Origin of the sequence: Bacillus sp. AFS088145, from assembly GCF_002564465.1 — a bacterium.
Classification (GTDB): domain Bacteria; phylum Bacillota; class Bacilli; order Bacillales; family Bacillaceae_G; genus Gottfriedia.
Genome location: NZ_NUUX01000025.1, coordinates 1 through 57671, shown reverse-complemented (window position 1 = coordinate 57671; position 57671 = coordinate 1). Strand labels below are relative to the sequence as shown.

Sequence of the window (57671 nt, the reverse complement as noted above, 5' to 3'; positions counted from 1 at the left end):
TTCGTACAGGTGCTGTACAAGAAAAAACATTCCGTGCTGGTGAAAAAGTAGCAAAAGCACATATTCAAAACCGTAAAATGCAATATTTATATGCTAATGGTAACCAACATGTATTCATGGACAATGAGTCTTATGAGCAAATTGAATTACCAGAAGCAAATATTGAACGTGAATTAAAATTCCTTAAAGAAAATATGGAAGTTTATATCATGACTTTTGAAACTGAAATTTTAGGTGTTGAATTACCAAACACAGTTGATCTAAAAGTAGTTGAAACTGAACCAGGTATTAAAGGTGATACTGCTTCTAACGTTACAAAACCAGCTACGATGGAAACTGGTCTAGTTGTACAAGTACCAATCTTCATTAATGAAGGCGAAGTATTGATTATTAACACAACTGAAGCTAGCTACGTTTCACGTTCAAAAGCTTAATTAAATGTAAAATGGAGGCACTTATTTAAAGAGTGTCTCTTTTTTCTTATTAACAAATTTAAATAGGTAAGGGTGATTAAATGGTTACATCAATTGTTCTTTGGACATTGATTATCATTTGTTTTGCATTGGCGTTTATTGCGTTAATCAAACCAATAATTCCAGGAGTACCAGTATTATGGGTAGGCTTTTTAATTTATTACTTTGGTATAAATAAAACTAATTTAAACATATCGTTTTGGATTATTATGCTGATTTTTACAGCTGTTATATTTCTAGCGGATATTCTAGCTAATAAATATTTTCTTAAAAAATACGGCAGTACAAAAACTGGTGAAAGAGTAGGTTGTTTGGCTGTAATCGTTGGTTCGTTTGTTTTTCCTCCCTTTGGCTTAATTATTGTCCCATTCATTTCTGTTTTTATAGCTGAGAAATTACAAGGGAAGAATACGAATGAGTCGATAAAATCTGCATGGGCGACAGTTGTCTCCTTTATTAGTAGCTCATTGGCAAAAGCGGTATTGCAAGTTATTATGGTAATAATCTTTTTCGTTTATATTATATTTTAATTTGTTTTTTAGAATTTTATATTAAAACAACGAAGAATGTAGTTTGTTTTAAAGTAAGTATTGTCATGGTGATTTCCATTACAGGATGCTCGCTTTCCATGGGGCTGAACCTGAGCCTCCTCGTTCCAGCGGGGGCTCAGGCTTCCGGCATCTCCCATAGGAGTCGAGCAACATTCATTCCAATCAACTTATTCAAATAGATTAATTAAACATAAAACCAAATTATCTAGCTTTAATAGTATCTCATGCCCCATTTATGAGTAAGTAAAATTTAAGAACCTGTTTAAATAGTTACTCATGAACCCTTTATGAGTAAGTAAAATTCAAGATTCTGCGTTAATAGTACCTCATGCCCTGTTATGAGTAAGTTATTTTTATATTTACTTTTTCAACTACACTTCAACCATTCATAAGCAAGTCTAAAGAGAGAAGTCATACGACTTCTCTCTTTTTTGTGCATTCGAATGAATGTTTGTCTTCTGAAATGGACATGTTCAGCATATTAGTAATAAAAAAGAATGAAAAAAGGTGAGTAGCTATGAAGGATTGGATTGATTCAATGGATCGAGCAGTTCTAAGTATGGGAATGCTCAGAGTTTTTGGTGGTAGTGTAGAATTGATTGCTGCTTTTACAATTTTGTATTTAAACGACATTAAGAAAGCATTGGCGGTAAATAGTGTTTTGGCAACTGTCGGACCTATTATCCTCATTTCAACAATGGCTATTGGAATTATAGGGGTTGCATCTAAATTGGATCCTATTCGATTAGTTTTAGTAGTTTGTGGTGTGTTTTTAATATTGTTGGCAGTTTTTAAATGATAGGATGTGACCTTTTATGGAAGAGGTTTTCAACGTATTGCCTACATTAATTAAAGAAAAGTTACAGCGTTCATATGGAGACTTACATCAAGTCGAGGAATTAAGGTTAAGAATCGGGCGTCCAGTTGAAGTGATTTCTAATAATCAGTCAAATTTTATTCCATATATCCTAACAGAAGAAGAAGGCGGGCAGATTCTTGGAAAGTTGAGTCAATTCTCAATTTATACAATTGAGGAAGAATTGAAAAAAGGCTATATCACAATTAAAGGTGGGCATCGAGTCGGGTTAGCTGGTCGCGTTGTAACCGAAAACGGAATGGTTAAAATGATTCGAGATATTAGTTCTTATAATTTTCGTATTGCAAAAGAAAAAGTAGGAATAGCTAGTCCATTTGTAAAGTATGTTTATGAAGGAAGATGGAAAAACACTATGCTGATTGGCCCGCCACAAGCAGGGAAAACAACATTACTTAGGGATTTTGCTAGAGTGGTGAGTCAAGGTGATGCCATCAGGGGAATAAGGCCTGGGAAAGTTGGCATTGTTGACGAACGATCTGAGATAGCAGGTTCAGTTAAAGGGGTTCCTCAATATACTTTTGGTGAAAGAATCGATGTATTAGATGCGTGCCCAAAGGCTGAAGGAATGATGATGCTTGTAAGGTCGATGAGTCCTCATGTCATTCTTGTAGACGAAATTGGAAAAAAGGAAGATGTCGATGCAATTTTAGAAGCGATCTTTGCCGGTGTTCAATTAATAGTGACCGTCCATGGCTATTCACTAGAGGAAATAAGAAAACGCCCTTCACTATTGCCTTTGTTTCAAAATGGGACATTTGAACGATTTATTGAAATTTCAAATTTTCCGTCACCTGGTACTGTAACGGATATTAAAAATAAGGATTTTACTAGTTTATTTCATCCGAGGGCGGTGCTTTAGATGAGGTGGATTGGAGCACTTATTATCATTTTTTCAACAAGCTGGCTTGGATTTTATTTTGCAGGTAGATTATCAGAACGAACAAAAGAATTAAGGGGCTGGAAGTTGGCTCTTCAATCTCTTGAGGCTGAGGTAATGTATAGTCAATTGCCACTTCAAGAAGCGTTTAGAAGAATTTCGAGTCAATTGAAAGGACCGATTAATAGTTGTTTAAAGGATTTTGCAATTCAACTTGAAACGAGTGCATTTTCAGCGAAAGAAGCCTGGGAAAATTCATTAATGAAATATGCTAAAACTGTCTCGATTAAAGAGTCTGACATACAAGTGTTATTACAATTTGGTGAGACAATTGGTATGCATGATAAATATTCACAACAAAAACAAATCATTTTAGCATTAAAACATTTGGAAAGAGAAGAGCAAGAAGCAATCGATTCGCAGGGCAGTTATGAACGAATGTCTAAAATGCTAGGCGTTTTAAGTGGAATATTAATCGTTATATTACTCTTGTAGGAGGAATTTAAATTGATTACAAATTATGCACTGATGTTTCAAATAGCTGGGATTGGAGTAATTGCTGCAATTATTCATGCGGTCTTAAAAAAAGCCGGACAGGAAGAGTTTGCTACATGGACGATTATTACTGCATTCATTATCGTATTTCTTCAAGTTATCACTAAAGCTGGTGATCTATTTAATAAAGTTAGGGATGTATTTCTATTTCATTAGATTAGGGGTGAGAGTCTTTGGAAATCATCCAAATTGTTGGCATTGGGTTAGCCGCTACATTTGTCATTCTTCTACTAAATCAATTTAAAATGAATAATTTTACTTTAGCAATAACTGTTTTTATAAGCTGTGTATTGTTTTTATTTTTATTGGATAAGGTGCAATTCTTATTAGATCAAATTCAAAAACTAGCAAATCAAGCGAGTATTAAAAATGTGTATGTTGAAACTTTATTAAAAATAATTGGGATCGCATACATAGCTGAATTTGGAGTTCAAATTACGAAAGATGCCGGCCAAGGGGCAATTGCTTCCAAGATTGAATTAGGGGGCAAAGTACTCATTTTGGTTCTTGCAGTACCGATTTTAACAGCTTTAATTGAAACAATTTTAAGTTTTTTACCAAAAATTTCTTAGATGTAAGGAAAGGAGGACATTATGTCAAAAAGGATGAAAGTTTTTCTTCTTTTCTTTACTCTCTTTTTTTTAATACCAAGAATTGTACAAGCTGCTCCTCCACCTGCTGAAATAGTAAATGAACAAATACAAAAGTTAGGAATCGATGAAGTTCAACAATATTGGGATGAAGTTGTTCATCAATATGGTGGTTTTTTACCAGAAAGTCAAAAAGGGGACTTTATCCAATTTATAAAGGGAGAAAAGAAATTTTCATTGCAAGAATGGTTTATTGCATTTGCTAAATATATATTTTTTGAGTTATTAAGTAATGGGAAAATATTAGGGATCTTAATTATGTTAGTTATTTTTAGCTCTTTACTCCAATCATTACAAAATGCATTTGAGAAGAGTACGGTTAGTAAGATTGCTGATAACGTCGTTTTTCTAGTATTAGTAGTTTTTGCATTAAATAGTTTCTATGTTGCCACGCAGGCCACCCAAGATGCAATTACAGTCATGATTGATTTTTTACGAGCACTAATACCTATTTTACTAGCTTTAATTGCGACATCAGGTGGTGTCATATCTGTTGGTGTTTTCCATCCAATCTTAATTTTTTTAATGCATACAAGTGGATTACTAGTGACGTATTTTGTACTACCTTTAATTCTTGTCTCTACAATTTTAAGTATTGTAAGCATTATTAATGATGAGTTAAAGGTGACAAAACTAGCTTCTTTAATAAGAAATGTTGCTGTAGGTGTACTAGGAATCTTTTTAACTATTTTTTTAGGGGTATTAAGTGTACAAGGGTTGACGACTGCAGTTTCGGATGGGGTAGCAGTAAAAACAGCTAAATTTGTAACAAGTAATTTTGTTCCGGTTGTTGGTAAAGTTTTTGCAGACGTTACTGATACAGTTATTAGTGCGTCTTTATTATTAAAAAATACGGTTGGGATAGTAGGTTTAGTTACTTTACTAGCAATCGTTGTATTCCCAGCTATTAAAATATTAGTTTTAGCTTTAATTTATAAATTCTCAGCGGCGATTTTACAACCAGTTGGAAGTAAAAATATCATTAGCACAATTGATACGATCGGAAAAAGTGTAACTTATTTATTTGTTTGTTTATCAATTGTTTCATTAATGTTTTTCTTAAGTATGACTTTAATAATAGCGGCAGGAAACATTGTCGTCATGTTTAGGTAGGTGAAAAAATGGAATTCTTTATACACTGGGTTTCAAATATTATCGTCTATATATTAGTTGCAACCGTCATTATGATGTTAATTCCAAATACCGGCTTAGCAAAATATGTACGATTTGTAGCCAGTCTATTATTAATTGTCATGATGCTCCAGCCAATTTTTCAATTATTCAGAGTAAATATAAAAGAAGTGCTAGCTGGGTACCAGTCTAAAACGTATGAAGCAAATGGCGAAATAAAAAATGAAATAAATAATAAGAAAAATGAAATACAAGAAGCAGAACGTGCATATATATTAAAACAAATGGCTGTCCAAATGAAAAAGGACGTTGAAAAAAGCTTTACAAAAGAATTTGAACAGGTCATAACAAATGTGGATTTACAAGTAAAAGATGGAGTTAATACAGTCAAAACAGCTCAGGATCTTTCTAAAGTAATCGTTTACGTTGGCCCTAAAAAAGATGAGACAAGCAATGTAGAACCTGTTCAAGAAGTATCAATTAATACCGATCAGCCTGTTCAGACAGACGATGAAAAAATTAAACAACAAGAGTTACAAACTTTTTTAGCAAATAAATGGGAGCTTGAGGACAAGCAAATCGAAGTCAAGATGGAAGGAGGGGAGTAATGACAAATGAAGAAAAAGATTCCACCAATAAAATTAGCAGACTTTCTAAAAGGAAATGGCGATGACAAAACCTCTTCTGACAAAGAAAAAAGTCCATTTAAACTGACGAGAAAATATGTACTAGCTCTACTGGGACTCGGGATTTGTTGGATGATTGCAAGCAGTCTATTTGCTAATACAAATCAAAAAACGAATTCAATGCTTTCACCTATTTCCACAGAAACGAGTGGAACACCAAAAAATAATGAACAAGCTGTTGAGACTCTTGGAAGTGGTGGTGGAAAATCCTCATCGAACAAAATAGAAGAAATTGAAAAAAAATACGAGCAGCAACTTACTGACACATTAAATAATATGGCTGGTGTAAGTAATGTAAAAGTAGAAGTAAATCTTGAAGGTAGTGAAAAAAAAGTCTATCAAACAAATAAAACAAATCGAACTCAAGAAACTGATGAAACAGATAAACAAGGTGGAACACGAAATATTGATGATCAATCACAAGAAGAGCAAGTTGTCATTATTGATAACGGAGATAAACAAGAACCAGTAGTAGTCGAGACTGAAATGCCAAGGATTAGAGGCGTACTAATTGTAGCCAAAGGTGCACAAAACCTAGAAATTAAACAAATGATTAGAGAAGCTGTTACACGATTACTTGATGTACCAAGCTATCGTGTCTCTGTACAACCCAAAAAATAAGAGGAAGAAGGTAAAAGTTAAATGAAAAAACAAACAATTTGGTTATTAACAATGTTAAGTTTAGTAGTTGTATTATCAGTTTATTATGTTACGACACCTGATAATTTAAAAACAACAAGTTTTATGAACATGAATAATAGCACAAATACAGATTCATTAGACTCAACGCCTAAAGATACTAAGAAAACAGATTCTAAAACAGATACTTCTAAACAAAACTCAGATACTTCTAAACAAAACGATAAAGAAACTGCTTCTCAAGAAAATTCTACTAGTGAAGTATTCTTAAAACAACGTATGGAACAAGAAGATGAAAGAAGTCAATTAATTGATGAATATAAAGCTACTGTTGACTCAGCAACTGCATCAGCACAAGAGAAGAGTGATGCATTCACTAATATGAACGAACTTCAAAAATTAACTGCTTTAGAATCAGATGTAGAAACTATGATTAAAGAAGCTGGTTATAAAGATGCACTAGTTCGTTCTGACAAAGATGAAGTAAAAGTAGATGTAACATCTGCAAAACCAAGCCGAAAAGCAGCGAATGACATCATTCAAATGACAAGAAGTGTCTTAGGTGAAAAATTAGTAGTTGTAAAATTCCAAGTTAAATAATTTTATGAACAAAGCCAGTAGGAGTCATTCTACTGGCTATCATTTTGTATAAAAGGCAATTGTCGTTTGACCAATTTTTCAAAATAAATGAAGTCAGCGTAATGGTGATTTTCAACCTGGAATGAAAATCGACTAAGTACCAATTTAGAAGAACATTGTGTATGTAATAGCCAAAATAAAAGGCTGTCCATTGTTTAGATCACCTGTTGCCAGTGGGATAAACTAATGGCTCTTCATTTTTTTTAATAAGCTTATAAATAATTAAATTGAATTTTGGGATTATTCCTAATTCCTATGCACTTTCTGTCTTTGGTTTTCCCTGTTATAATAGTTTATATTGAATTATTTTTGGTAAGGAATAATATATAAATATTCCTTGTAAAATAGCTAAAAATAATTAGGAATTACTTTGGTAAAATTAATTTGTTGAAAAGTTTAGTATTAGGTTATAAGATTAGACTATATGTCTTAAGGGGTGAACAGAATGAAAATTCATGAAATTAGAGAATTAATTAAGTTAATCGATCAATCAACAATAAATGAATTCGAATTTGAGGATAATGGTGCTATCGTTAAAATTAAAAAAGGTGGACAAACAACTGTCGTTACATCTGCTCCTGTTTTACACCAAGAGGTAGCTCCTGTAGTTACATCTGCTCCAGTTGCAACTTTAGAAAGACCAGTTGCTACAGAAGCTGCTGCACCTGTAGTGGAAAAAGAAGATACAAGTAACTTACATAAGATTACATCACCGATGGTAGGTACATTCTACGCATCTCCATCTCCTGATGCAAAAGAATACGTATCAATCGGCGATCGCATTAAAAATGATTCAATCGTTTGTATCGTTGAAGCAATGAAGCTATTTAATGAAATTGAGGCTGAAATTGAAGGCGAAATCGTTGAAGTACTTGCTAAAAATGGTCAATTAGTAGAATACGGTCAACCATTATTCTTGGTAAAGGCCTAAGTATCTACAAAATTAACAGTACTTTACTAGAGAAGGTGAAGAAATGAAAAAGGTTTTAATAGCGAATCGAGGAGAAATCGCCATTCGAATTATTAGAGCATGTAAAGAATTAAATATTGAAACAGTTGCTATTTACTCTGAAGGAGATAAAGAAGCATTACATGTTCAAATGGCTGATGAAGCTTATTGTGTCGGTCCTAAATTATCAAAAGATAGTTATTTAAATATGACTAATATCATTAGTATTGCAAAATTAACTGGTTGTGACGGAATCCATCCTGGTTATGGTTTCTTATCAGAAAATGCTAGTTTTGCAGAATTATGTACAGAGTGCAATGTGAAATTCATTGGACCAACGGCTGATTCCATTTCTAAAATGGGTACAAAAGACGTTGCTCGTGAAACAATGAAAGAAGCAGGTGTACCAGTAGTACCTGGTTCACAAGGTATTATTCAAAGTATAGAAGATGGTAAAAAGATTGCTGCAGAAATCGGCTATCCAGTTATTATCAAAGCTACAGCAGGTGGCGGTGGTAAAGGTATCCGTGTAGCAAAAGATGAAACCGAACTTGAAAAAGGTATACAAATCACTCAACAAGAAGCTCAAACAGCTTTCGGTAATCCGGGTGTATATCTTGAAAGATATATAACTGATTTTAGACATGTTGAAATTCAAGTTTTAGCAGATGAACATGGTAATACGATTCATCTTGGAGAACGTGATTGCACAATTCAACGTCGTCTTCAAAAATTAGTAGAAGAAGCGCCATCTCCTGTTTTAGACGAAGAAACTCGTCAAAAAATGGGTCTAGCAGCTGTTCGTGCAGCTGAAGCAGTAAATTACTGGGGTGCAGGTACAGTTGAGTTTATTTATGAACCACATACTAAAAACTTCTTCTTTATGGAAATGAACACACGTATTCAAGTTGAGCATCCTGTAACTGAATATATTTCTGGTATTGATCTTATTAAGCAACAATTATTAATTGCTAAAGGTCATCCATTAAAAATAACTCAATCAGACGTATCTTTAAAAGGATGGTCAATTGAGTGTCGTATTAATGCTGAAAATCCAGATAAGAACTTTATGCCGTCTCCTGGTAAAATCATTACGTATTTACCACCAGGTGGTCCGAATGTTCGTGTTGATTCTGCTGTATATAGCGGGTACACAATTCCGCCATATTATGATTCAATGATTGCGAAAGTTATCGTACATGGCAAGACAAGAGAAGAAGCAATTGCTATAATGATAAGAGCACTTGAAGAATTTGTGGTAGAAGGAATTTACACAACAATTCCATTCCATTTAAATTTATTGCAAAATGAAATCTTCGTAAAAGGGAAGTATAATACTAAATTCCTTGAGGAGCATGCGCTTGTTAAAGGATAAAGTGGAGGGATCTGTATGAACGAAAATCAAATTTTAGAAATGGGTACTGCGACATTAGGTCGAGTAGAAATCGCACCTGAAGTAATCGAAGTAATTGCTGGTATTGCAGCTGCTGAAGTTGAAGGTGTTTCAAGCATGCGTGGAAACCTAGCATCTGGTATTTCTGAAATTATCGGTAAGAAATATCACGGTAAAGGTGTCCGAGTTGATTTATCAGAAGATCGAATTACAATCGATGTATACATTCTAGTTAAATTTGGTAAGTCAATCCCAACTGTAGCAGGTAATGTACAAGACAATATTCGTCAAGCATTATTAACGATGACAGGTCTTGAATTATCTGAAGTAAATGTTCACGTAGTAGGAGTTCAATTCGATACGAAACCTGAGCAAGAAGCTCCAATTGAACTTTAATATTATAAAAAGAGCCTCTATTTAATAGAGGCTCTTTTTTTGTTTTGCTAGATAAGAAATAAGGACAGTCTTTAAAGTTTTATGCAGTTTTTTCATTTTGGTGTATCCTTCGTCCAGTTCTAATATAACGGATTAAATATTTTGAAATATGTTAAAATTTATTTACAAATGAAATAGAAATAGGTGACAATATGATCTTAAATTTGAGCTCAAATAGAACAAACTTACGTGAATTTGTTGAAAGCGATTGGAAGCAAGTACATAAATATGCATCACAATTAGTTGTATGTCAATTTCAGCCATGGGGACCGAATACAGAGAGTGAGACTAAGGAATTCATTCATAACATACTAGAAGATATGAAACAAATAACTAGAACTAGATTTGCATTTGCAATTATAGAAAAGAAAACCGATGAATTAATAGGATCAATCGAGTTTAATATTAGGGATGAAGTTAATCAAATAGGTGAAATAGGGTATATAATTCATCCGAACTATTGGGGCATGGGATTTGCTAGTGAAGCTACTAAAGAAGTAATTTCATTTGGATTTAAAAATTTTAAACTTCATCGAATATTTGCGACATGTGATGTTAGAAATATTGCATCAGCAAAAGTACTTGAAAAATGCGGATTAAATTTAGAAGGTAAAATGCGTGAAGATCTATTATTAAGAGACGGTTGGAGAGACACTTATTTATACAGCATACTGGAACATGAATGGCTTGGGAGTTAGGAAGGACAGGAAAGATAATAAAATCTGGTATTAGTTGGAAATTTTTTTTATTTCCTAAAAATCTTTTGCACCCCCTTTAATCCCGCATTTTCTTAATCTATCTATCAGAATGTTCGTGTTTTGGTATATAAATATTATTATAAAGTAAGAAAAAGGAATTTTTTTTATAAAAACACAAACATTATTCTGTTATTTTATTAGATTTTAAGTTAAAATGTAGAAAACAGTTTAAAGTATTGAGTTTGCTTAGAAACGTTAATAATAATAAAAATTAGAGTTAATACAGACAGTCGTTGGAACTTATTAAAAAAAATGGTAAAATAACGTGTTACTATACAAAATTAGAATTCGTTATTACCTATGCAACGAATGATGAATTTAGCTTAAAGGAGTTTATTATTTTGATGAAACGTAGAAAAGCAAGGGAACTTGCATTACAAACATTATTCCAAATGGATTTAAGTGAAGCAAATGCTTCAGATGCATTAGAGCATGTATTAGAAGAAGCTGAAGAAAAACAAGATGCATTTTTAGAGGCAATTGTAACCAATTTTGTTAGTCATAAAGAAGTGATTGACGAACAATTAGCTTCAAATATCGAAAGCTGGACGATTGATCGTTTAGGCAACGTTGATCGCAATATCCTTAGAATCGCTCTTGTAGAAATTACTTACTTAGAGGATGTTCCGAAAAGTGTAGCAATCAATGAAGCGATTGAAATTGCTAAAGTTTACGGTGATGATGATTCTAGTAAATTTATCAATGCGGTATTATCAAAATTCTAAATAGATAGATTGTTTATATGCATAGGGGGAAATTAAAATGGTAGCAACATTAATTAATGGTAAAGAAGTTTCAGTATCAATTCGTGAGGAATTAAAGAATGGTGTTTCAGAATTAAAAAATCAAGGTGTTACACCAGGTTTAGCAGTTGTTTTAGTTGGAAATAATTCTGCTTCAAGAACATATGTGAATTCGAAGCATAAAGCATGTAATGAATTAGGAATGTATTCTGAAGTAATTGAATTACCTGAAACAGTTACTGAAGATGAGTTATTATCCGTTGTAAACAAATTAAACGATGATCAGTCAATTCATGGTATTTTAGTTCAGTTGCCATTACCTGCTCATATCTCAGAAAAGAAAGTTATTGAAACAATTTCTCCATTAAAAGATGTTGATGGATTTCATCCAATTAATATTGGAAGAATGATGACGAATCAAGATTCATTACTACCTTGTACTCCTTTTGGTATATTAAAATTAATAGAAAATACAAATATTCCGATTAGTGGAAAACATGTCGTTGTTATTGGACGTAGTAATATTGTAGGGAAACCAGTTGGACAACTATTCTTAAACGAAAATGCAACGGTTACTTATACACATTCACGTACAACTAATCTAAAAGATATTACAAAGCAGGCTGATATTTTAATTGTTGCTATTGGTGTAGCAAAATTAATTACAGCTGATTATGTTAAAGAGGGAGCAATTGTTATTGACGTCGGCATGAATAGAGACGAAAATGGCAAATTATGCGGAGACGTAAATTTTGAAGATGTAAAAAATGTTGCTGGTTATATTACTCCTGTACCAGGTGGAGTAGGTCCAATGACAATTACAATGCTACTTCATAATACGTTAAAAGCAGCTTCTCAAATTGATCATAAATTAAATTTGAGTACTAAACTTTAATCTTTGCTTTGTAAGAATGAAAGAAGGGCTATGCATGACGGAAAAGCTACCAGTTACTGTTACCGCATTAACTAAATATTTAAAAGCAAAATTTCAAGCGGATCGTAATTTGCAAAATATACTGCTCCGTGGAGAAATCTCAAATTTTAAACGTCATTCATCTAGCGGTCATTATTATTTTACGTTAAAAGATGATGGTGCTAGAATTGCAGCGGTCATGTTTCAATCCTATAACGCAAATATCGCATTTCAACCAACTGATGGTATGCAAGTTATTGTACAAGGTGAAATAAATGTATACCCAGGATCTGGTAGCTATCAAATCTACATAAGAGACATGCAACCTGATGGGGTTGGCGGTCTCTTTGTAGCTTATGAACAATTGAAGAAAAAACTATTAGAAGAAGGACTCTTTGATCAGAAATTTAAGAAAAAGATTCCTTCTTTTCCTAGTGTAATCGGGGTTGTTACTTCACCAACTGGTGCGGCAGTTCGCGATATAATTACAACGATTCAACGAAGATACCCAATTGGGAAAATAGTTGTCATTCCGACTCTTGTACAAGGTGATGGGGCGAAAGCGTCGATTGTGAAATCAATTGAAACAGCAGGTAAAATGAAAGAAATAGATGTGTTAATAGTCGGACGGGGCGGAGGATCTATTGAGGAACTCTGGGCCTTTAACGAAGAAATAGTAGCGAGAGCAATCTTTGAATCAAAAATCCCAATCATTTCCGCAGTGGGTCATGAGACGGATACGACAATTGCTGATTATGTCGCTGATCTAAGGGCGCCAACACCAACATCTGCAGCAGAATTAGTTTCATTAAGCCAAAGAGAAATACTTGAGCAATTTACAGTTCGAAAAGCAAGACTTAATAAAGCGATGGATACGATTATTGAACGAAAACAAACGCAATTAAAGGCTGTTCAAGATGCTTATGTTTTTAGGTATCCAAATTCTCTATTCCATCCAAAACAAGAGCAATTTGACCGGATTAATGAACGTTTACATACATCAATAAATGAAATTGTTAAGTCTAAAATAAACAAGCATAAAGAACTAAATTCATCGCTACTTATTCATCATCCAAGTAATAGAGTTCAGCTTGAAAAGCAAAAGCACCAGCAATTACATATGGCTTTACAAAAAGAATTTAATCGTTTAATTACCCAGAAGAAATTTGAAATGGAAAGAGTAGTTCATACACTAGATGCACTTAGCCCATTAAAAGTTATGGCCAGAGGTTATTCATTAGCATATAAAAATGATAACGAATTAATGAAATCGGTTAAACAAGCAAAAAGTGGAGACCGGTTCCAATTACAAATGACCGATGGGAAATTAAATTGTGAAGTACTTGAAGTAAAAGGAGAGTGAATCAATTGTCACAAAATGAGCGTTCTTTTGAAGAAGCAATAAAAGAAATTGAAATGATCGTACAAAAATTAGAGCAAGGTGACGTACCACTTGAAAAAGCGATCGAATACTTTCAAGAAGGTATAAAACTCTCTCAAATTTGTCAAGAGAAGCTTACTAAAGTTGAAAAACAAATGACTTCTATATTAAATGAACAGGGTGAACAAACTCCTTTTACTGTTGAGGAGGAATAAAATGAACACTTTCAAAGATTTTATGGAGTATTCCAGTAGAATTGTAAATGATGAAATGATTAAATCGGTTGAAAAATTAAAAGCACCAGAAAAATTAAAAGAATCTATGTCCTATTCATTACAAGGTGGTGGGAAAAGAATTAGACCTCTTTTACTTTTCGCAACTCTAGATGCATTTGGTAATGACCCATTAATAGGGATAAAACCTGCATGTGCTTTAGAAATGATTCATACTTATTCATTAATTCATGATGATTTACCATGTATGGATGATGATGATTTTCGAAGAGGAAAACCGACAAATCATAAAGTATTTGGGGAAGATCTTGCGGTATTAGCAGGTGATGGTTTATTGACATACGCATTTAAATTAATTACGGAAATGAATGATTTTCATGTGTCTGATCAAGTGAAAATACAATTAATTAGTGAATTAGCGATTGCTGCAGGTCCTGAAGGTATGGTTGCCGGTCAGGTAGCAGATATGGAAGGTGAAAGTAAAGAGCTTAGTGGAGAAGAATTGCAATATATCCATGAAAGAAAAACAGGTAAAATGCTAATGTATCCTGTTATTGCAGGTGCAATTATTTCAAAAGCAACAGCCGAACAATTATCTCACCTAACGCAATTTGCTTATAAACTTGGTATCGCATTTCAAATACAAGATGATATTTTAGACGTAATAGGTGATGAAGAAGTACTTGGTAAGCCAGTTGGTAGTGATATAGAAAATGATAAAACTACTTATGTTAAGTTATATTCGGTCGAGGGTGCTAAAGAAAGGCTTCATACATTTATTACTGAAGCTAAACAACATGTTCGAGCATGTGGGATTAAAGATGACTACTTAATCTCAATTTGTGATTTTGTTGAAAATCGCAGCTTTTAAACTTTGATTTTGTAATTATCCCATGTCCATTTGAATAGATTTATTCATTTATGTATAATGTAACTACTTTATTATAAAGTCAAGATCACTCGTGATTTCAAACATGAGATGAATCGACTTCGGATGTGGTATGAGTGATAAAATAATGTTAAATTATTCAACTATACTAAGTATCTAGCTTGAAGTATAATTAAGATAAAATTATATAAGAAACTTAAACTAGAACGAATTCAAGTATGGTGCTTGTTGCGTGAATAGAACTTGTTTGGTGGCTTTCGTTCGTCTATACCTCTCGAAAATCGCAAAGAGAACAACCGTAATACCCCTCAGTATAAAATCAAGCTGAGTTTGTTTTTCCTAGCGTTAGGAAAATTAACCGTAGGGATTACGGGGATAGCTTGGTAAATAAAAGAAACCGCTGCTAGTAAAGAAATATGCTAGCAAGTATGCTTTGTTCCCAAGAATCTCGTGATTTTAGTCATGAGTAGTTCAAAACCGTTAATGTTGTTAATAAAATATACAGAAATGTAGGCCGTTAACACATTTGTGCTAGCGGCTTTCTTTTCATTTTGCAAAAAAATATTTATAATTTTGTTCTATAAAAATAAAAAACATTAAACAGATTTTAATAAAAATGGTATTATGATACATGGTGTTAAGAGTTAGTCATTTAAGAAACTAGCGTTTAACTACAAGTATGGTAAAATCATTTTATAGATAAAATTACATAATAATGAATTATTTATATAGATTTAACATCTAGGAAGGTGAGTGATCCAAGATGGATCTTACGACAATTGAAAATCCGAGCTTTTTAAAAAATAAAACGAACGGTGAATTAGAAGTATTAAGTGAAGAAATTCGTAAATTTCTTATTCAACAGCTCTCTGAGACAGGTGGTCATATTGCGCCAAATTTAGGAGTTGTTGAATTAACGATTGCATTACATAAAGTCTTTGATTCGCCTAAAGACAAATTTTTGTGGGATGTAGGACATCAATCGTATGTTCATAAAATATTAACTGGTCGCGCAAAAGAATTTACAACACTAAGACAATTTAAGGGATTATGTGGCTTTCCTAAGCGAAATGAAAGTGAACATGATGTATGGGAAACTGGGCACAGCTCGACTTCACTATCTGCGGCAATGGGGATGGCTATTGCTAGAGATATTAAAAAAACTGGTGAATACATTATTCCGATTATCGGCGATGGTGCATTAACTGGTGGGATGGCTCTTGAAGCGATGAATCATATTGGACATGAACAAAAAGATGTCATCGTTATTTTAAATGATAATGAAATGTCTATAGCTCCGAACGTAGGTGCTTTACATAGCATTTTAGGAAGACTGAGAACAACTGGGAAATACCGTTGGGCTAAAGGTGAACTTGAGGGTGTGATCAAAAAAATTCCTGGAATCGGGGACAAACTATCAAGTACATCAAAAAAATTAAAAGATAGCCTTAAATACTTAGTTACACAAGGAATGTTTTTTGAGGAAATGGGATTCACTTATTTTGGACCAGTTGATGGTCATAATTTTGAAGACTTATTTGAATCTCTTGAATATGCTAAGAAAACTAAAGGCCCGGTATTAGTACATGTACTAACGAAAAAGGGAAAAGGATATAAGCCAGCAGAAAGTGATGATATTGGAACTTGGCATGGTACAGGTCCTTACAAAGTAGAATCTGGGAAGTTAATTAAGCCGGATAAAGCACCACCAGCATGGAGTAAACTTGTTAGTGATACTGTATTAAAATTAGCTTTAAAAGATGAGCGGATCGTAGCGATTACTCCTGCAATGCCAGTCGGTTCAAAATTGGAAAATTTCCAAGCTCAATTACCTGACCGAATTTTTGATGTCGGTATCGCAGAGCAACATGCGGCAACTGTAGCAGCAGGTTTAGCAACACAAGGAATGAAGCCGTTTTTAGCAATTTATTCCACATTCCTTCAAAGAGCATATGACCAAGTATTACATGATATTTGTAGACAAAATTTAAATGTATTCATTGGAATCGATCGTGCAGGATTAGTAGGTGCTGACGGTGAAACTCATCAAGGTGTGTTTGATATTGCCTTCCTACGACATATACCAAACTTAGTTTTAATGATGCCTAAAGATGAGAATGAAGGCCAACATATGGTAAACACTGCAATTCAATACGAAGATGGTCCAATTGCGCTTCGTTTCCCTAGGGGAAATGGTATAGGCGTACCAATGGATGAGCAATTAAAAGAAATTCCGATTGGTTCATGGGAAGTATTAAGAGAAGGCTCTGATGCAGTTATCTTAACTTTTGGTACAACAATTAAAATGGCATTAGATGCAGCGGATGAGTTAGAGAAGGAAAATATTACTGTTAAAGTAGTAAACGCAAGATTTATTAAACCAATGGATACTGCAATGTTAAATGATATCTTTAAGGACGGAAAACCGATTTTAACGATTGAAGAAGCAGTATTACAAGGTGGTTTTGGAAGTGCTGTTTTAGAATTTGCAAGTTCAAATAATTTTCAAAACGTCCGCGTAGAACGTATAGGTATACCGGATTTATTTGTTGAACATGGTGATGTTGATAAATTACTTGATGAAATTCATTTAACAAAAGATGAATCGGTTAAGAAAATCCGTGAAATGGTTTGTAATAAATAAGAGGATGACATTTAAATGGCAAAAAAAGAACGAGTAGACGTACTTTTAGTAGATCGTGGTTTAATCGAAACACGTGAAAAAGCTAAACGAGCAATTATGGCAGGACTTGTCTATACAAACGAACAAAGATTAGATAAGCCTGGAGAAAAAATAGATATCGAACTCCCTTTACAAATTAAAGGTGACGTTATGCCTTATGTGAGCCGTGGAGGGTACAAATTAGAAAAAGCTATAAACACATTCGATCTATCAGTTAAAGATAAAATTATGATTGATATTGGATCTTCGACAGGTGGATTTACGGATTGTGCACTCCAAAATGGAGCAAAAAAATCATATGCACTTGATGTTGGATACAATCAACTTGCTTGGAAATTAAGGCAAGATGAACGTGTTATTGTAATGGAACGAACAAATTTTCGTTATGTTAAACCAGAAGATTTAATTGAAGGGTTACCTCAATTTGCTTCGATTGACGTTTCCTTTATTTCGTTACGTTTGATTTTACCAGTCTTAAAAACATTATTAGTACCCTCAAGTGATGTTGTCGCGTTAATTAAACCACAATTTGAAGCTGGTAGAGAGCAAGTTGGTAAAAAGGGTATTGTACGTGATCCAAAGGTGCATGAACAAGTTATCGAAATGATGATCGATTTTGCGCTTCGCCAAGGATATGATATAAAAGCTTTAACTTTTTCTCCTATAACTGGTGGAGACGGTAATATTGAATTTTTAATTCATCTTCATTGGGAAGGTTCAAAGGAAATTGGAAATAGCGAGTTAAATCGATTACCAATGGAAATTGTAAATGAAGCACATAATGAATTAAAGAAGGTAAAATAATAAAAAGGAAACCAAATAGGTTTCCTTTTTCTCCTTTTTTAAATTAAGGTAAAAAGAAAAAAATTATGCTGAAAAATGCATTTTATGAAAACGTTTAAAAAAATATATACAATAACGAGTAGATTAGATAAGATATTCTTTAAGTAAGATATTTGTCGGAATTTGCAAAGAGGTGTATTATGAATAAAGGTCAGCGTCATATTAAAATACGAGAAATTATCGCAAAAAATGAAGTCGAAACACAAGATGAATTAGTACAATCACTAAGAGACTTAGGGTTTAAAGTAACCCAAGCAACGATTTCACGTGATATAAAAGAACTACATTTAGTAAAAGTACCGTTATCTGATGGGCGATATAAATATAGCTTACCTGCAGATCAACGATTTAATCCATTACAAAAATTAAAAAGACTTTTAATTGATTCATTTATTAAAATTGATAGTTCAAGTCATTTAATTGTAATGAAAACTTTGCCAGGTAATGCAAATGCAGTTGGTGCATTAATTGATCATTTAGAATGGTCAGAAATTATGGGTACAATCTGTGGTGATGATACAATCTTAATCATTTGTCGTACACCTGTAGATGCTGAGGAACTAAAAGGAAAATTTATTGACATGCTTCAATAGGAGAATGGTTTTAAAAAGAGGAGAGAAACTCATTGTTATCTGAAATTATCATTAAAAATTTTGCAATCATTGAGGAAGTTTCCATTTCATTTGAAAAGGGTTTAACTGTACTAAGTGGTGAAACAGGAGCGGGGAAGTCGATTATTATTGACGCTATCGGTCTGTTACTTGGTGGTCGTGGATCTGCAGAATTCGTAAGATATGATACTGAAAAAGCAGAAATTGAAGGCTTATTTCATATCGAAAATGAGAATCATCTAATTTATTCAAGATGCAGAGAATTAGGCTTTGACATTGAAGATGAAATGATTATTTTAAAAAGAGATATTACTTCATCTGGTAAAAGTGTATGCCGTATCAACGGGAAATTAGTGACAACTTCTATACTTAAGGAAATTGGTGGTTTACTTGTTGATATTCATGGGCAACATGAGAGCCAAGATTTGATGGACCAAGAACATCATTTACCGATGTTACAACAATATGATGAAAAAACAATTGCTCCTTTGTATACTGATTATCTAAATATATTTAATAACTATACAGACTTAAAAAAACAGTTAAAGCAATTAACTGAAAATGAACAACAAATGGCTCATAGATTGGATTTAATTCAATTTCAGCTAACTGAAATACAAAATGCGAATCTGCAAGAAAATGAAGACGATCAGTTAATGGAAGAAAGACTCAAAATTTCTAATTTTGAACGCATTTATAAGTCTTTAGTTGAAGCATATCAAAGTTTATCGCAGGATGGTTCAGGATTAGATTCGGTCAGGTCGAGTATGTATTCTTTAGAGTCAGTAACGAATATTGATAATGACATTAAAGAAATGCATGAAGGAATCAGTAGTAGCTATTACTTATTAGAGGATATATCGTATCGATTACGTGATTCCATTGAACAAATGGAATATGATCCAAATAGATTAAACGAAATTGAAACTCGTTTAAACGAGATTTCTATGCTAAAAAAGAAGTATGGGCACAGTGTTGTTGATATCTTAAAATACGCAGAAGATATTGAACAAGAGTTGGATACTATTCAACATAAAGATATGCATATCGAGAAGTTACAAAAAGACTTAGATAATGTAACAATCAAGCTAATTAGTGCTGGTAAAACTCTTTCAAATAAAAGAAAAGAATTAGCAATCAAATTGACTGCTGATATACATAAAGAATTAAAAGAGCTTTATATGGATAAAACAACCTTTGAAATTATGTTTGATGTTGAAGAGGGACAAGAATCAGATCCAATACTAGATGAACAACATATAAAGTTTAAAAAAGATGGATTTGATTTTGTTGAGTTTTATATTTCAACAAACCCAGGTGAGCCTTTAAAGCCATTAGCAAAGGTTGCATCTGGTGGAGAACTTTCAAGGATGTTCCTTGCACTAAAGAGCATTTTCACGAAGCATCAGGGGATTACATCAATTATATTCGATGAGGTTGATACAGGGGTTAGTGGAAGAGTAGCGCAAGCAATAGCAGAAAAAATACACAAAGTATCTATAGATTCTCAAGTACTTTGTATAACTCACTTACCACAAGTTGCTTCAATGGCAGATACGCATTTATTTATCGCCAAATTAATTGATGGAAATCGAACGAAAACTTCTGTTACACCATTACGAAATGATCAAAAAATTAATGAAATTGCAAGGATGATCGCTGGAGTTGAAATTACAGATGTAACGATTCAACACGCAAAAGAATTGATCGATCAGGCAGCTTCTGCAAAATACCAATCTCAATGAACTAAAAAAGAGAATGTTTAATGATGGAAATTTTTTTCTATACATTAAATATTCTCTTTTTTTTTTATGGGAATTATTGATAAATTAGTAATTGGAAAATGCTAAATGAAACATACTAATACAACATTATACGTTAAAGAATCTATCATATTTTTACAATCATATTTTGCTTTTGCAAAGCTAACATTAACTACATAGCCACGAATTAAAAAAAATGAAATTTGGCGCTAAGGAGAGTGATTCGCTTGTGAAAAATATAAATGTTCGTCGAATAATAAAAATTCTTCTCCTTTTATTTATAGTTGGTATTGGCGTGTTTAATATAAATCAAAATAATGTGTTTTCATCTACCATAAAAAATAAGGATCAACAAGAAATAGTTAATGTAGCACTCGGTATGAATGAATTACCAAGTAAAAAGGTAGATGTTAAAGTATTAAACAGTTTAAGAATAATACCAGGGGGACAGTCAATAGGAGTAAAACTTAACTCAGTAGGTGTCTTAGTCGTTGGACATCATTTAGTAAATACTAGTTCAGGACAAAAGTCTCCAGGTGAAATTGCCGGTATTAAAGTTGGAGACATGATTATAAAAATGAATGGTAAACAAATCGAAAAAATGTCAGATGTATTACCGTTTATTCAAAAAGCAGGGAAGTATGGAAAGCCTATAAAAATTACTGTAAAACGCGAGGGTAAGTATTACACAAAAATGTTACAACCTATTCGGGACCAAGGTCATGATAGCTATCGAATTGGATTATATATAAGAGATTCAGCTTCTGGTATTGGCACGATGACATTCATAGAACCTAATTCATTAAAATATGGTGCACTAGGACATGTTATCTCTGATAGCGATACGAGAAAAGCCATTGAAGTAGAAGATGGGCATATAGTCTATTCAACCGTAACTGCAATTGAAAAAGGTGCCGATGGTTCACCAGGAGAAAAAATAGCACATTTTGCTTTAGATCGTGGAAGGATTGGTAATATCACTTCTAATAGTCCATTTGGCATATTCGGTAAAGTTAACAATAAAATAGACAATGGGATCATGTCACAACCATTACCAATTGCATTATCAAATGAAGTGAAAAAAGGTCCTGCTAAAATACTTACCGTAATACATGATAATAAAGTAGAAGCATTTGACATAGAAATAGTAAGTAGCATTCAACAAAAATTCCCTTCCACCAAAGGCATTATTTTAAAGGTTACTGATAAACGATTACTTAAAGAAACTGGCGGGATTGTACAAGGAATGAGCGGCTCACCAATCATTCAAAATGGAAAATTAATCGGAGCAGTAACACATGTTTTTGTAAATGATTCGACTAGTGGGTATGGGGTTCATATTGAGTGGATGCTTGATGAGGCTAAAGTACCAATTTATGATTATCAAGATAAAAAGGCTTCTTGATTTAAAAAATACACCTATCAAATTATGTAGGTGTATTTTTTATGTTTATTTCCATTAAGAATGCTCGATTTCTGTAAAGTGATATCTTCCTACTCGTCACTTCTGTGAAAGGGCTCAGAGGGCTACACTGCATCTCTCATAAGTGTTAAGTATTATCCCTTTCAAAGGAAATATCATTAAATGAAATAGCACATAAAAATACTCTAAAATACCCTTTCCTTTTATGAATTGGTTTCAAAATTGAAAAATACACTTATTAATTATTTTGTAGTGTATTTTGTTAAAAATAAGTCAAAATAGGAAAAAAATGGTAGTATACTATTAGTAACATCGAAAGATTAAAAAAATTTTAATGTAGAGGATGGTTGATATGACGGTTAATGTTACAGAATTGTAAATTTATATTAAAAATTATAAATTTACATACTATTTCATTTTTTATATAATGAATTATATGTATAATTCGACTTAATACATAGTAGTTTTTAACCCAATCGTCGAATGCTAGAAGAAATTGAAGAAAACTATCTATATTAATAAAAATATTCAGAATTTATAATAAAAACAGGAAATAAATTTTTATTGTCGAAATTATCGGTAATAAGTAATGAAAATTCACTATAGAGGATGTAGGGAGGAACGGGCGTGGAGAAAATTAAAGTATTATTAGTTGATGATAATAAAGAACTTGTTATTATGTTAGAAAACTACATTAACGCACAAACAGATATGGAAGTGGTTGGGGTTGCGTTTAATGGACAAGACTGCTTACCTCTAGTGAAGGATAAAAAGCCAGATGTACTAGTCTTAGATATTATTATGCCTCATTTAGATGGATTAGCGGTTTTAGATCGTTTACGCGCTGGCTTAGTTGAAAAAATTCCAAACGTTATTATGCTAACAGCATTTGGTCAAGAGGATGTTACTAAAAAAGCTGTTGACCTTGGTGCATCATATTTTATCTTAAAACCATTTGATATGGAGCATTTAATCAGCAATATCCGTCAAGTAGTTGGAAAGGGTAGTGCAGTAACTAAACGTAATTCACCTTCTTTAGTATCAAATTACGAAAGTAAGCCACGTAACTTAGATGCTAGTATCACAAGTATCATCCATGAAATTGGGGTACCTGCACATATTAAAGGATATATGTACTTACGTGAAGCGATTTCGATGGTATACAACGATATTGAGCTTTTAGGTTCAATTACAAAAGTTTTATACCCAGATATCGCTAAAAAGTTTAATACAACAGCTAGCCGAGTTGAACGTGCAATTCGACATGCGATTGAAGTAGCATGGAGCCGTGGCAATATCGATAGTATTTCTACATTATTTGGTTATACAATTTCAATGTCAAAGGCAAAACCAACAAATTCAGAATTTATTGCAATGGTAGCTGATAAATTACGTTTAGAACATAAAGCTTCTTAAATTTATTTTTAGTACAAATTACCCAAGAATCCGATTAACTTCCTGATAGTGATTCCACAGACGTTTCTCTTAGCGAATAACTTCTTATGAGATCTTCGGTACTTTTTCGCATTAGCAATTATATTTGTAATCTGAAAACGTTGTCTATAGTAGACAACGTTTTCTTTTGTTGTTGATTAATGAGTTTATCAATTTATTACCGAATTTTCGTAAAAGGAGTAGGGTGATGTTGATTTCCATTACAGGATGCTCGCTTTCCATGGGGCGAGATTCTTCAACTTCCTCGGCAAGCCTGCGGGGTCTTTAGCCTTCCCGCTTATCCCATAGGAGTCGAGCATCCCTTTCGTTCCAATCAATTAATTCATCAATAAAAGTATGTCAATTAGGAACAAACATTCACTTGGTTTCTAATAATTGGAACTTTTTTTTTCTAAAAAAGTAGATTTTTATAACTACTGCTCTGAAGAAAAGATTACGTAATTCAACAATAATCAAATCTATAACAATGAAATTTAAATTTTACTTAGGAACAATTTAAGTGCTAGTCCGTCGATTTATATTAAATAAAAATTAGTTTGCCTAATAATTTGTAGTATGCTATAATATTTATTGCGCCACTGAAACATATAGAAAAACGATATTATTACTACGAAATTTGGGAGAAAATTGGACGTATTCCATGACGCGTCAGCTATTTCAACCTTGTTTATATATTAGTAGTAGTGTCTGTTAGTGAAGATTGTTGTGAAACAAGCTGCCTAATGGAACGGCCCTGGAGCCGAATTGCGGAAGAGAGGTAGGGCTTTCGCCAATAGACAACAATTTTTAAATTTAAATAACTAACATATATATTACAAAGGCTATTCGTATACGTTGTACGAATAGCCTTTTTTCATTTGTAAAATAAACCGATAAATTGTATATAGAAATAAAAAAGATAGGACATCCCCAATATGGTTGTCCTATCTTTTGTAGTTTTAATTAAAATATAAATACAATCGTGAAAACAATCGCTACTATAAAACGATAAACTGCAAAACCTGTTAGTTTTACTTTCTCTAATAATTTTAAGAAGGAAACGATCGCAAGTAATGCAACTACGAATGCTGTGATGAATCCAGTTGCGAATAATGGTAAATCTGAAGCACTCAAAATATCGATATTTTTAATCAAATCTAATCCACTAGCAGCAATCATCATTGGTACTGCTAAAATAAAAGTAAATTCTGCAGAAGTTTTTCGATCTAAACCAAATAATAATCCCCCAGCTATTGTAGAGCCTGATCGTGAAAATCCTGGCCATAAAGCTAGCATTTGGAAACAACCAATAATAAAAGCTTGTTTATATGAGATGTGATCTAAATCAGATGATTTAGGATGTTTAGAGACTTTTTCAGCAACAATTAATAAAATACCGCCAGCTACTAATCCAATTACAACAGTTTTAGGTGAGAATAAAACATCTTTAATGAAATCATGGAATATAAGCCCTACAATCCCGGCTGGAATAGCACCGATGATAATATGAATTAAGTTGAGTTTCGTTTGTCTATAACCATCTGATTTAACTCCAAGTACTGACCATAGTCGTTTCCAAAAAACAACAACTACTGCTAGAATTGAACCAAGTTGAACAATTACTTCAAAAAATGAAGCCTTCTCACCTGTGAAATTTAATAAATCAGCAACTAAAATCATATGACCTGTAGAAGATACCGGTAAAAATTCTGTTAATCCTTCTACCATCCCCATGATCAAACCAATTAACCAATCAGGTAACATTTAAAAATACCTCCATAAATACTTTTCGTTATAAAATATACACAATACATTACATTTTACTTGAAAACTAATTAATATGAAAGGAAGTTTAAATTAAAATTAGCTCATAATTGTTAATTATTTGTCCAATTTTACATAAAAATGTAATTTAAGATTAGAATAAATAAAAAAAGGTCCAAAAAAAAGAAGTAGAAATACTACTTCTGCTTTCTTGTTTAAAGCTTATTTACTATTTAGATTCATTATCCTCAGAAGCTTCTTCGCTTTTAGACAAATCTAATTCCATCAATTTTTTCATTAATATATGCTGTGGCATATGCATAATTTGTTCTAAAGGAACGTTTAATTTCTTAGAAAGTAAAATTGCAGTTTCAGGCGAAATTTGCAATGGTCGCATAATAATCCTCCTTAAGTTTCGTAAAATTAGTATACAATAAGAAAAAGAAGAAAGTATATATTTTCTCACATGGGGGGAATTTGAGTGGTTGATATTATTGGTCATAGAGGTGCTGCAGGAACCTACCCAGAAAATACAATGGTTTCTTTTAAGGCATGTGAAGATTTAGGGGCAGACGGAATAGAGTTAGATGTACACTTATCAAAAGATGGTGAAATTGTTGTTATTCATGATGAAACAATAAATCGTACAACTAACGGTAAAGGTTTCGTTAAAGATTATACGTTAGCTGAATTAAAGCAATTTGATGCTAGTTATCGATTTAAACGACAATTTAAGGGATGCACGATACCAACCTTAAAAGAAGTATTTGAATGGGCAAAAGGAAATAACTTTAGTATCAATGTTGAATTAAAAAATGATAAAATCGAATACCATGGACTTGAGGAACGAGTTATAAATTTAATCCGTTCATATGAATATGAAAAAAGAATCGTTTTATCTTCCTTTAACCATAAAAGTATGCTTAAATTCCACTTAATGGCACCGGATATTGAAACAGCAGTTTTATTTAATAGAAGAAGTAAAGAACCGTGGAAGATTGCTGAAGATTATAAAGCAAATGCAATTCATCCTAATTATCGTATAATTACTGATGAACAAATAGAAGAAACTATGGAACATCACATAGCCGTAAGACCTTATACAATCAATGAACCAGCTGTTATGAAACGATTATTTGAAGTTAAATGTACAGCGATTATTACTGACTATCCAGAGCTAGCTTTCCAAGTCAGAAGTCAACTTCTTAGTAAATAAAAAAGTGCTCTTATCAGCACTTTTTTTGTTTTGTTATTTATCTTTTGGTTTTAATTTAGAACCTAGGTTATACTCCCACAAAAATTATCTTTTTAAAAATCTACCTTGAACTTTGTTTCGTTTACGATCTCTAAATAATACAAAGCTTCCCACTAAATAAAAACCGACTCCTAATGAAACAAGTCCGATTAATAATTGCAATGGAAGATTTGGAATGCCAAAAGAATGGATTAGAAATACCGTATCACGAAGTAATTTAATTCCGATAACTGCTAAAGCTATTGGTACAACAATCACAACGAATGCTAACATACGTGTAAATGATTCTTTCATGTTTATTAATTCCTCCGTTAAAAGTAACAATAAAGTATAAAATTACGTAATTCTCTTTCTTCATAATCTTATACAAGGATAGTGTTGTCAAGCCTTATAAAACATTTGAAATAGACGAAAGAATGACTTTTTATATATAATAGTCTAATGTGTTAATAATTTGTTGAAATTAGTAGGTGAACTAAGATGAAACAAAACGTAATGATCGTTGGAATGGGAACAGGAGGCACAGCCGTTTTAAAACTTCTATCACATTCTGATTTATTTCATGTTGTCGCAGTAGTAGATATGATAAAAGAGGCTAAAGGCTTAGACTTTGCTAAAAGCTTACATATTCCAATACTAAAGGATTGGAAGTCTAATTTAAACGAAGAGATTGATGTTGTCATAAATACTACTGGAGATGAAACGATATTCCAGGAATTAATCGAGTATAAAGCTAAGCATACTTTAGTGATCCCAGGTTCTGTTGCAAAAATGATATCTGATCTTGTTCAAGAAAAAGAATCACTTTTTAATTTAATCGATAATAAAAAAAGACAACAAGAGCTCATTTTGGACAACACTCATGATGGGATGATTGTGGTTGATAAATGGGGGAAAATTCTTTTATTCAATCGCTCTGCAGAAAGAATGTTACATACTGATAAAGATGCTGCGATTGGTAGGTATATATTGGATGTTGTCCCGACTAGTAAATTACCTCGAGTTCTTCAAACGAAAAAGAAGGAAATTAATCAAGAGCATATTTTAATTAATGGAAGTAAGATTTTTACGACTCGTATTCCAATCTTTCGAGAAGATGGTGAACTTGAAGGTGCAATTTCTGTTTTTAAAGATGATACTGAGGTAATAGATTTAGCAGAAGAGGTTACAAATTTAAAAGAAGTTTATAGCATGCTTGAAGCAGTCATTCAAAGTTCAGATGAAGCAATTTCAGTTGTAGATGAAAAAGGTAATGGAATTATTATTAATCCGGCATACACAAGACTGACTGGATTTTCAAGTGAACAAGTTCTTGGTAAACATGCAACGATTGATATTGCTGAAGGTGAAAGTGTTCATTTAAAAGTATTGAAAACAAAACAAGCAGTTCGTGGAGTACGCATGAAGGTCGGAAAACAAAATCGTGATGTATTAGTGAATGTAGCTCCTGTAATCGTAGACGGAAAATTAAAAGGTAGTGTTGGAGTAATCCATGATGTTTCTGAAATTTCACAGTTAACGAATGAGCTACATAGAGCACGCCAAATTATTAGAACATTAGAAGCAAAATATTCATTCGAGGATATAGCTGGTGAATCTGAAGGAATCAGTTTAGCGATCATGCAGGCTAAATTAGCTGCGAGCACTCCTGCTACGGTATTACTACGTGGGGAATCTGGAACAGGTAAAGAATTGTTTGCTCATGCGATTCATAATGAAAGCGATCGCAAATATAATAAATTCGTTCGAGTAAATTGTGCTGCGATTTCTGAAACTTTATTGGAAAGTGAATTATTTGGTTATGAAGAAGGTGCTTTTTCTGGCGCAAAACGTGGTGGGAAAAGAGGGCTTTTTGAGGAAGCTAATAATGGAAGTATTTTCTTAGATGAAATTGGAGAATTATCACCTGCGATGCAAGCCAAACTATTAAGGGTCCTACAAGAGAAAGAAATTAGACGTGTTGGTGGGACAAAGTCTATTCCTATAAATGTGCGAGTAATTGCTGCGACGCATGTTCATCTGGAGGAAGCAATCATTGAAGGAAAGTTTCGAGAAGATCTTTATTATCGATTAAATAAACTTCCTATTATTATTCCTGCACTAAAGGAACGAATTGAAGATATTTTACCGATTGGCGAAAGATTATTAGCCAAAATTAATCAAGATTACGGTCGAAATGTTGAGGGAATCTCATTATCAGCATTAAATAAATTAAAAAGTTACAATTGGCCTGGTAATGTTAGGGAATTGGAAAATGTGCTAGGTAGAGCTGTTATATTTATGAAATTTAATGAAAAACAAATCCTACCTGAACATTTATCAGCGATTGTACAAGTTAAGCAAGAGCAATCTGTTCATCAAAACGAAGTTCATACTGAAGAAATAAGCTCCCTTGATGAAATGGTTACAAATTATGAAGGTGAAATTATTGAAAAGATATTAATGAAAAATAATGGCAATAAAACAAGGTCAGCAAAAGAGCTTGGAATATCAGTAAGGAATTTGTATTATAAATTGGAAAAATACCACAATGCAAAAAATAGCACGCAATAATTTGCGTGCTATGAATATTTTTGCATACAATTACTGTCATTTTTCAAAATATTGTTGTAGAATAGATTTATCGGTGTTACTAGTACCTGGTACTAGAATACTGGTAATGTAAGGCTTTTCAACTATTTTTAAAATAGTTTTATCCTTTTTCGAAAGTTGGCACGCAAATTGCTTTATATAGTGCAGGGGGATGAAAGGAAGGGCTTTCAATGAATTTAACAGATATAATGTTACGTGCGAAAAATCATTCTAGGCAAACTGTTGCTGTAGCTGTTGCTGAGGACTTCGAAGTAAAAGAAGCAGTTTCAATTGCGTTAGATAATGATTTAGCAAACTTTTTACTTTTCGGAAACGAGCAAGCTATCTATGAAATGTATGAAGATTTATTAAAAAACGAACAATTTGCAGAAAGACTAAAAATTGTTCATTCTCATTCAAACAAAGAGGCTGCTAAAAATGCAGTTGTAGCTGTTCGCTCTGCTGAAGCTTCAATTGTAATGAAAGGTAATCTTTCATCTTCAGTTCTTCTAAAAGAAGTATTGAACAAAGAATATGGTTTAAGAGATAAAAGTGTTTTATCACATGTTGCAATATTCGCCGTACCAGGTAGAGAAAATGCTGTAATCGTAACAGATGCTGCGATGAACATAGCACCTACGTTAGATCAAAAGGTGAAAATTATTGAAAACAGTGTTGAAATTGCAAGGAAAGTAGGAATAGAAACCCCTAAAGTTGCTGTACTGGCAGCTGTTGAAGTAGTAAATCCTGCAATGCAAGCAACACTAGATGCAGCATCATTAACTGTCATGAATACAAGAGGACAAATTAAAAATTGTATTGTTGATGGACCATTAGCACTTGATAATGCCATTTCTGTTGAAGCAGCTAAACATAAAGGCTTAACTGGAGAAGTTGCTGGGCAAGCTGATATTTTATTAGTACCTACAATAGAAACTGGAAATATTTTATATAAATCATTAGTCTTTATGGCTAACTCAGAAGTGGCTGCACTTATTGCTGGAGCAAAGGCACCGATTGTTTTAACATCGCGTTCTGACTCTGCAATGACAAAATTATATTCATTAGCATTAGCTATATGTAACTCTAAAAACTAAACTTACACATTTTAAGGGAGCTGTTATTACATGGAAATCTTCAAATACTTAGAAACTTATGACTATGAGCAAGTTGTTTTCTGCCAAGATAAAGAATCAGGATTAAAAGCAATTATTGCGATCCACGATACTACATTAGGTCCAGCTTTAGGTGGAACAAGAATGTGGACTTACGAATCAGAAGAAGCTGCAATTGAAGATGCTCTACGTTTAGCAAAAGGTATGACTTATAAAAATGCTGCTGCTGGCTTAAACTTAGGTGGAGGAAAAACTGTAATCATCGGTGATCCACGTAAAGATAAAAACGAAGCAATGTTCCGTGCATTTGGTCGTTATATCCAAGGCTTAAATGGTCGATATATTACTGCTGAGGACGTAGGTACTACTGTTGCAGATATGGATTTAATCCACGAAGAAACTGATTATGTAACAGGTATCTCACCATCATTCGGTTCTTCAGGTAACCCATCTCCAGTTACTGCATTTGGTGTTTACCGTGGTATGAAAGCTGCTGCAAAAGAAGCATTTGGAACTGACAGCTTAGAAGGTAAAAAAATTGCAATCCAAGGTGTTGGTAATGTTGCTTACAGCCTTTGCGAGTACTTACATGAAGAAGGTGCTCAATTAATCGTAACGGATATTAATAAAGAAGCTGTACAACGTGCAGTAGAAGCATTTGGTGCTACAGCAGTAGATCCAGATGATATTTATGGAGTAGAATGTGATATTTATGCACCATGCGCATTAGGTGCAACAATTAACGATAAAACTATCCCACTATTAAAAGCGCGAGTTATTGCAGGTTCTGCAAATAACCAATTAAAAGAAACTCGTCATGGTGATTTAATCCATGAATTAGGTATCGTTTATGCTCCTGACTATGTAATCAATTCTGGTGGAGTAATCAACGTTGCAGATGAGTTATACGGATACAACTACGACCGTGCAATGAAAAAAGTTGAAGGCTTATACGATAACATTGCAAAAGTTATCGAAATTTCAAAACGTGACGGTATTCCAACTTATTTAGCTGCAGACCGTTTAGCTGAAGAGCGTATTGCTACAATGGCAAAATCTCGTAGCCAATTCTTATCAAATGGTCACAACATCTTAAGCAGAAGATAATTGACTAAATAAATTTGAATTAAAAATTCCTTTATTTTTTAGGTGGAAAGAAAGAGTGAAGTAATAGTACCTCTTTCTTTCTAGTTATAAAGGTAAGGTAAACTTAGAAGGGAGAGTGTTGACAATGCATCGTATTTTAGTAATTAATCCTGGCAGCACATCCACAAAGGTTGGTGTATTTGATGATGAAAAACCAATTTTTGAACAAACAATACGCCATGACGATGAAGAATTAAATAAATATAAAACAATAATTGATCAATATGAATTTAGAAAAAATGTTATTTTAGAGGTATTACACAAAGAAGGCATTAACATTTCTAAATTAAGTGCTGTATGTGGTCGAGGTGGACTCCTTAGACCAATCGAAGGTGGAACTTATGCAGTAAATGAAATCATGTTAGAAGATTTGAAAATTGGTTATAGTGGTCAGCATGCTTCAAATCTTGGTGGAATCATTGCTAATGAGATTGCACAAGGATTAAACATTCCAGCATTTATCGTTGATCCAGTAGTTGTTGATGAATTAGATCCGGTTGCAAGAATCAGCGGACAATCACTAATGGAAAGAAGAAGTGTTTTCCATGCTTTAAACCAAAAAGCTGTAGCACGAAAAGTGTCAAAACAGTTAGAACAGTCATATAACGATTTAAACCTTATTATCGCCCATATGGGTGGAGGTGTGAGTGTTGGTGCTCATAAAAAAGGACGCGTAATTGACGTAAATAACGGTTTAGATGGTGAAGGACCTTTCAGTCCAGAGCGAGCTGGAACTGTACCAATTGGTGACTTAATAAAACTTTGTTACTCTGGTGACTACTATATTAACGAAGTTCAAAAAATGATGGTTGGTCAAGGTGGATTAGTTAGCTATCTTGGAACAGCAGATGCTATTAAAGTTGAAAGCATGATTGAAGTTGGTGACGAAAAAGCTGCATTAGTATATGAAGCAATGGCTTACCAAGTCGCAAAAGAAATTGGAAGTGCGGCAGCTGTTCTTGAAGGCAATATTGATGCAATTATATTAACAGGTGGAATTGCTTATAGTGATTTTATTGTTAATGAAATAACAAAAAGAGTTAAATGGATGGCACGTGTAATTGTTTTACCAGGTGAAAATGAACTTCAAGCTCTTTGTGAAGGTGCACTTCGCGTACTTCGAGAAGAAGAAGAAGCAAAAATCTATCCTGGAGAATTTGCAGTTAAATCTTTAGTATAAATGTGAGGAGAATTTCATCATGGCAACAGAATATGATTTAGTCGTACTCGGTGGCGGTACAGGCGGCTATGTAGCTGCTATTCGTGCTTCTCAATTAGGATTAAAAGTAGCGGTAGTAGAAAAAAACAAACTAGGTGGAACTTGCTTACATGCAGGCTGTATCCCAAGTAAAGCATTATTACGTAGTGCAGAAGTTTTTTCAACTGCTAAGAAAAGTGAAGAGTTTGGTGTTGAAACATCAGGCGTAACATTAAATTTTAGCAAAGTACAACAAAGAAAAGAAAATATCGTTGCCGGGCTTCATAAAGGTGTCGAACACTTAATGAAACAAGGGAAAATTGATGTATACGACGGTTTAGGACGTATTTTAGGTCCTTCAATCTTCTCTCCAATGCCAGGAACAATTTCAGTTGAAATGAATGATGGTAGCGAGAACGAAATGCTAATTCCTAAGAACGTTTTAGTCGCAACTGGTTCAAGACCAAAGTCTTTACCTGGATTAACTATTGATGGTGAGCATGTAATGTCATCTGATGAGGCGTTAAAAATGGAGTCACTTCCTGCGTCAATTATTATCGTTGGTGGCGGTGTAATCGGTATTGAGTGGGCTTCAATGTTAGCAGATTTTGGTGTTGAGGTAACAGTAATCGAGTATAGTAAAACTATTTTACCTTTAGAAGACGAAGAAATTTCTAAAGAAATGACTAGATTATTAAAGAAAAAAGGTATTAAATTAGTTACTGATGCGAAAGTTTTAGCTGAAACTTTAGTAATCGATAATGGTGTTAGAATAAATGCGCTTCATAAAGATACTGAGAAATCTTTCACTGCTGAAAAAATGTTAGTATCTGTTGGCCGTCAAGCGAATGTTGAAGGAATCGGATTAGAAAATACTGACATCGTAGTTGAAAATGGTTTTATCCAAACAAATGCTAATTACCAAACTAAAGAGTCACATATTTATGCGATTGGTGATGTAATTGGTGGCTTACAATTAGCACATGTTGCTTCAAGAGAAGGTACAATTGCAGTTGAGCATATTGCAGGTAATTCACCACTTCCATTAGATCCAACAATGGTAAGTAAGTGTGTTTATAGTAATCCAGAAGTTGCATCTGTTGGTTTAACTGAGCGTGAAGCAAAAGAAAAAGGTTATACAGTTAAAAAAGGAAAATTCTCATTCCGTGCAATCGGTAAAGCTTTAGTTTACGGTGAGCATGATGGATTTGTTAAAATAATTGTTGATGAAGAGACGAATGATCTTCTTGGTGTCCATATGATTGGACCTCATGTAACTGATATGATCTCTGAAGCAGGTTTAGCACGAGTATTAGATGCAACTGCATGGGAAATTTCTCATACAATTCATCCACATCCTTCATTATCAGAAGCTATTGGTGAAGCAGCACTTGCTGTAGAAGGATTAGCAATTCACTCTTAATTTAAAAAATTGAAATGTAGAGAGCAAATCTCTACATTTCATCACTATAATGATTTAAAACGCTTCCACACATGTATGTGGTAAAAGGGGGATATTTATGGAAAAGGTTACAACTTCAAACCGTCATGAACAGCTTGGTCTATCAAATGATGACGTTCTTAGTATGTATGAAACAATGCTAATGGCACGTCGTATTGATGAGCGTATGTGGTTATTAAATCGTGCTGGTAAAATTCCGTTCGTTATTTCTTGTCAAGGTCAAGAAGCAGCTCAAGTTGGTTCAGTATATGCATTAGACAATACAAAAGATTACGTATTACCATACTACCGTGATATGGGTGTAGTTTTACAATTCGGAATGACAGCAAAAGAATTAATGCTTTCTGGTTTTGCAAAAGCAGAAGATCCAAACTCTGGTGGACGTCAAATGCCAGGTCATTTTGGACAAAAGAAAAATCGTATCGTTACAGGTTCATCTCCAGTTACAACTCAAGTTCCTCACGCTGTTGGTGTTTCTTTAGCTGCAAAAATGGAAGGTAAAGATATCGTTTCTTGGGTTTCATTTGGTGAAGGTTCTTCTAACCAAGGTGATTTCCATGAAGGCGCAAACTTTGCTGGTGTACATAAGTTACCAGTAATTTTCATGTGTGAAAATAACAAATATGCTATCTCAGTACCGATTGAGAAGCAATTAGCATGTGAAAAAGTATCGGATCGTGCAATTGGATACGGCATGCCTGGTTTCACTGTTGATGGAAATGATCCATTAGAAGTTTACCGTGTAACAAAAGAAGCAGTTGACCGTGCTCGTCGTGGAGAAGGTCCAACATTAATCGAAGCTGTATCTTATCGATTAACTGCACACTCTAGTGATGATGACGATCGTATTTACCGTTCTCGTGAAGAAGTAGAAGAAGCAAAAAGCAAAGATTGCTTATTTACATTTGCTAAATACCTTCATGAAGTTGGTGTGTTAACAGAAGAAATAGAAAAAGAATTAGATACAAAAATTCGTGCGATTGTTGATGAAGCAACTGACTACGCAGAAAACGCTCCATATGCAGCACCTGAGCATGCATTGAAGTTTGTTTACGAAGAATAAGAGGGGGTAGGACAATATGGCAGTAATGTCTTATATAGATGCAGTAACTTTAGCGTTAAAAGAGGAAATGGAACGCGATCCAAAGGTATTTGTATTAGGGGAAGACGTTGGATTAAAAGGTGGAGTATTTAAAGCGACTCATGGTCTGTATGATCAATTTGGTGAGGATCGTGTATTAGATACACCACTTGCAGAATCTGCAATTGCGGGTGTTGGTATTGGTGCTGCAATGTACGGACTTAGACCAGTAGCTGAAATGCAATTTGCTGATTTTATTATGCCTGCAGTAAACCAAATTATTTCTGAGGCATCAAGAATTCGTTATCGTTCAAACAATGACTGGACTTGTCCTATTACGATTCGTGCTCCTTATGGAGGCGGTGTACACGGTGCACTTTATCACTCTCAATCTGTTGAGAAGGTATTTGCAGGTCAACCAGGATTGAAAATTGTAATGCCTTCAACTCCTTATGATGTGAAAGGATTATTAAAAGCAGCAATTCGTGATAATGACCCAGTAATTTTCTTTGAGCATAAACGTGCTTATCGATTAATTAAAGGTGAAGTACCTGAAACTGATTATGTACTTCCAATTGGAAAAGCTGATGTAAAACGTGAAGGTGAAGATATCACAATCATCACTTACGGACTATGTGTACATTTTGCTCTTCAAGCTGCTGAAAAATTAGCTCAAGATGGTATTTCTGTACATGTTTTAGACTTACGTACAATTTATCCATTAGATAAAGAATCTATTATCGAAGCTGCTTCTAAAACAGGAAAAGTTTTATTAGTAACGGAAGATAATAAAGAAGGAAGTATAATGAGCGAAGTTGCAGCAATTATTGCTGAAAATTGCTTATTTGAATTAGATGCGCCAATCGCACGCCTTGCTGGCCCTGATGTTCCGGCAATGCCTTATTCTCCAACAATGGAAAAATTCTTCATGGTTAATCCAGATAAAGTAGAAAAAGCGGCTAGAGAACTTGCAGCATTTTAATGGCACTGTTTGAAAAAGGGGGACATAATGATGATCGAAAATATTAAAATGCCTCAATTAGGTGAAAGTGTAACTGAGGGTACAATCAGTACTTGGTTAGTAAAAGTAGGAGACCGTGTAAATAAGTACGATCCTCTTGCTGAAGTTATGACAGATAAAGTTAATGCTGAAGTACCATCTTCATTTTCTGGTGTGATTAAAGAATTAATCGCAGGTGAAGGGGAAACTTTAGCTGTTGGTGAAATCATTTGTACGATTGAAGTTGAAGGAGCTTCTGGTGAAGTAGCTGCTACAACAATCGAAGAAAAACCAGTTGAAAAAGCTGCACCTGTAGCACCGGCACAAACTCCTGTAGCTGCTGCTCCAGTTCAAACTATTGCTAAAACTGATGAGTCTGGTAAAGCACGTTATTCTCCAGCTGTACTTCGTTTAGCACAAGAAAATAATCTTGATCTTTCATTAATTCCTGGTACAGGAAATAATGGTCGAGTTACTAGAAAAGATGTTTTAAATGCAATCGCAAATGGTGTACCTCAAGTGGCACCAGTTGCTGTTGAAGCACCTGCTCAACCAGTTGTAGCACAAACTGCTCCTGCAGCACAAGCACCTGTTATTCCAACAGCAGTTGGCGATATTGAAATTCCAGTTACAGGTGTTCGTAAAGCAATTGCTTCAAATATGTTACGTAGTAAACATGAAGCTCCACATGCTTGGATGATGATCGAAGTAGATGTTACAAACTTAGTAAATTACAGAAACAGTCTTAAAGATTCTTTCAAGAAAAAAGAAGGTTTCTCTTTAACATTCTTCGCATTCTTTGTTAAAGCAGTAGCGCAAGCACTTAAAGAATACCCAATGATTAATTCAATGTGGGCTGGAGACAAAATCATCCAAAAGAAAGATATTAACTTATCGATCGCTGTTGCAACAGACGATGCATTATTTGTTCCAGTAATTAAAAATGCTGATGAGAAAACAATCAAAGGTATTGCACGTGAAATTACAGAATTAGCTACAAAAGTTCGTACTGGTAAATTAAAATCAGACGAAATGCAAGGTGGCACATTCACAGTAAATAACACTGGATCATTTGGTAGTATTCAAAGCGCGGGTATCATTAACTACCCACAAGCTGCAATTTTACAAATTGAAAGCATCGTAAAACGTCCAGCTGTTGTAAACGGAATGATTGGTGTTCGCGATATGGTTAACCTATGCTTATCACTAGATCACCGTGTACTAGATGGATTCATTTGTGGTAAATTCTTAGGAAGAGTAAAAGAAATCCTAGAAAATACAACAAAAGAAAATACGAACGTATATTAATTTTTTAAACGAAAGAGGTTGTCTTAAGGGCAACCTCTTTTTTATGTTTTTTTGTAAAATGAGAAAATAAAAATCGTCGTGCGAGGTGCAAATAAAGGTAGAGGATCTGCATTTAAAATTCTAGGTGCAAATATAATTCTAGATACAAATAAAAATTGGGAAATCGCAAATAAAATTAGTGAAACTGCAATTAAAGCCCATAGTATCCCAAATAAAATAAGAAATTACCCATACCGGTTAGTATTTTAACTTAATAATAATGAAATAGACCTATTCAATTTAGAAAACTAGCAAGGTTATTCTAAATTCTTTCTTCTATGTACAAAAATAGTGATAAATTACGCTAATGATCTATTAAAAAGGACAAATAAACCCACGAAAAACGAAAAACGCCACCGAGATACCGCCTCAATCATGTTACAGTTAATTAAAAGGAATATATGTGTGTCCTCTATCCTGAATTATAAAATACCCCTTTATAATTGACTTGTGATAAAATTAAATAATTATAAAATTCTGTATTTTTTCAAAAAAGGGGTAGATCTTATGCTAGTTGAACAAAATGGCTATTACATATCAACGAATAAAGAATTATTAAACAGAGAAGTTATTTATAACTTTTTAGACAAAGATTCATATTGGGCAAATGAAATACCTTATGAATATATTGATCGATTTATTAAAGGATCTTTTTGTTTTGGAGTTTACAAGGGGAATCCTGGTGAAAGTGAACCTACACAAGTAGGCTTTGCTAGAGTAGTATCAGATGGCGTCACATTTGCTTATTTAGCAGACGTATTTATTCTCCCAGAATATCGTAAACAAGGCCTATCAAAATGGCTAATGGAAGAAATCATGCGTTATGAAAAACTATCAACCGTACGGACATTCATGCTTGGCACAAGAGATGCTCACAACTTATACCGCAAATACGGCTTCGAAGTGATTGATAATAGTAAAAGCCGATTCATGGCTATATTAAAAGACAATCTTTATCGGAATATGAAAAACAATAGGGAATAGGATGCCATTCCTTTTCTCTATAACCCTTTTTTCTTTGCCTCCATGCTATATTATTTTCCTTTACTTAATCTCCAGTATACTTTTAGGTCCCTAAACTAAACCTTTACAAACTGTAACATTTGTAAGATAATTTAAAAATATGTGACATCTTAGAGAAATAGGGGGGATAAGATGTTTAAAAATTTATCTGCCGTACATCCTGTTGCTTGGAATATCGTTATTGGAACTTTATTCGTTAGGTTTGCTAGCACAGTAAGTATGCCATTTTTAGCTATTTATTTAACTTCAGTTAAACATATCTCGCCTGCAATGGTTGGGCTCATGTTAACGGTTTCATCTTTTTTAGGGGTGTTTTTCAGTTTTATTGGAGGAACTCTTTCTGATCGTATTGGAAGGAAAACTATTTTATTATCGAGTATTTTCTTATGGTCTATTACATTAGTTGGTTTTGGACTAGGAAATTCATTTGCCTGGTTTTTTGTGCTGAACTCGATTTTAAATATTTGTTCATCATTTTTCGAACCTTCTTCAAGAGCATTACTATCTGATCTAACAGACGAGAAATCAAAACTGTTAGTCTTTAACTTGCGGTATGCTGCTATTAATGTTGGAGTTGCAGTAGGTCCTTTAGTTGGTTTATATCTAGGAAGCTCAAAAAGCACATTGCCATTCGTATTATCTGGAATTGTGTACTTTTTTTATGGTTTAACATTATTGTTTATGTTATCAAAGTATAAAATTGGAGAAGGAAAGTCTGCTTCAGCAACTAATAAAGTTTCGATGAAGGCATCGTTTTCAATTTTACGTAAGGATATCATCTTTGCATTGACGATTTTAACAATCTGTTTTTATGGTCTTGGTTATTCACAAAGCTTTTCAACAATGTCTCAATATTTTGCGAATGCACCACAGTTTCATAATGGCATTAAACTGTATGCGTATTTAACAACAATCAATGCAGTAACTGTAGTAATACTTCAATTCCCAATTGTAAGTAGAATGAAGAATTTTTCACCTACTGTATCTATGATGATTGGTAATGTGATTGTTAGTTTAGCTGTAGCTGGATTTGGGTTATTTACTAACTTTTTCTTGTTAGCACTCGTAATGATTGTGTTAACTGTAGGAGAAATATTTGCATTTACATTTACAGATGTATTTGTCGATCAGCTTGCTCCTGAAGAATTAAAGGGAACTTATTTTGGGGCAATGGGATTTTCAAAACTCGGTTTTGTTTTCGGTCCAGCGCTAGGTGGTAGTTTATTAGCTTACTTCGGATATGAAAATGGCGGCCGTGGATTTGTTATTATTAGTGCAATCGCTTTTATAAGTTTTCCAATGATGTTTTTTGTAAATCGACTTTTTCAAAAAAGAATTGCAGTCAAGGTTGAATCGGATACAAAATTAACTGTTAATTCTTAAAAGAACGCTTTTAAAGCGTTCTTTTTTTTCTTTCAGAGCGTTAAGTTGTCATTTTTATTTTTCCATTCATTTCCAGTAATTAATTGTGATACATTTAAAGTAAGAATAAAAATAGCGAGGATGGGTAGTTATTTGAATAAATATGGTAGGCTTTCTTTAATGATGGTTGGTATCAGTATAGTTATAGCTCTTTTTATCAATGATCACACTAAACAACTGGGCATATTCCTTTTATGTTTCTTAATCTTATCAATAGCTGGGGTCATTTTTGCATTCCTCTCAAAAAAACTTACAAATATTTTTCTTGGCGTAGTCTTAAATATTGTCACATTTATTTTCTTCTTCTTATTAGTATTGGCGTTCGGTATTGGTGAAGCTTAAATAGTAGAGTTTTTTCATCTCATACTAAAAAAGTATGCTTTCGTTCATTTCCTCATATATTTGTATAAACAAACGATATGGGGGGAGAGATATGGACGAACTTCTTTTTGATCAGCTTAAGTTATTAAGTTGGGACTGTATAATATTAGAAGGTGCTAGTGAGCAAGAAGAAGAGCTAATGAAAAATGTATTATCCACATTACATTCAATCGGCTTAAAAAATAAAATTGATGCAAAAGTTTTATTCATTGCAGGAAATGTGGAAAAGATTGATCAGTTTGTCCTAAAAAATCCATACGTAACTGTCATTCGTGTCGTTGAAGAATTAAATGAAGATTACCAATACGCTATATCTACATTAGCTCATTTACCGAATGTAATTGTAGAGTTAGTGGATGAATAATTAAGGCGTTAAAAGATTCATTAAAAATAATAAAACTAGCAGGTTCAAAAGCTTGAATTAATAGTCGCTAAATTGGTAAGATGAAAAAAAGCATGTAAGGAGTAGATGAAATGAATATGAATTTTAATTTTTTTATGAATGATGTTGTCCATACTGCACGTCAAGAAATCGTAGCGGCTGGTTATGCAGAGTTAAAAACACCTGAGGAAGTAGAGCAAGCTCTAGTAAAGAAAGGCACTACACTTGTAATGGTAAACTCAGTATGTGGTTGTGCTGGTGGTATTGCTCGTCCTGCAGCAGCACACTCAGTGCACTATGATGCAAGACCTGACCAATTAGTAACTGTGTTTGCTGGGCAAGATAAAGAAGCTACTGCGAAAGCTCGTGAATATTTTACTGGTAAAGCACCATCATCTCCGTCATTTGCACTTTTAAAAGACGGTGAGCTTGTTGCGATGGTTGAGCGTCATGAAATAGAAGGTCATGATCCAATGCAAGTCATTCAAAAACTTCAAAATTACTTCGATCAATTTTGTGAAGAAATTTAAATAAAAAAGTACAAAAATTTATNNATAAATTTTTGTACTTTTTTTTGTGCATAATATTATTATTATGTAAACTGTGTTTTAAAGAAGCGTTTTAGTTAATTATTTTGTAAATGAAATAAAAGATAAAAAAGAAAGTTAATGCAGCTAAAGAACATGTGAAAATTAATAACATTAATGCATCTTTATATGCTGTTTCATCGTATTTTACGCGAAAAGCGAAGGATTCTAATCTATGTTTTTTTAATTTTCTATACTGGTTTAAATCGATAATATTTGATTGATCCACAACACACCTCTCCTTTGTAGTACTAATATACTAATTAAATTTTAAAATATTCTAAATAATTAGTAAAGTTGTTTTACAAACAAATTAATAGCAAATTATGCCATAATTAATAGAAATAAAATTAACTAAATTGCTTGAAAGGTAAGTGGGAATTTGTGAAATATACTTTATGTTTTATCAAACGAAATGATGAACTATTAATGTTAAATCGTATAAATGCTCCTACAATGGGAATTTGGAATGGTGTTGGTGGAAAAATAGAAAAAGGGGAAACAATCGAAAGATCAGTTCAAAGAGAGATTGCAGAAGAAACCGGAATACAGATTGAGTTGAAAGATATAAATTATAAAGGTAAAGTAACCTGGCATGAAGAAGATGTGGATTTCGGAGGTATGTATGTATTTCTGGCCGAGGTTTCTAATAGCTTAAAATATGATACGCCCTTAAAAACAGATGAAGGAATTTTAGATTGGAAAAAAATTGATTGGGTAATAGATGAAAAAAATCAAGGAGTAGGAGAGTGTATTCCTTATTTTCTTCCAATACTATTAAATAATGAGCGGAATCATCATTATTCCTTTTATTATAAGGAGAATAAGGTTGTTGATGTAGTAATAGAAGAAGAAGTTTTAGTATAATAAAATAATTTATAAATGAATAATGTAATCATTTTTATGAAAATACCATTTCCACAATGGTATTTTTTTTATGAATAAGTATGAAAACGCTTAAATTTGGGGGAATTCAAGTGTTTGTTAATAAAAAAAGTAGTGATTTGCGAGAATTGTCGAAAACTTTTTGAAAGATTTGAAAAGTCTAATAATAAAACTTTCAATCACTTGAATGAATAATTATATAAACGTTATGAATATTAATAAAAAATTTTTATTATAATATCCCTGTAAAATTAAGCTATGACTAATTTTTTTGTCGAATTACTGAAAAATATAGTTGCATATTTATTAGTATGTGTTAAAATTCATTTTGTAGAATAATTATTCATTCGAAAAAAATGGTTGTTTAATAGAATACTAAAAAAGATAATATAAATAATAAGTTTGAATTTTACAAAAATTAGGGGGAAGCATTTATGAAAAAAATAGTCGGAGTTTTAGCTGCATCAGCATTATCAATTGGAATGTTATCTGCTTGTAACAAGTCAGATGATAAAACCTTAATCTTAGGAACAAGTGCGGATTATAAGCCTTATGAGTTTATTGACACAAAAAATGACAAAATAGTTGGGTTTGATGTTGACTTAGCTAAAGCGCTTGGTAAAAAAACTGGATACACAATTAAAGTAAAAGATATTGATTTTACTTCATTAATTACTGCGATGAATGCAGATAAAGTAGATTTTATAATGGCCGGTATGAAAAAGACACCTGAGCGTGCGAAAAATGCAGATTTTACTGAACCATATTTCACTGATCAAAATGAAATAGTTGTAAATAAAGATTCAAATATTAAAAGCGTTGAAGATTTAAAGGGAAAAACAGTCGGAGTACAAGCTGGTTCAATTCAAGAAACAAAAGCAATTGAAGTTTCTAAAAAAGTTGGATTTAAAGTTGAAAACCGTAACCGTATACCTGAGATGGTAGAAGAATTAAAAGCTGGAAGATTTGATGCTGTTGTTATCGAACAATCTGTAGCAAGTGGCTATTTAAATAAATTTCCTGAAATGCAAGGTGAATTAATGCAAGATTTCTTTGAACAATCTGGTTCAGCAGTAGCTCTTCCAAAAGGTAGTAAATTAACTCCTAAATTTGAGAAAGCACTTAAAGAATTAAAAGCTGATGGAACTGTTGATAAATTAGTTAAAAAATGGTTCGGTGAATTGAAGTAAAACGTAAGATTTTAATAGTTTTAAAGATAAACCAATAGGGTATGGCGGAAGATATAGAAATGATAAGTTTTTGTTGTAATCAGGGGAGGAATTATTGATGGAGAAAGATTGGAGTCACTTATTAGAAAAAATGCCTTTACGTCTTGCACCAAGCATGGCAAAGGATCATCCAAATTTACCAGTTGTAAAGGAAGAAGGCTGTTACTACTATGGTGTAGATGGTAAAGAGTACTTAGACTTTACATCTGGCATTGCTACTACAAATGTTGGACATCGTCATCCAAAAGTAGTACAGGCAATTAAAGATGGCGCAGATTCTTTAGCACATGGTCCATCGGGTGTTATAATTTACGAATCGATTTTAAAGCTAGCAGATGAGTTGGCTGAAATTCTTCCTGGTAACTTAGATACTTTCTTTTTTGGTAATAGTGGAACTGAATCGATTGAAGGTGCTATTAAGCTAGCTAAACATGCTACTAAACGTCCATATATTGTTTCATTTATTGGTTGTTTCCATGGCCGTTCCATGGGAGCGCTAAGCGTTACGACTTCAAAAAGTAAGTATCGAAAATTTTTACAACCAACAGGCTCTTATCAAATACCTTATGCAAATGTTTCCGAATGCCCTGAAGGTTATGATGAAGAATCATATGTAGTAGAGCAATTAGAAAAAGATTTTAAACGTTTATTTAATCATCAAGTAACTCCAGAAGAAGTAGCTGCAGTTATTGTAGAGCCAGTTCTAGGTGAAGGTGGATATGTAGTACCACCTAAGGCATGGTTAAAGAAAATACGACAAATCTGTGATGAAAATAATATTTTACTAATTTTTGATGAAGTTCAAACTGGATTTGGACGTACAGGAGATTGGTTTGCTGCACATACTTTTGATGTAACGCCAGATATTATGGCAATAGCAAAAGGTATTGCAAATGGTATTCCTTTAAGTGCTACTGTAGCATCAAATGAACTGATGAAACAGTGGCCACTAGGTAGTCATGGAACAACATTTGGAGGAAATCCAATTGCTTGTTCAGCTGCATTGGCTGTTTTAGAAATTATTAAGGAAGAAAAGCTATTAGAAAATACGAGAGAAGTTGGAGCTTACGCAGTAGAAAAACTGAATGCATTAAAAGAAAAGCATTCGGTAATTGGAAGCATTCGCTCAATTGGTTTAATGATCGGCATTGAAATCATTAATCCAGCTACAAAAGAACCAAACGGTGATGGTTTATTTAAAATTCTTGATCTTGCTTTGGAAAAAGGTGTTTTATTCTACTTCTGTGGTAATAACAGTGAAGTAATTCGAATGATTCCACCATTAACAGTTACGAAGAATCAAATCGATGATGGGTTAGCTATCTTAGATGAAGCATTAACAGAATATGAGCAATCCATTGGATATGAATTATATGAAACAAAGGGCATTGGTTTCTAAACCAGTGCTCTTTATCTAAACAGGCTTTGTCGAATAAACTTTCAATTTAAAGACAAATAGTAAAGGAGTACTACAATATGAACTTAGATTTTTCTCAAATTGTCCCTTCAATTCCATATATATTGGCCGGATTAAAATTAACACTATTAGTAGTTGTTTGTTCAATTTTATTAGGTCTTGTTTTAGCAATTTTACTTGCATTAATGAAAATTAGCCGTGCAAAATGGTTAGTTGTAATAGCTGATTTTTATACTTCAATTTTTCGTGGAACACCGATGGTTTTGCAATTAATGATCATTTATTATGGTTTACCACAATTAATTGGTTTCGATATCGAAAAGTTTCCAGCAGCGGTATTGGCTTTTGGTTTGAATTCAGGAGCTTATGTATCAGAGATCATCCGTGCAGGTATACTAGCAGTAGATAAAGGTCAACAAGAAGCTGCTTCAGCTTTAGGTATTCCTTACCGTAAAATGATGTCAAAAATTATTTTACCTCAAGCATTTAAAAATATTTTACCAGCTTTGATGAATGAGTTTATTACATTAACGAAGGAATCAGCAATGGTAACAGTAATTGGTGCATCTGATTTAATGAGAAGAGCATTCTTAGTAGGTGGAGAGACGTACTCATTTATGGAGCCACTTATTTTTGTAGCAGCAATCTATTACATTATCATTATGATCCTATCACTTCTAGGTAAATCAGTTGAAAGGAGAATGCGTACAAATGATTAGAATTACTAATTTAAATAAAAGCTTTGGAAATGTTCATGTATTAAAAGGAATAACAACTACAATTGATCATGGATCTGTTGTTGCTGTTATTGGTCCATCAGGTTCTGGAAAGTCTACATTTTTACGTTGTATGAATTTATTAGAAACTCCTTCAAATGGTGAAATTTGGATGGATGATATTGAAATTACAAATCCTAAAAGTAATATAATGAAAATTCGTGAAGATGTAGGTATGGTATTCCAGCATTTTCATTTGTTCCCACATATGACAGTTTTAGAAAATATTACGTATGCCCCGATTAATGTAAAAGGTATGAGTAAGGCTAAAGCAGAAGAAAATGCAAAGGCACTTCTTGAAAAAGTTGGACTTCTTGAAAAAGCAAACGTATATCCTCCTAAACTTTCAGGTGGTCAAAAACAACGTGTAGCTATAGCAAGAGCACTTGCAATGGAACCTAAAGTAATGCTATTTGATGAACCAACATCAGCTTTAGATCCAGAGATGGTAAAAGAAGTACTTGAAGTAATGAAATCATTAGCTCATACTGGTATGACAATGGTCATCGTTACACATGAAATGGGCTTTGCAAAGGAAGTTGCAGATCGAATTCTATTCTTAGACGAAGGAAATCTAGTTGAGGATGCAACTCCAATTGAATTATTCACAAGACCAAAAACAAATCGTGCAAAGTTATTCCTTGAGAAAGTTTTGTAAGTCATTTAATCATTTATAATGTGAAGAATCCCTACTTTTCATCTGAAAAGAGGGATTTTTTTATTGACAAAAAATTCATTGAATTACCTTGGAAATGTCAAAATATGTTTTAGGTCTGTAAGTCAGCGAGAGTTTCTTGTATTTCAACTTCAGCTCGTTCTCACATTTTTACAAAAAAAATTTTAATATTTAGAACTTGTTAGTTCTTGTCTATCGAAAACATTTATTAAAGTGTTCTAAATGAAATACAATTATCTTAGTTTCTGAATATTCTTTCATTTATTTTAGCAATAATATCTTCAAATTTTTCAAGAAATAAAAACTTGAAAGGGAGTATGATGATGGAATTGGACCAAAATTCTAGTACGAGTATAAGTCAGAGCAAATACTCGGAAGTAGCAAAATCTCATGAGTTTAAACAGTTACTGAAAGCAAAAAGAAAGTTTATCCTACCAATGTCTTTATTCTTTTTTTGTTTTTACATTGCATTACCTTTAATGACTTCTTATTCTAAAGCACTTAATACGAAAGCAATTGGGGAGGTAACATGGGCTTGGATGTTTGCATTCGCTCAATTTGTTATGACATGGGTATTATGTATGATTTACAGTAAGAAAGCTGAATCCTTTGACAAAATGGCTGATGGAGTTTTGGAAAAGTTAAATAAAGGAGGGGAGGAAATTTGAATACGACGGCATTTACATTATTTTTAATAATCGTACTAGGAACACTAGTTATTACATATTTCGCTTCTAAAAAAACAAAAGATGCGAAAGATTTTTATACTGCAGGCGGTGGATTGACTGGATGGCAAAATGGATTTGCAATTGCAGGTGACTATATGTCAGCAGCATCCTTTTTAGGAATTGCAGGTGCGATTGCTTTAACTGGATTCGATGGATTTTTCTATAGCATCGGATTTTTAGTTGCATATTTAGTCGTTTTATATTTAGTAGCAGAGCCTTTACGAAATCTTGGAAAATACACGTTAGCAGATATGATTGCTGCGCGATTTGATCAAAGAAAAGTAAGAGGGGTAGCCGCATTAAACACAATGACGATTTCAATCTTTTATATGATTGCACAACTAGTTGGTGCAGGTGCACTGATTAAATTATTACTAGGAATTGATTATACGACTGCTGTTTTAATAGTAGGTATTTTAATGACTGTTTATGTAATATTTGGAGGTATGAGGGCTACTAGTTGGGTGCAAATCGTAAAGGCAATCCTTCTGATGCTCGGAACATTAGTCATTTCAATCATCGTTTTTGCTAAATTTAATTTCAACATTAATGAAATGTTTAGCCAAATGAGAACTGCAACTCCTCTAAAGGACTCGTTTTTAAATCCAGGTGTAAAATACACAAATGGATTAGACACAATTTCACTTAATTTAGCACTTGTTCTTGGAACTGCTGGATTACCTCATATACTGGTCCGTTTCTTTACAGTGCGTGATGCGAAAACGGCACGAAAATCAGTTGTATATGCAACTTGGTTAATCGGAGCATTTTATATTATGACGATTTTCCTTGGATTTGGGGCAGCTGCCTTTGTTGGAAATTCTGAGATTATAAAAGCAAATCCAGCAGGAAATATGGCGGCGCCACTTTTAGCTGAAGTATTAGGTGGTAACTTTTTATTTGCTTTTGTTTCAGCTGTAGCATTTGCAACTATTCTTGCAGTAGTAGCAGGGCTTGTATTAACTGCTGCATCTGCGTTTGCACATGATTTTTACAATGAAATCTTAAAACAAGGTAAAGCAACTGAAAAAGAGCAAGTTTCAATGGCTAGATATGCCTCGATTGGAGTTGCTTTAATCTCAATCTTACTTGCAATATTTGCACAAACATTAAATGTTGCCTTTTTAGTATCCTTAGCATTTGCAGTTGCTGCAAGTGCGAACTTACCAGTCATACTCTTTACAATCTATTGGAAACGTTTTAATACGACTGGGGCAATTACTGGTATGATAACTGGATTAATATCTGCAATCATATTAGTAGCAATAAGTCCAAATATTTGGAGTCCAATAGAAGGAAAAGCCATTTTTGTTGGAGATCCATTAATAAATTTAACGAATCCGGGGATTATATCGATTCCTTTAGGATTCATAGCTGCATATTTAGGTACAATTCTATCAAGTAAAAAAGAAAATGAAGCTAAATTTGATGAAATTCTTGTGAAGTCTAATACCGGCCATGGTGTATCTGGTATTTCTACGCATTAATCATAATTAGAAAAAAAGAAACTGAAGAAAATTCCTCAGTTTCTTTTTTATTTAGGAAACAAATTAATTTACTCATCACTTTGTTTTAATTTTAAAGGTTTTGTAGAGATAATCGTTTCAATGTTTTTACTGATTAATTTATTATTTTTACGATTTTCGATTCTTGCTTTTGCTATTTCAGCAAGTTCTCGTTCTTCTTCAGTTTCAAGAATGATAGATGGAACTGGTACCGTTTTATTATCTCTCATTCCAACAAATGTTAAAAATGAAGTAGCTGCAACGCGGCGATTGCCTGTAATCAAGTTCTCTGCAATGGCTTTTACGAAAATTACCATAGATGAAGTTCCTGTAACGACGACAAAGGATTCATAAGAGATACAATCCTCTTCTGTAACAGGATGTAAGAAGTCTACATGGTCGATCGAAGCAGTTACACATTTCAATCTTGAATGTTTAGAAGCAGTAATTGAAGCAGTCATATCCATGTCAGCAAGAATTTTTCCACCAAATAAAGTTTGGTGATTGTTCAAGTCAGTAGGGAAAACTCGAACAGTTAGTGCTGAACGTGATTCATGGCAATATTTTGAACTCATAAATTCACACCTTTTATTAGAATAATGATATTTTTACCAATCTATTTATTATTAAGCATTATTATGAGATGAATTTATTTTCATTAAAAATATGACTTGGTGGAGCTTAAGGACATTTTTTTACCAAACCTAATCAATTTTATATTTTCTTAACTTTATCCTTTCAATGAATCAAATACCTCATAAAGTAAAACATAAATTATAGGTGATATTATGTATAGAATTGGTTCAAGGATTGTTAAAACGGCGTTAGGGAGTGCACTTGCCATTTTTATCGCACAATCTGTGGGCGTTCATTTTTACTCGTCTGCTGGAACATTAACAATATTATGTATACAAACAACGAAAAAGCGTTCATTAGATACTGCATTGAGAAGGTTTTCTGCATGTGTACTGATCATACTTTTTTGTATTTTTTTCTTTGATATATTTGGTTATACACCTTTAGCGATTGGATTATTACTCTTATTTTTTATTCCAAGCTTAGTAAAACTTAGAATTCAAGAAGGAGTCATTTCTAGTGCGGTGATCATGCTACATTTATATGGATTGAAAAAAATTACGGTTCCAATAATTACAGATGAATTAACTGTTATTGTAATAGGAATTGGTGTAGCTTTACTTTGTAATTTATATATGCCTAGCTTAGATGATCAAATAAAAAACTATAAAGTACAAATTGATTCTAAATTTTGTTTTATTTTTGAGAAGATTTCTATTTATTTAAAAGAACCAGCTAATAAGTGTTTTTTAGAAGAATATGATGAAACAGTAAAATTGCTTCAAGAAGCGAAAAGAATTTCTAAATTAGAAATCGATAATCATTATTTTAAATCTTCGAATGATGAAGATTATGAATACTTTTTATTAAGAGAGCGACAACTTGAAATTATTCACCGTATTATTGAAGCGGTTTGTGACATTAAAGTGAGTAACGAACAATCTCATATTTTATCCAAATTTTTTAATGATCTGAGCTTTTCAATAAACCCGATCATAAGTGGAGCGATATGTTTATATCAGCTAGAAGAAATTTATCATATGTTTCGTGCAATGCCACTACCACAAACATCTGATGATTTTGAAACTAGAGCTTCGATATTAACGATCATCAATGAAATGGAAAGTTTTTTGATTATGAAATCAAAGTTTAAGGGAAAATACGCTAAGTGAAATAAAAAGGAGTTGCTTTATTTGCTTAAACTAGTTCTATCACTAATTTTAGTAATTGGTCCAGTATGGCCACTTGGACAAAATCCAAGGGTAGGCGAACCATTTATTATTATTAATAAAGAAGTAAATAATTTGGCATATATAGAAGATGGTAAAGTCCTAAGGATTTATCGAATTGCTACCGGAAAAACAGCAGATTTAACTCCTGAAGGAATTTTTAATATTACATATAAAGCCAAAGATCCATATTGGCGCAAAAAGAATATTCCAGGAGGGAATCCTAAAAATCCTCTAGGAACTAGATGGATAGGTTTTGACGCATTAGGTACGGATGGTTCGATTTATGGTATTCATGGAAATAATGACCCATCTACAATTGGTAAATATATATCAAATGGATGTGTAAGAATGTACACAAATGATGTAAATGAACTTTATGATAAAATCCCATTTGGAACAAAAGTGTACATAACAACATCTTCTAGTTCATTTGAACAACTAGCTCGTGAACAAGGTGCGATTAGATAAAAAAGAGGATTCACCATCAAGATCTTGATGGTGAATCCCCTTTTGGTTTTCCTATTAAAACATAGCAGCGATACCTGCAAGTAATGTAGTAGCAAGCATTGAAATTAACATAATCATAACGACTACTTTTTGTGTTTTTTTTCTCATGTGATTACCACCTTATATTAAAGAATTACAATTTATTAATCATTATTTAAGAATAATACAAGTGTTGTCCTATTTTAGCATAAGTAGGATAATTTTTACAGTCTAAGCTTATTTTTTAGAAACTGTCTTGATTATACGTGATTCATCAGATTCTAATAAATACGCTGTCTTTTACCTAAATAAAAAAAGGGTCTCATAAGCATTTTTAGCTTAAGAAACACCCTTGTTTACTTAAAATGTAATTGAACTTTTACTTAACTCCAACCGCATCAAATGCTTTATTTACTGTAGTTACTTCAGTAGAGCTGGTACCGAATAGGTCAGAAGCTGCTTTCACACATGCTGCACGTGCTTGACTGAAAGTAGAGGAAGCTGTTAAGTAAACAGTATTTGCACGATAGAAAATTTGAGCTAGTTTATCGTTTCCGATTCCTGTAACAGTCACGCCGTATGCAGTTCCACCTTGAGCCATTAAATAAGCAGCTTTATTAATAATACCGCTATTTGTATGAACTCCACCATTATCAGATGTTCCAGTGTAACGATTTGCATAGTTATCTGGATCTCCATATTTAGTTGGATCACTCATCGAACGAAGTGCATCACCAGCAACTTTTGGCGTATAAATATCTTCACCAATCAGGTAATCAGGATTTTTATTATTATAGAACTCTATTAATGTTCCAAAAATATCAGAAATTGCTTCGTTAAGTGCACCAGATTCATTCTGATAAGTTAAATTTGAACTAGTTTCTGTTACAGCGTGAGTTAACTCATGTGCTACTACGTCAATTCCACCTGATAATGGAATAAATGTTGTACCATCACCATCGCCATAAACCATTTGCGTACCGTTCCAAAACGCATTGTTGTAATTACGGCTATAATGGACACTCGATTTTAGTGCACCGCCTTTATTATCATAGGAATTGCGTCCAAAAACATTTTTATAATAATCAAATGTTAATCCTGCAAAATAATGTGCATCAACTGCAGCCGCATCATAAGTGCTATTTAGAAGGTTATCAGGACTTGTCCAAAGTGTACCAGCAAGACGTTGTTTGTTAGCCGCATCATAAGTGAAAATACCACCTGATGCCCTAGTATTATCTTGTAAATAATAAGATGAACCCGATTTGGTCATATTTAGTGTTTTTGTATCACCAAGCACGCCAACTCCTGTTCCAGTTGTATTCGTACTACTTGCTGTACCACCTGGTTTTGCAGCAGGGGCACTACTATCTGCTTCATCTAAATTGTTATAGCTATTTAAGATTTTTCCTGTTGATGCATCAATGAAATAATTAAAGTTTCCAGGTTTAGGAGAAAGGAAGTTTAAGTTTACAAGGTAAGCGTAAGTTGCTTCATCACCATTTGTGTAAACTACTAGATCTGCTGTAGGGTCTTTTTCATAGATAGGAGAATAACCAAGGTCGGCTTCTGCAATTTTAATTGATTTGTTAGCATTTACTTTCTTTTCAGATTTAAGTCCTTTTTTCGTATCTAGATTAGGAGATACGGTACCAGAGAAAGTTGTTAGAACTCCATCGTCGGCAACCAATGCAGTTTGAGTAGAACCCCAAACAGGTACACCATCATATACTTGTTGTAGTCGAAGAGCAGTACCTAACATATCTTTATTGCTAGACTTAATGATGAATGATTCTTCAGAGGATTTCGAACCGAGTTTGAATTTATCTTTGTTAGCATTGACGTAACCAAATACAATCCCCTCAGGACTTTTAGTTGATGACTTTGTCAACTGTCCAGAAACAAACTCAGGCGATCCTACAGTTTCATTATATTTGTAGCTAGATAACACATTTTTTGGTGCCGCATATGTATTTGTTACAGAAAAACTACTTGCTGCTAATCCTAAAGATAACCCAACTGCTAAAACTTTTTTGTTCAAATAAATTCCTCCCTAGTTAACAAATAGTGATAACGAGTCTAATATTATCATGCAATCTAGTAGATTTACAAACTACAAAAAACTGCAATAATTGCACTTTTTTGGAAAAATAAGTCTTTTATATCGAGTCTATTTAACTACACGATTGATAAGTAGTCATATTGTTTTATTTTAAAGAGAAATGTGATGGGAATGCCGTCGAATTTTTTTAATAACTTGTAGTTCTATGATTCAAAATCACATCTTCATTTTCATTGATATCTCTTTAAATACGGTTGTAGATTGCTACGTTTTTAATCATGTTTGTCCACTTTCTTGAATATTGTTTAAATAATAGCTTATGTACTTCTGAACAGATCACAGTACATAAAAAATCTCATATGTTTCTAAAAAAAGCATTGATTTGAAGGAGAGGGCAAAAAAATGTTCACAAATATAGATCATATGGCAATCTGTGTAAAAAATTTAAACGATAGTATTAAAAAGTATGAGGGTGATTTAGGTTTATCATACTCATATCGAGAAATAGTAGAAGACCAAGGTGTAGAAGTCGCATTTTTTAAAACAAATAAAATTAACATCGAATTAATCCAACCACTTTCATCCACGAATCCTGTACATAAATATATTGAAAAAAAAGGTGAAGGATTGCATCATATTGCTTTTCAAGTAGATGACATCGAAAAATCTCTTTTAGAACTAAAAAAACGCCAATTCAATTTAATCCATCATTCACCACGTAATGGGAGTGAGGGTTCAAAAGTTGCCTTTATACACCCTAAACAATTCGGAGTATTAATCGAAATTGTTCAAAAAAGGGGGGAGTTTAATGAGCAAGTATGATGATCTTTATAAACTATATGAAAAGAAATCTGAAATAGAGCAAGGCGGAGGATTTGAACGGATTGAGAAACAACATGAACGTGGAAAGTTTACAGCACGAGAAAGAATTGACATGCTATTAGATGAAGGGAGTTTTGTCGAGTTATTTAGTTTTGTCCAGCATCGTTGCTCAGATTTTGGAATGAATGAACAAAATGGTGCATGTGATGGAGTTGTCACAGGTTACGGAAAAATTAACGATCGAACAGTCTTTGTTTTTTCGCAAGATTTTACTGTGTTTGGCGGTGCTTTAGGTGAAATGCATGCGAAAAAAATTAGTCAATTAATGGACATGGCAGTACAGTGTAAGGCTCCGATTATTGGTTTAAATGATTCAGGTGGTGCGAGAATCCAAGAAGGTGTCCTTTCTTTAGATGGTTATGGACATGTTTTTTACCGAAATACGATTTATTCTGGTGTCGTACCACAAATTTCAGTTATTATGGGGCCTTGTGCAGGTGGTGCAGTCTATTCTCCAGCAATTACTGACTTCGTTATCATGGTCAATGGAACTAGCCAAATGTTTATTACTGGACCAAAGGTAATCGAAAGTGTAACAGGTGAAAAAATCTCTGCAGAGGATTTAGGTGGAGCTAAAGTCCATAATGAGATAAGTGGAAATGCTCATTTCCAAGCTGAGTCGGAAGAAGAAGCCCTTAAGGTCGTTAGAAATTTAATGGAGTATTTACCGGCTCATTGGGAAGAAAAAGCACCTACTAAAATGAAAACTGAAAAAGATCTAGATGATTTAATGGAGCTAATTCCTGATGAAAGTAGTCGGCCTTATGATGTTAAAAAAATAATAGAAATGATTGTAGATGATGATTCCTTTTTTGAGGTTCAAAAAGATTTCGCTAAAAATTTAGTTGTAGGATTTGCTAGATTAAATGGTGAAGTAGTTGGACTCGTTTGTAATCAACCTAAATTTATGGCTGGAGGATTAGATTTACATTCAGCTGATAAAGGGGCAAGATTTATTCGTTTTTGTGATAGTTTTAATATACCAATCATCACTTTTGTTGATGTGACAGGGTTTTTCCCTGGTGTAAAACAGGAGCATGGAGGTATAATAAGGCATGGTGCTAAGCTTTTATACGCGTATTCTGAGGCAACAGTTCCAAAAGTTACAGTCATTACGAGAAAAGCATTTGGTGGAGCATATGTTGCATTAAATAGTAAATCGATTGGAGCGGATTTAGTATTTGCATGGCCAAACGCTGAAATCGCTGTAATGGGTGCTACAGGTGCTGTTAATATTTTATACGGAAAAGAAATCTCTCAAAGTAATCGACCAGATGAGTTAAGATCAGAATGGATGGATCAATATAAAGAGAAATTTTCCAATCCCTATGTTGCTGCAAAATACGGTCTAGTTGATGATGTTATTGATCCAAGGTTGACTAGAAAAAAGCTTATTCAATCTTTAGAAGTATTAAAAAACAAAAATGAAAAGCGCCCAGCAAAAAAACATGGTAATATACCTTTGTAGACATTTTTTTACATATACAATTTGGAGGCATGACAGAAATGATTAATGAACAACGTATAGTCGAAGAATTTTTAGAATTAGTACAAGTAGACTCTGAAACTAAGTTTGAAGCTGAAATTGCAAAGGTTTTAAAACAAAAATTAGAAGCTCTTGGAATGAATATTTTTGAAGACGACACGATGGGTGTTACAGGTCACGGTGCTGGAAATATTGTTGCTACAATTCCTGCTACTAAAGAAGGCGTTGACGGTATTTTCTTCTCTTGTCATATGGATACAGTAACTCCGGGTAAAGGGATCAAGCCATCAATCAAAGATGGATATATCGTTACTGACGGAACTACAATTCTAGGTGCAGATGATAAAGCTGGTATCGCAGCATTTTTAGAAGCTGTAAAAATCATTAAAGAACAAAATATTGAGCATGGTGAAATCCAATTCATTATCTCAGTTGGTGAAGAATCTGGATTACATGGTGCTAAAGCAATGGATCCAAAATTAATCACTACTAAATTTGGATATGCATTAGATAGCGATGAAGAAGTCGGTAACATTATCGTAGCAGCTCCAACTCAAGCTAAAGTAATTGCTACTATTTATGGTAAAACAGCACATGCAGGTGTTGCACCTGAAAAAGGCGTTTCAGCGATTACGATTGCTTCTAAAGCAATTGCAAGAATGCCACTTGGTCGAATCGACGAAGAAACGACTGCTAATATCGGACGTTTCGAAGGTGGAAGTGCAACAAATATCGTATGCGATCAAGTGAATATTTTAGCTGAAGCTCGTTCATTAATCGGTGAAAAAATGGAAGCTCAAGTAGCTAAAATGAAAGCTGCTTTTGAAGAAGTAGCTACTGAAATGGGTGGACGTGCTGAAGTAGAAGTTCAAATTATGTACCCAGGATTTAAATTTGGTGAAGGAGACCACGTTGTTGAAGTTGCAAAACGTGCAGCAGAAAAAATTGGACGTACTCCTGCATTAAAACAAAGTGGTGGAGGATCTGATGCGAACGTATTCGCAGGTCACGGTTTCCCAATTGTAAACTTAGCAATCGGTTATGAAGAAATCCATACTACAAATGAAAGAATGCCAATTAAAGAGTTAGTAAAAACTGCTGAAATGGTCATTGCAATTGTAGAAGAAGTTGCTAAATAATTTAAGTAAAAAAAGACGAGACATTTAGGTGTCTCGTTTTTTTATATGTTGAAATATAATGTTGTCTATATTGATTAATTGATCATAACCTTATTGATAAATTTGTGAATTTCTTTGATATACAATGTAACGGTAAAATTTTTTGGATAAAAAAGTTGGATTAATCTTTAGCGCGAATTGAGAAGATTTATATTTTTGTTTTTTTGATTTGTAATATAATTTCTTATATGACTCTTTTATTTGGTGATTTATCATAATTATGCGGTTGAATTTTTTAACACTTCGAATGAAAGCTTTTTCTATAGGTTTTATTATGATTGGAGCGAAAGGATGCTCGACTCCTATGGGATATGCAGGAAGGCTGAGACCCCGCAGGAACGAGGAGGCTCAGCATGCCCCATGGAAAGCGAGCATACTGTAGTGGAAATCAACCTCAATCAACTTATTTCACAAGGATAATACTGGTAATAAATCGATTCACTCATTATTCAACAGAAAAAAAGACGAAACACTGAACACTGTATTTCGTCTTTTTTATAGTTAAGAAGTCTATAAAGCCAACACTAATTTGTAGTTAATCGTTTTCTAAATAGGAAAAAGAATACAATCGCAATCAATAAGGCAGATGGAAATATGACTAAACTATACTTTGCAAAAATAGACGCCACTTTATTCCATTCTTCACCCAAAACTTTTCCTAGTGTTACAAAAGTGAAACCCCAAAGGATTGCTCCAACAAATCCAAACGTTGCAAATTTTCTATAGGAATATTTATTAATGGCTGCAAAATAAGCAGTTAAATGTCTTACTCCAGGGATAAAAAAACCTATTATAAGAATATACGGTCCAAATTTTGAAAATAAGTTTTTAGTAATTTCAATTTTTTTCTCTGTTATATGAACTTTTGGTCCATATTTATTTAATAAAGGTAAACCAAATATGTATCCAAGTAAATAACTTAGAGAGATTCCGCAAATGATTCCGATAATAGCACAAGCCAATGAAGGTAAATAAGACAATCTACCTAGAAATACAGTATAACCTATGTATACTAAAAGAATCTCATCTGGTAATGGCAATCCAATTATTCCTCCGATTAATGCTAAAATGATGCCTATATAACCATAGTGACTAATTAATACGTTTAAATGATGAACCATTGATCATACACATCCTCGATTTTTTCCGCGTAAAGTAAATAGGCAAAAATTTATTTTAAAGATAATATCATTGTATACAAACAAAAGTATTTTATAGCATTTTTTTAAATATGGCAATTCAAAATTCAAATAATTTTGTTATTATTAGAATGATTTAATATTACTATAG

The 57671-nt window shown here is 33.2% G+C and carries 58 protein-coding genes and 1 pseudogene (1 of these 59 running past the window's edge); 52 read left to right on the top strand and 7 right to left on the bottom strand.

Annotated elements, in window-relative coordinates; translation table 11 throughout:
- From efp to spo0A, 26 genes and pseudogenes are all read left to right on the top strand, one after another.
- Positions 1-434, top strand: partial view of an elongation factor P gene (gene efp / locus COI44_RS15905; protein WP_098428804.1) — the 3' portion only. Its footprint begins 130 nt before the window's first position; the window shows 434 of its 564 coding nt (coding positions 131-564); the start codon falls outside the window, past its left edge; its stop codon occupies positions 432-434.
- Positions 435-514: 80 nt separating this feature from the next.
- On the top strand, positions 515-1003 hold the full coding sequence (locus COI44_RS15900) for a DUF456 domain-containing protein (RefSeq protein WP_098428803.1): 489 nt from the start codon (positions 515-517) through the stop codon (positions 1001-1003).
- A 538-nt stretch (positions 1004-1541) separates the two neighbouring features.
- On the top strand, positions 1542-1823 hold the full coding sequence (locus tag COI44_RS15895; protein ID WP_025672203.1) for a YqhV family protein: 282 nt from the start codon (positions 1542-1544) through the stop codon (positions 1821-1823).
- Between the two features lie 16 nt (positions 1824-1839).
- Positions 1840-2760: a stage III sporulation protein AA gene (gene spoIIIAA / locus COI44_RS15890; protein WP_097978560.1), complete on the top strand. Its 921-nt coding sequence runs from the start codon at positions 1840-1842 to the stop codon at positions 2758-2760.
- Positions 2761-3273 (top strand): stage III sporulation protein SpoIIIAB, encoded by a 513-nt coding sequence (gene spoIIIAB / locus COI44_RS15885; RefSeq protein WP_069034081.1) that lies wholly within the window; start codon positions 2761-2763, stop codon positions 3271-3273.
- A 12-nt stretch (positions 3274-3285) separates the two neighbouring features.
- Positions 3286-3489, top strand: a complete 204-nt coding sequence (spoIIIAC, locus tag COI44_RS15880; RefSeq protein ID WP_088072847.1) for a stage III sporulation protein AC — start codon at positions 3286-3288, stop codon at positions 3487-3489.
- Positions 3490-3515: 26 nt separating this feature from the next.
- The gene (gene spoIIIAD, locus COI44_RS15875) at positions 3516-3905 is read left to right on the top strand and encodes a stage III sporulation protein AD (RefSeq protein WP_069034314.1); all 390 of its coding nucleotides are present in this window, start codon (positions 3516-3518) and stop codon (positions 3903-3905) included.
- Between the two features lie 21 nt (positions 3906-3926).
- Positions 3927-5096: a stage III sporulation protein AE gene (spoIIIAE, locus tag COI44_RS15870; protein ID WP_098428802.1), complete on the top strand. Its 1170-nt coding sequence runs from the start codon at positions 3927-3929 to the stop codon at positions 5094-5096.
- Positions 5097-5104: 8 nt separating this feature from the next.
- Positions 5105-5722: a stage III sporulation protein AF gene (gene spoIIIAF, locus COI44_RS15865; protein WP_069034079.1), complete on the top strand. Its 618-nt coding sequence runs from the start codon at positions 5105-5107 to the stop codon at positions 5720-5722.
- Positions 5723-5728: 6 nt separating this feature from the next.
- Entirely contained in the window at positions 5729-6421 is a 693-nt protein-coding gene (spoIIIAG, locus tag COI44_RS15860; protein ID WP_098428801.1) for a stage III sporulation protein AG, read from the top strand.
- Positions 6422-6442: 21 nt separating this feature from the next.
- On the top strand, positions 6443-7039 hold the full coding sequence (locus COI44_RS15855; RefSeq protein ID WP_098428800.1) for a SpoIIIAH-like family protein: 597 nt from the start codon (positions 6443-6445) through the stop codon (positions 7037-7039).
- Positions 7040-7523: 484 nt separating this feature from the next.
- On the top strand, positions 7524-8009 hold the full coding sequence (gene accB / locus COI44_RS15850; RefSeq protein WP_098428799.1) for an acetyl-CoA carboxylase biotin carboxyl carrier protein: 486 nt from the start codon (positions 7524-7526) through the stop codon (positions 8007-8009).
- A 43-nt stretch (positions 8010-8052) separates the two neighbouring features.
- A complete protein-coding gene (gene accC / locus COI44_RS15845; protein ID WP_098428798.1) occupies positions 8053-9402 on the top strand; it encodes an acetyl-CoA carboxylase biotin carboxylase subunit in 1350 nt (449 codons plus the stop codon).
- 15 nt (positions 9403-9417) lie between these two features.
- Positions 9418-9816: an Asp23/Gls24 family envelope stress response protein gene (locus tag COI44_RS15840; protein ID WP_056475162.1), complete on the top strand. Its 399-nt coding sequence runs from the start codon at positions 9418-9420 to the stop codon at positions 9814-9816.
- A 191-nt stretch (positions 9817-10007) separates the two neighbouring features.
- Positions 10008-10553: a GNAT family N-acetyltransferase gene (locus COI44_RS15835; protein ID WP_098428797.1), complete on the top strand. Its 546-nt coding sequence runs from the start codon at positions 10008-10010 to the stop codon at positions 10551-10553.
- 404 nt (positions 10554-10957) lie between these two features.
- Entirely contained in the window at positions 10958-11338 is a 381-nt protein-coding gene (gene nusB / locus COI44_RS15830) for a transcription antitermination factor NusB (protein ID WP_097978577.1), read from the top strand.
- A 37-nt stretch (positions 11339-11375) separates the two neighbouring features.
- On the top strand, positions 11376-12251 hold the full coding sequence (gene folD, locus COI44_RS15825; protein WP_098428796.1) for a bifunctional methylenetetrahydrofolate dehydrogenase/methenyltetrahydrofolate cyclohydrolase FolD: 876 nt from the start codon (positions 11376-11378) through the stop codon (positions 12249-12251).
- 34 nt (positions 12252-12285) lie between these two features.
- Positions 12286-13632 (top strand): exodeoxyribonuclease VII large subunit, encoded by a 1347-nt coding sequence (gene xseA, locus COI44_RS15820; RefSeq protein WP_098428795.1) that lies wholly within the window; start codon positions 12286-12288, stop codon positions 13630-13632.
- A gap of 5 nt (positions 13633-13637) precedes the next feature.
- Complete coding sequence (locus COI44_RS15815; RefSeq protein ID WP_387327302.1) at positions 13638-13865, top strand: exodeoxyribonuclease VII small subunit; 228 nt, start codon at positions 13638-13640, stop codon at positions 13863-13865.
- Between the two features lies 1 nt (position 13866).
- The gene (locus COI44_RS15810; RefSeq protein WP_098428794.1) at positions 13867-14754 is read left to right on the top strand and encodes a polyprenyl synthetase family protein; all 888 of its coding nucleotides are present in this window, start codon (positions 13867-13869) and stop codon (positions 14752-14754) included.
- A 781-nt stretch (positions 14755-15535) separates the two neighbouring features.
- A complete protein-coding gene (gene dxs, locus COI44_RS15805) occupies positions 15536-17416 on the top strand; it encodes a 1-deoxy-D-xylulose-5-phosphate synthase (RefSeq protein ID WP_098428793.1) in 1881 nt (626 codons plus the stop codon).
- Between the two features lie 15 nt (positions 17417-17431).
- Positions 17432-18259 carry a TlyA family RNA methyltransferase gene (locus COI44_RS15800; protein ID WP_098428792.1) on the top strand — a complete coding sequence of 276 codons (828 nt, stop codon included), beginning with the start codon at positions 17432-17434 and terminating at the stop codon, positions 18257-18259.
- A gap of 179 nt (positions 18260-18438) precedes the next feature.
- Positions 18439-18891 carry a transcriptional regulator AhrC/ArgR gene (ahrC, locus tag COI44_RS15795; protein ID WP_098428791.1) on the top strand — a complete coding sequence of 151 codons (453 nt, stop codon included), beginning with the start codon at positions 18439-18441 and terminating at the stop codon, positions 18889-18891.
- Between the two features lie 32 nt (positions 18892-18923).
- Positions 18924-20654 carry a DNA repair protein RecN gene (recN, locus tag COI44_RS15790; RefSeq protein WP_098428790.1) on the top strand — a complete coding sequence of 577 codons (1731 nt, stop codon included), beginning with the start codon at positions 18924-18926 and terminating at the stop codon, positions 20652-20654.
- A 313-nt stretch (positions 20655-20967) separates the two neighbouring features.
- Positions 20968-22077: pseudogene (gene spoIVB / locus COI44_RS15785) on the top strand (SpoIVB peptidase); the annotation flags it as partial.
- 645 nt (positions 22078-22722) lie between these two features.
- On the top strand, positions 22723-23511 hold the full coding sequence (spo0A, locus tag COI44_RS15780) for a sporulation transcription factor Spo0A (protein ID WP_098232839.1): 789 nt from the start codon (positions 22723-22725) through the stop codon (positions 23509-23511).
- A gap of 981 nt (positions 23512-24492) precedes the next feature.
- Here the strand turns inward: spo0A and bacA are convergent.
- Both bacA and COI44_RS15770 read right to left on the bottom strand, forming a co-directional pair.
- Positions 24493-25293 (bottom strand): undecaprenyl-diphosphate phosphatase, encoded by an 801-nt coding sequence (gene bacA, locus COI44_RS15775; protein ID WP_098428788.1) that lies wholly within the window; start codon positions 25291-25293, stop codon positions 24493-24495.
- Positions 25294-25522: 229 nt separating this feature from the next.
- Positions 25523-25690 carry a YycC family protein gene (locus COI44_RS15770; protein WP_098428787.1) on the bottom strand — a complete coding sequence of 56 codons (168 nt, stop codon included), beginning with the start codon at positions 25688-25690 and terminating at the stop codon, positions 25523-25525.
- An 84-nt stretch (positions 25691-25774) separates the two neighbouring features.
- Here COI44_RS15770 and COI44_RS15765 point away from each other — a divergent pair, with 84 nt between their 5' ends.
- Positions 25775-26509, top strand: coding sequence for a glycerophosphodiester phosphodiesterase (locus COI44_RS15765; protein ID WP_286163939.1), 735 nt, complete (start codon positions 25775-25777; stop codon positions 26507-26509).
- 84 nt (positions 26510-26593) lie between these two features.
- Here COI44_RS15765 and COI44_RS15760 read toward each other — a convergent pair whose 3' ends face one another.
- Complete coding sequence (locus COI44_RS15760) at positions 26594-26842, bottom strand: DUF2627 domain-containing protein (RefSeq protein WP_069034062.1); 249 nt, start codon at positions 26840-26842, stop codon at positions 26594-26596.
- A gap of 186 nt (positions 26843-27028) precedes the next feature.
- On the opposite strand from COI44_RS15760, the gene COI44_RS15755 reads away from it, so the two are divergent.
- The 20 genes from COI44_RS15755 (at position 27029) to COI44_RS15655 (ending at position 48461) form a co-directional block, all read left to right on the top strand.
- Entirely contained in the window at positions 27029-29101 is a 2073-nt protein-coding gene (locus COI44_RS15755; protein WP_098428786.1) for a sigma 54-interacting transcriptional regulator, read from the top strand.
- A gap of 209 nt (positions 29102-29310) precedes the next feature.
- Positions 29311-30216 carry a phosphate butyryltransferase gene (gene yqiS, locus COI44_RS15750; protein WP_098428785.1) on the top strand — a complete coding sequence of 302 codons (906 nt, stop codon included), beginning with the start codon at positions 29311-29313 and terminating at the stop codon, positions 30214-30216.
- Between the two features lie 30 nt (positions 30217-30246).
- Complete coding sequence (gene bcd, locus COI44_RS15745) at positions 30247-31341, top strand: branched-chain amino acid dehydrogenase (protein WP_098428784.1); 1095 nt, start codon at positions 30247-30249, stop codon at positions 31339-31341.
- A 118-nt stretch (positions 31342-31459) separates the two neighbouring features.
- Entirely contained in the window at positions 31460-32560 is a 1101-nt protein-coding gene (gene buk / locus COI44_RS15740; RefSeq protein WP_179887142.1) for a butyrate kinase, read from the top strand.
- A gap of 19 nt (positions 32561-32579) precedes the next feature.
- Positions 32580-34001, top strand: coding sequence for a dihydrolipoyl dehydrogenase (gene lpdA / locus COI44_RS15735; protein ID WP_098428782.1), 1422 nt, complete (start codon positions 32580-32582; stop codon positions 33999-34001).
- 97 nt (positions 34002-34098) lie between these two features.
- The gene (locus COI44_RS15730) at positions 34099-35103 is read left to right on the top strand and encodes a thiamine pyrophosphate-dependent dehydrogenase E1 component subunit alpha (RefSeq protein ID WP_098428781.1); all 1005 of its coding nucleotides are present in this window, start codon (positions 34099-34101) and stop codon (positions 35101-35103) included.
- A gap of 16 nt (positions 35104-35119) precedes the next feature.
- Positions 35120-36103, top strand: coding sequence for an alpha-ketoacid dehydrogenase subunit beta (locus tag COI44_RS15725; RefSeq protein WP_025671106.1), 984 nt, complete (start codon positions 35120-35122; stop codon positions 36101-36103).
- A 27-nt stretch (positions 36104-36130) separates the two neighbouring features.
- A complete protein-coding gene (locus tag COI44_RS15720; RefSeq protein WP_098428780.1) occupies positions 36131-37429 on the top strand; it encodes a dihydrolipoamide acetyltransferase family protein in 1299 nt (432 codons plus the stop codon).
- Positions 37430-37975: 546 nt separating this feature from the next.
- A complete protein-coding gene (locus tag COI44_RS15715) occupies positions 37976-38452 on the top strand; it encodes a GNAT family N-acetyltransferase (RefSeq protein WP_098428779.1) in 477 nt (158 codons plus the stop codon).
- 171 nt (positions 38453-38623) lie between these two features.
- Positions 38624-39874 carry an MDR family MFS transporter gene (locus COI44_RS15710; RefSeq protein ID WP_098428778.1) on the top strand — a complete coding sequence of 417 codons (1251 nt, stop codon included), beginning with the start codon at positions 38624-38626 and terminating at the stop codon, positions 39872-39874.
- Between the two features lie 159 nt (positions 39875-40033).
- A complete protein-coding gene (locus COI44_RS15705; RefSeq protein WP_142329271.1) occupies positions 40034-40255 on the top strand; it encodes a hypothetical protein in 222 nt (73 codons plus the stop codon).
- Positions 40256-40346: 91 nt separating this feature from the next.
- On the top strand, positions 40347-40658 hold the full coding sequence (locus tag COI44_RS15700; protein ID WP_098428776.1) for a hypothetical protein: 312 nt from the start codon (positions 40347-40349) through the stop codon (positions 40656-40658).
- Between the two features lie 110 nt (positions 40659-40768).
- Positions 40769-41206, top strand: a complete 438-nt coding sequence (locus tag COI44_RS15695) for a BrxA/BrxB family bacilliredoxin (RefSeq protein WP_098428775.1) — start codon at positions 40769-40771, stop codon at positions 41204-41206.
- 441 nt (positions 41207-41647) lie between these two features.
- The gene (locus COI44_RS15685; RefSeq protein ID WP_286163938.1) at positions 41648-42130 is read left to right on the top strand and encodes an NUDIX hydrolase; all 483 of its coding nucleotides are present in this window, start codon (positions 41648-41650) and stop codon (positions 42128-42130) included.
- 452 nt (positions 42131-42582) lie between these two features.
- Positions 42583-43338 carry a transporter substrate-binding domain-containing protein gene (locus tag COI44_RS15680; RefSeq protein ID WP_098428773.1) on the top strand — a complete coding sequence of 252 codons (756 nt, stop codon included), beginning with the start codon at positions 42583-42585 and terminating at the stop codon, positions 43336-43338.
- A 97-nt stretch (positions 43339-43435) separates the two neighbouring features.
- Positions 43436-44776 (top strand): aspartate aminotransferase family protein, encoded by a 1341-nt coding sequence (locus COI44_RS15675; protein WP_098428772.1) that lies wholly within the window; start codon positions 43436-43438, stop codon positions 44774-44776.
- Between the two features lie 77 nt (positions 44777-44853).
- On the top strand, positions 44854-45513 hold the full coding sequence (locus tag COI44_RS15670; RefSeq protein WP_069034049.1) for an amino acid ABC transporter permease: 660 nt from the start codon (positions 44854-44856) through the stop codon (positions 45511-45513).
- On the top strand, positions 45506-46228 hold the full coding sequence (locus COI44_RS15665) for an amino acid ABC transporter ATP-binding protein (protein ID WP_098428771.1): 723 nt from the start codon (positions 45506-45508) through the stop codon (positions 46226-46228). Before COI44_RS15670 ends, COI44_RS15665 begins: the two co-directional genes overlap by 8 nt.
- A 341-nt stretch (positions 46229-46569) precedes the next feature.
- Complete coding sequence (locus COI44_RS15660) at positions 46570-46914, top strand: DUF485 domain-containing protein (protein ID WP_098428770.1); 345 nt, start codon at positions 46570-46572, stop codon at positions 46912-46914.
- Positions 46911-48461 (top strand): solute symporter family protein, encoded by a 1551-nt coding sequence (locus COI44_RS15655; protein WP_098428769.1) that lies wholly within the window; start codon positions 46911-46913, stop codon positions 48459-48461. Before COI44_RS15660 ends, COI44_RS15655 begins: the two co-directional genes overlap by 4 nt.
- 68 nt (positions 48462-48529) lie before the next feature.
- Here COI44_RS15655 and COI44_RS15650 read toward each other — a convergent pair whose 3' ends face one another.
- A complete protein-coding gene (locus COI44_RS15650) occupies positions 48530-49054 on the bottom strand; it encodes an acyl-CoA thioesterase (protein ID WP_098428768.1) in 525 nt (174 codons plus the stop codon).
- A 213-nt stretch (positions 49055-49267) separates the two neighbouring features.
- On the opposite strand from COI44_RS15650, the gene COI44_RS15645 reads away from it, so the two are divergent.
- Positions 49268-50227 carry an aromatic acid exporter family protein gene (locus COI44_RS15645; protein ID WP_098428767.1) on the top strand — a complete coding sequence of 320 codons (960 nt, stop codon included), beginning with the start codon at positions 49268-49270 and terminating at the stop codon, positions 50225-50227.
- Between the two features lie 12 nt (positions 50228-50239).
- Positions 50240-50755, top strand: coding sequence for a L,D-transpeptidase (locus tag COI44_RS15640; RefSeq protein ID WP_098428766.1), 516 nt, complete (start codon positions 50240-50242; stop codon positions 50753-50755).
- Between the two features lie 54 nt (positions 50756-50809).
- Here COI44_RS15640 and prli42 read toward each other — a convergent pair whose 3' ends face one another.
- Together prli42 and COI44_RS15635 are read right to left on the bottom strand one after the other, a co-directional pair.
- On the bottom strand, positions 50810-50902 hold the full coding sequence (gene prli42, locus COI44_RS24225; protein ID WP_176547375.1) for a stressosome-associated protein Prli42: 93 nt from the start codon (positions 50900-50902) through the stop codon (positions 50810-50812).
- Between the two features lie 250 nt (positions 50903-51152).
- Positions 51153-52814, bottom strand: a complete 1662-nt coding sequence (locus tag COI44_RS15635; protein WP_098428765.1) for a M4 family metallopeptidase — start codon at positions 52812-52814, stop codon at positions 51153-51155.
- A gap of 423 nt (positions 52815-53237) precedes the next feature.
- Between COI44_RS15635 and mce the strand changes: the two genes are divergently transcribed.
- From mce to COI44_RS15620, 3 genes are read left to right on the top strand one after another with little or no spacing between them, the layout of a single operon-like run.
- On the top strand, positions 53238-53657 hold the full coding sequence (mce, locus tag COI44_RS15630; RefSeq protein WP_098428764.1) for a methylmalonyl-CoA epimerase: 420 nt from the start codon (positions 53238-53240) through the stop codon (positions 53655-53657).
- Positions 53644-55185: an acyl-CoA carboxylase subunit beta gene (locus COI44_RS15625; RefSeq protein ID WP_098428763.1), complete on the top strand. Its 1542-nt coding sequence runs from the start codon at positions 53644-53646 to the stop codon at positions 55183-55185. Before mce ends, COI44_RS15625 begins: the two co-directional genes overlap by 14 nt.
- 38 nt (positions 55186-55223) lie before the next feature.
- The gene (locus tag COI44_RS15620; RefSeq protein ID WP_098428762.1) at positions 55224-56342 is read left to right on the top strand and encodes a M20/M25/M40 family metallo-hydrolase; all 1119 of its coding nucleotides are present in this window, start codon (positions 55224-55226) and stop codon (positions 56340-56342) included.
- A 563-nt stretch (positions 56343-56905) separates the two neighbouring features.
- Here COI44_RS15620 and COI44_RS15615 read toward each other — a convergent pair.
- Positions 56906-57502, bottom strand: a complete 597-nt coding sequence (locus tag COI44_RS15615; protein ID WP_098428761.1) for a DedA family protein — start codon at positions 57500-57502, stop codon at positions 56906-56908.
- Positions 57503-57671: the final 169 nt, after the last annotated feature.

Coding starts and splice junctions, on each gene's coding strand:
- COI44_RS15900 (WP_098428803.1), top strand. CDS start 515: ATGGTTACATCAATTGTTCTTTGGACATTGATTATCATTTGTTTTGCA.
- COI44_RS15895 (WP_025672203.1), top strand. CDS start 1,542: ATGAAGGATTGGATTGATTCAATGGATCGAGCAGTTCTAAGTATGGGA.
- spoIIIAA (WP_097978560.1), top strand. CDS start 1,840: ATGGAAGAGGTTTTCAACGTATTGCCTACATTAATTAAAGAAAAGTTA.
- spoIIIAB (WP_069034081.1), top strand. CDS start 2,761: ATGAGGTGGATTGGAGCACTTATTATCATTTTTTCAACAAGCTGGCTT.
- spoIIIAE (WP_098428802.1), top strand. CDS start 3,927: ATGTCAAAAAGGATGAAAGTTTTTCTTCTTTTCTTTACTCTCTTTTTT.
- spoIIIAF (WP_069034079.1), top strand. CDS start 5,105: ATGGAATTCTTTATACACTGGGTTTCAAATATTATCGTCTATATATTA.
- spoIIIAG (WP_098428801.1), top strand. CDS start 5,729: ATGAAGAAAAAGATTCCACCAATAAAATTAGCAGACTTTCTAAAAGGA.
- COI44_RS15855 (WP_098428800.1), top strand. CDS start 6,443: ATGAAAAAACAAACAATTTGGTTATTAACAATGTTAAGTTTAGTAGTT.
- accB (WP_098428799.1), top strand. CDS start 7,524: ATGAAAATTCATGAAATTAGAGAATTAATTAAGTTAATCGATCAATCA.
- accC (WP_098428798.1), top strand. CDS start 8,053: ATGAAAAAGGTTTTAATAGCGAATCGAGGAGAAATCGCCATTCGAATT.
- COI44_RS15840 (WP_056475162.1), top strand. CDS start 9,418: ATGAACGAAAATCAAATTTTAGAAATGGGTACTGCGACATTAGGTCGA.
- COI44_RS15835 (WP_098428797.1), top strand. CDS start 10,008: ATGATCTTAAATTTGAGCTCAAATAGAACAAACTTACGTGAATTTGTT.
- nusB (WP_097978577.1), top strand. CDS start 10,958: ATGAAACGTAGAAAAGCAAGGGAACTTGCATTACAAACATTATTCCAA.
- folD (WP_098428796.1), top strand. CDS start 11,376: ATGGTAGCAACATTAATTAATGGTAAAGAAGTTTCAGTATCAATTCGT.
- xseA (WP_098428795.1), top strand. CDS start 12,286: ATGACGGAAAAGCTACCAGTTACTGTTACCGCATTAACTAAATATTTA.
- COI44_RS15810 (WP_098428794.1), top strand. CDS start 13,867: ATGAACACTTTCAAAGATTTTATGGAGTATTCCAGTAGAATTGTAAAT.
- dxs (WP_098428793.1), top strand. CDS start 15,536: ATGGATCTTACGACAATTGAAAATCCGAGCTTTTTAAAAAATAAAACG.
- COI44_RS15800 (WP_098428792.1), top strand. CDS start 17,432: ATGGCAAAAAAAGAACGAGTAGACGTACTTTTAGTAGATCGTGGTTTA.
- ahrC (WP_098428791.1), top strand. CDS start 18,439: ATGAATAAAGGTCAGCGTCATATTAAAATACGAGAAATTATCGCAAAA.
- bacA (WP_098428788.1), bottom strand. CDS start 25,293: ATGTTACCTGATTGGTTAATTGGTTTGATCATGGGGATGGTAGAAGGA.
- COI44_RS15770 (WP_098428787.1), bottom strand. CDS start 25,690: ATGCGACCATTGCAAATTTCGCCTGAAACTGCAATTTTACTTTCTAAG.
- COI44_RS15760 (WP_069034062.1), bottom strand. CDS start 26,842: ATGAAAGAATCATTTACACGTATGTTAGCATTCGTTGTGATTGTTGTA.
- COI44_RS15755 (WP_098428786.1), top strand. CDS start 27,029: ATGAAACAAAACGTAATGATCGTTGGAATGGGAACAGGAGGCACAGCC.
- yqiS (WP_098428785.1), top strand. CDS start 29,311: ATGAATTTAACAGATATAATGTTACGTGCGAAAAATCATTCTAGGCAA.
- bcd (WP_098428784.1), top strand. CDS start 30,247: ATGGAAATCTTCAAATACTTAGAAACTTATGACTATGAGCAAGTTGTT.
- lpdA (WP_098428782.1), top strand. CDS start 32,580: ATGGCAACAGAATATGATTTAGTCGTACTCGGTGGCGGTACAGGCGGC.
- COI44_RS15730 (WP_098428781.1), top strand. CDS start 34,099: ATGGAAAAGGTTACAACTTCAAACCGTCATGAACAGCTTGGTCTATCA.
- COI44_RS15725 (WP_025671106.1), top strand. CDS start 35,120: ATGGCAGTAATGTCTTATATAGATGCAGTAACTTTAGCGTTAAAAGAG.
- COI44_RS15720 (WP_098428780.1), top strand. CDS start 36,131: ATGATGATCGAAAATATTAAAATGCCTCAATTAGGTGAAAGTGTAACT.
- COI44_RS15715 (WP_098428779.1), top strand. CDS start 37,976: ATGCTAGTTGAACAAAATGGCTATTACATATCAACGAATAAAGAATTA.
- COI44_RS15710 (WP_098428778.1), top strand. CDS start 38,624: ATGTTTAAAAATTTATCTGCCGTACATCCTGTTGCTTGGAATATCGTT.
- COI44_RS15705 (WP_142329271.1), top strand. CDS start 40,034: ATGATGGTTGGTATCAGTATAGTTATAGCTCTTTTTATCAATGATCAC.
- COI44_RS15700 (WP_098428776.1), top strand. CDS start 40,347: ATGGACGAACTTCTTTTTGATCAGCTTAAGTTATTAAGTTGGGACTGT.
- COI44_RS15695 (WP_098428775.1), top strand. CDS start 40,769: ATGAATATGAATTTTAATTTTTTTATGAATGATGTTGTCCATACTGCA.
- COI44_RS15680 (WP_098428773.1), top strand. CDS start 42,583: ATGAAAAAAATAGTCGGAGTTTTAGCTGCATCAGCATTATCAATTGGA.
- COI44_RS15675 (WP_098428772.1), top strand. CDS start 43,436: ATGGAGAAAGATTGGAGTCACTTATTAGAAAAAATGCCTTTACGTCTT.
- COI44_RS15670 (WP_069034049.1), top strand. CDS start 44,854: ATGAACTTAGATTTTTCTCAAATTGTCCCTTCAATTCCATATATATTG.
- COI44_RS15665 (WP_098428771.1), top strand. CDS start 45,506: ATGATTAGAATTACTAATTTAAATAAAAGCTTTGGAAATGTTCATGTA.
- COI44_RS15660 (WP_098428770.1), top strand. CDS start 46,570: ATGGAATTGGACCAAAATTCTAGTACGAGTATAAGTCAGAGCAAATAC.
- COI44_RS15650 (WP_098428768.1), bottom strand. CDS start 49,054: ATGAGTTCAAAATATTGCCATGAATCACGTTCAGCACTAACTGTTCGA.
- COI44_RS15645 (WP_098428767.1), top strand. CDS start 49,268: ATGTATAGAATTGGTTCAAGGATTGTTAAAACGGCGTTAGGGAGTGCA.
- prli42 (WP_176547375.1), bottom strand. CDS start 50,902: ATGAGAAAAAAAACACAAAAAGTAGTCGTTATGATTATGTTAATTTCA.
- mce (WP_098428764.1), top strand. CDS start 53,238: ATGTTCACAAATATAGATCATATGGCAATCTGTGTAAAAAATTTAAAC.
- COI44_RS15625 (WP_098428763.1), top strand. CDS start 53,644: ATGAGCAAGTATGATGATCTTTATAAACTATATGAAAAGAAATCTGAA.
- COI44_RS15620 (WP_098428762.1), top strand. CDS start 55,224: ATGATTAATGAACAACGTATAGTCGAAGAATTTTTAGAATTAGTACAA.
- COI44_RS15615 (WP_098428761.1), bottom strand. CDS start 57,502: ATGGTTCATCATTTAAACGTATTAATTAGTCACTATGGTTATATAGGC.